The 56,872-nt window shown below is 72.1% G+C and carries 46 protein-coding genes, 2 tRNA genes and 1 pseudogene (1 of these 49 cut by a window edge); 25 read left to right on the forward strand and 24 right to left on the reverse strand.

Going from position 1 to position 56,872, the window contains the following annotated elements; genetic code table 11:
- Positions 1 to 129: 129 nt before the first annotated feature.
- Positions 130 to 1,119 (reverse strand): quinone oxidoreductase family protein, encoded by a 990-nt coding sequence (locus tag ACWC9T_RS12495; protein WP_449821013.1) that lies wholly within the window; start codon positions 1,117 to 1,119, stop codon positions 130 to 132.
- Positions 1,120 to 1,228: 109 nt separating this feature from the next.
- Here ACWC9T_RS12495 and ACWC9T_RS12500 point away from each other — a divergent pair, with 109 nt between their 5' ends.
- The 6 genes from ACWC9T_RS12500 to ACWC9T_RS12525 all read left to right on the forward strand — a co-directional run bounded on the left by ACWC9T_RS12500 (position 1,229) and on the right by ACWC9T_RS12525 (position 9,319).
- Complete coding sequence (locus ACWC9T_RS12500) at positions 1,229 to 1,576, forward strand: ArsR/SmtB family transcription factor (protein ID WP_449821014.1); 348 nt, start codon at positions 1,229 to 1,231, stop codon at positions 1,574 to 1,576.
- An 808-nt stretch (positions 1,577 to 2,384) separates the two neighbouring features.
- The gene (gene cas3g / locus ACWC9T_RS12505; protein ID WP_449821015.1) at positions 2,385 to 4,592 is read left to right on the forward strand and encodes a type I-G CRISPR-associated helicase/endonuclease Cas3g; all 2,208 of its coding nucleotides are present in this window, start codon (positions 2,385 to 2,387) and stop codon (positions 4,590 to 4,592) included.
- Positions 4,593 to 4,887: 295 nt separating this feature from the next.
- Positions 4,888 to 5,130, forward strand: coding sequence for a hypothetical protein (locus tag ACWC9T_RS12510; RefSeq protein ID WP_449821016.1), 243 nt, complete (start codon positions 4,888 to 4,890; stop codon positions 5,128 to 5,130).
- A gap of 467 nt (positions 5,131 to 5,597) precedes the next feature.
- Entirely contained in the window at positions 5,598 to 6,410 is an 813-nt protein-coding gene (locus tag ACWC9T_RS12515) for a phytanoyl-CoA dioxygenase family protein (RefSeq protein WP_449821017.1), read from the forward strand.
- Between the two features lie 101 nt (positions 6,411 to 6,511).
- Complete coding sequence (locus ACWC9T_RS12520) at positions 6,512 to 7,234, forward strand: IS6 family transposase (protein WP_449821018.1); 723 nt, start codon at positions 6,512 to 6,514, stop codon at positions 7,232 to 7,234.
- Positions 7,235 to 7,453: 219 nt separating this feature from the next.
- Positions 7,454 to 9,319: a hypothetical protein gene (locus ACWC9T_RS12525; RefSeq protein ID WP_449821019.1), complete on the forward strand. Its 1,866-nt coding sequence runs from the start codon at positions 7,454 to 7,456 to the stop codon at positions 9,317 to 9,319.
- 255 nt (positions 9,320 to 9,574) lie between these two features.
- Here ACWC9T_RS12525 and ACWC9T_RS12530 read toward each other — a convergent pair whose 3' ends face one another.
- On the reverse strand, positions 9,575 to 10,099 hold the full coding sequence (locus ACWC9T_RS12530) for a hypothetical protein (protein ID WP_449821020.1): 525 nt from the start codon (positions 10,097 to 10,099) through the stop codon (positions 9,575 to 9,577).
- Positions 10,100 to 10,237: 138 nt separating this feature from the next.
- On the reverse strand, positions 10,238 to 11,005 hold the full coding sequence (locus ACWC9T_RS12535; RefSeq protein WP_449821021.1) for a CDP-alcohol phosphatidyltransferase family protein: 768 nt from the start codon (positions 11,003 to 11,005) through the stop codon (positions 10,238 to 10,240).
- Between the two features lie 306 nt (positions 11,006 to 11,311).
- Between ACWC9T_RS12535 and ACWC9T_RS12540 the strand changes: the two genes are divergently transcribed.
- Positions 11,312 to 11,878 carry an NUDIX hydrolase gene (locus ACWC9T_RS12540; protein WP_449821022.1) on the forward strand — a complete coding sequence of 189 codons (567 nt, stop codon included), beginning with the start codon at positions 11,312 to 11,314 and terminating at the stop codon, positions 11,876 to 11,878.
- A 44-nt stretch (positions 11,879 to 11,922) separates the two neighbouring features.
- Complete coding sequence (locus ACWC9T_RS12545; protein ID WP_449821023.1) at positions 11,923 to 12,612, forward strand: HAD family hydrolase; 690 nt, start codon at positions 11,923 to 11,925, stop codon at positions 12,610 to 12,612.
- Positions 12,613 to 12,653: 41 nt separating this feature from the next.
- Here the strand turns inward: ACWC9T_RS12545 and ACWC9T_RS12550 are convergent, their stop codons facing one another.
- From ACWC9T_RS12550 to ACWC9T_RS12570, 5 genes are all read right to left on the reverse strand, one after another.
- Positions 12,654 to 13,346 carry a YidC/Oxa1 family membrane protein insertase gene (locus ACWC9T_RS12550; protein ID WP_449821024.1) on the reverse strand — a complete coding sequence of 231 codons (693 nt, stop codon included), beginning with the start codon at positions 13,344 to 13,346 and terminating at the stop codon, positions 12,654 to 12,656.
- Between the two features lie 93 nt (positions 13,347 to 13,439).
- Positions 13,440 to 13,733, reverse strand: a complete 294-nt coding sequence (locus ACWC9T_RS12555; protein WP_449821025.1) for a DUF6412 domain-containing protein — start codon at positions 13,731 to 13,733, stop codon at positions 13,440 to 13,442.
- A 90-nt stretch (positions 13,734 to 13,823) separates the two neighbouring features.
- The gene (locus ACWC9T_RS12560) at positions 13,824 to 14,345 is read right to left on the reverse strand and encodes a hypothetical protein (RefSeq protein WP_449821026.1); all 522 of its coding nucleotides are present in this window, start codon (positions 14,343 to 14,345) and stop codon (positions 13,824 to 13,826) included.
- Positions 14,342 to 15,730, reverse strand: coding sequence for a hypothetical protein (locus ACWC9T_RS12565; protein ID WP_449821027.1), 1,389 nt, complete (start codon positions 15,728 to 15,730; stop codon positions 14,342 to 14,344). Before ACWC9T_RS12565 ends, ACWC9T_RS12560 begins: the two co-directional genes overlap by 4 nt.
- Positions 15,731 to 15,817: 87 nt before the next feature.
- Positions 15,818 to 16,237, reverse strand: a complete 420-nt coding sequence (locus ACWC9T_RS12570) for a WXG100 family type VII secretion target (RefSeq protein ID WP_449821028.1) — start codon at positions 16,235 to 16,237, stop codon at positions 15,818 to 15,820.
- A 128-nt stretch (positions 16,238 to 16,365) separates the two neighbouring features.
- Between ACWC9T_RS12570 and ACWC9T_RS12575 the strand changes: the two genes are divergently transcribed.
- Together ACWC9T_RS12575 and ACWC9T_RS12580 are read left to right on the forward strand one after the other, a co-directional pair.
- Positions 16,366 to 16,650, forward strand: a complete 285-nt coding sequence (locus tag ACWC9T_RS12575; protein ID WP_063349249.1) for a type II toxin-antitoxin system Phd/YefM family antitoxin — start codon at positions 16,366 to 16,368, stop codon at positions 16,648 to 16,650.
- Positions 16,643 to 17,065 (forward strand): PIN domain-containing protein, encoded by a 423-nt coding sequence (locus ACWC9T_RS12580; RefSeq protein WP_449821029.1) that lies wholly within the window; start codon positions 16,643 to 16,645, stop codon positions 17,063 to 17,065. Before ACWC9T_RS12575 ends, ACWC9T_RS12580 begins: the two co-directional genes overlap by 8 nt.
- 128 nt (positions 17,066 to 17,193) lie before the next feature.
- On the opposite strand, the gene ACWC9T_RS12585 is transcribed toward ACWC9T_RS12580, so the two are convergent.
- Entirely contained in the window at positions 17,194 to 18,285 is a 1,092-nt protein-coding gene (locus ACWC9T_RS12585) for a Gfo/Idh/MocA family oxidoreductase (protein ID WP_449821030.1), read from the reverse strand.
- 162 nt (positions 18,286 to 18,447) lie between these two features.
- Here ACWC9T_RS12585 and ACWC9T_RS12590 point away from each other — a divergent pair, with 162 nt between their 5' ends.
- The 4 genes from ACWC9T_RS12590 to ACWC9T_RS12605 all read left to right on the forward strand — a co-directional run bounded on the left by ACWC9T_RS12590 (position 18,448) and on the right by ACWC9T_RS12605 (position 22,607).
- Positions 18,448 to 19,227 carry an HAD-IIA family hydrolase gene (locus ACWC9T_RS12590; RefSeq protein WP_449821031.1) on the forward strand — a complete coding sequence of 260 codons (780 nt, stop codon included), beginning with the start codon at positions 18,448 to 18,450 and terminating at the stop codon, positions 19,225 to 19,227.
- A gap of 198 nt (positions 19,228 to 19,425) precedes the next feature.
- Complete coding sequence (locus tag ACWC9T_RS12595) at positions 19,426 to 20,574, forward strand: low temperature requirement protein A (RefSeq protein WP_449821032.1); 1,149 nt, start codon at positions 19,426 to 19,428, stop codon at positions 20,572 to 20,574.
- A 78-nt stretch (positions 20,575 to 20,652) separates the two neighbouring features.
- Positions 20,653 to 21,381: a uracil-DNA glycosylase gene (locus ACWC9T_RS12600; RefSeq protein ID WP_449821033.1), complete on the forward strand. Its 729-nt coding sequence runs from the start codon at positions 20,653 to 20,655 to the stop codon at positions 21,379 to 21,381.
- Positions 21,382 to 21,563: 182 nt separating this feature from the next.
- Positions 21,564 to 22,607 carry a glycoside hydrolase family 6 protein gene (locus ACWC9T_RS12605; RefSeq protein WP_449821034.1) on the forward strand — a complete coding sequence of 348 codons (1,044 nt, stop codon included), beginning with the start codon at positions 21,564 to 21,566 and terminating at the stop codon, positions 22,605 to 22,607.
- An 88-nt stretch (positions 22,608 to 22,695) separates the two neighbouring features.
- Here ACWC9T_RS12605 and ACWC9T_RS12610 read toward each other — a convergent pair whose 3' ends face one another.
- Positions 22,696 to 24,627, reverse strand: a complete 1,932-nt coding sequence (locus ACWC9T_RS12610) for a galactose oxidase-like domain-containing protein (protein ID WP_449821035.1) — start codon at positions 24,625 to 24,627, stop codon at positions 22,696 to 22,698.
- Between the two features lie 36 nt (positions 24,628 to 24,663).
- Complete coding sequence (locus ACWC9T_RS12615) at positions 24,664 to 26,847, reverse strand: glycosyltransferase family 2 protein (protein ID WP_449821036.1); 2,184 nt, start codon at positions 26,845 to 26,847, stop codon at positions 24,664 to 24,666.
- Between the two features lie 781 nt (positions 26,848 to 27,628).
- On the opposite strand from ACWC9T_RS12615, the pseudogene ACWC9T_RS12620 reads away from it, so the two are divergent.
- Together ACWC9T_RS12620 and ACWC9T_RS12625 are read left to right on the forward strand one after the other, a co-directional pair.
- Positions 27,629 to 28,260 (forward strand): annotated as a pseudogene (locus ACWC9T_RS12620) (branched-chain amino acid ABC transporter permease); the annotation flags it as partial.
- Between the two features lie 11 nt (positions 28,261 to 28,271).
- Positions 28,272 to 29,162 (forward strand): alpha/beta fold hydrolase, encoded by an 891-nt coding sequence (locus tag ACWC9T_RS12625; protein ID WP_449821093.1) that lies wholly within the window; start codon positions 28,272 to 28,274, stop codon positions 29,160 to 29,162.
- A 96-nt stretch (positions 29,163 to 29,258) separates the two neighbouring features.
- Here ACWC9T_RS12625 and ACWC9T_RS12630 read toward each other — a convergent pair whose 3' ends face one another.
- Positions 29,259 to 30,536: a hypothetical protein gene (locus ACWC9T_RS12630; protein ID WP_449821037.1), complete on the reverse strand. Its 1,278-nt coding sequence runs from the start codon at positions 30,534 to 30,536 to the stop codon at positions 29,259 to 29,261.
- Between the two features lie 377 nt (positions 30,537 to 30,913).
- On the reverse strand, positions 30,914 to 31,501 hold the full coding sequence (locus ACWC9T_RS12635) for a DedA family protein (RefSeq protein WP_449821094.1): 588 nt from the start codon (positions 31,499 to 31,501) through the stop codon (positions 30,914 to 30,916).
- Positions 31,502 to 32,201: 700 nt separating this feature from the next.
- On the opposite strand from ACWC9T_RS12635, the gene ACWC9T_RS12640 reads away from it, so the two are divergent.
- A complete protein-coding gene (locus ACWC9T_RS12640; protein WP_449821038.1) occupies positions 32,202 to 33,293 on the forward strand; it encodes an LLM class flavin-dependent oxidoreductase in 1,092 nt (363 codons plus the stop codon).
- 42 nt (positions 33,294 to 33,335) lie between these two features.
- On the opposite strand, the gene ACWC9T_RS12645 is transcribed toward ACWC9T_RS12640, so the two are convergent.
- Both ACWC9T_RS12645 and ACWC9T_RS12650 read right to left on the reverse strand, forming a co-directional pair.
- On the reverse strand, positions 33,336 to 35,249 hold the full coding sequence (locus ACWC9T_RS12645; protein ID WP_449821039.1) for a putative bifunctional diguanylate cyclase/phosphodiesterase: 1,914 nt from the start codon (positions 35,247 to 35,249) through the stop codon (positions 33,336 to 33,338).
- 610 nt (positions 35,250 to 35,859) lie between these two features.
- Positions 35,860 to 36,285, reverse strand: a complete 426-nt coding sequence (locus ACWC9T_RS12650) for an OsmC family protein (protein WP_449821040.1) — start codon at positions 36,283 to 36,285, stop codon at positions 35,860 to 35,862.
- 277 nt (positions 36,286 to 36,562) lie between these two features.
- Between ACWC9T_RS12650 and ACWC9T_RS12655 the strand changes: the two genes are divergently transcribed.
- A complete protein-coding gene (locus ACWC9T_RS12655) occupies positions 36,563 to 36,898 on the forward strand; it encodes a chorismate mutase (RefSeq protein ID WP_449821041.1) in 336 nt (111 codons plus the stop codon).
- A gap of 225 nt (positions 36,899 to 37,123) precedes the next feature.
- On the forward strand, positions 37,124 to 37,972 hold the full coding sequence (lepB, locus tag ACWC9T_RS12660; protein ID WP_449821042.1) for a signal peptidase I: 849 nt from the start codon (positions 37,124 to 37,126) through the stop codon (positions 37,970 to 37,972).
- Here lepB and ACWC9T_RS12665 read toward each other — a convergent pair.
- The 3 genes from ACWC9T_RS12665 to ACWC9T_RS12675 form a co-directional block, all read right to left on the reverse strand.
- On the reverse strand, positions 37,935 to 39,098 hold the full coding sequence (locus tag ACWC9T_RS12665; protein WP_449821043.1) for an EamA family transporter: 1,164 nt from the start codon (positions 39,096 to 39,098) through the stop codon (positions 37,935 to 37,937). The two genes, lepB and ACWC9T_RS12665, sit on opposite strands and share 38 nt — an antisense overlap.
- Positions 39,099 to 39,204: 106 nt before the next feature.
- Positions 39,205 to 41,640, reverse strand: a complete 2,436-nt coding sequence (locus tag ACWC9T_RS12670; RefSeq protein WP_449821044.1) for a transglycosylase domain-containing protein — start codon at positions 41,638 to 41,640, stop codon at positions 39,205 to 39,207.
- A gap of 221 nt (positions 41,641 to 41,861) precedes the next feature.
- Positions 41,862 to 41,935, reverse strand: a tRNA-Lys gene (locus ACWC9T_RS12675).
- A gap of 136 nt (positions 41,936 to 42,071) precedes the next feature.
- Between ACWC9T_RS12675 and ACWC9T_RS12680 the strand changes: the two genes are divergently transcribed.
- The gene (locus tag ACWC9T_RS12680) at positions 42,072 to 42,959 is read left to right on the forward strand and encodes an alpha/beta fold hydrolase (protein WP_449821045.1); all 888 of its coding nucleotides are present in this window, start codon (positions 42,072 to 42,074) and stop codon (positions 42,957 to 42,959) included.
- Positions 42,960 to 43,138: 179 nt separating this feature from the next.
- Here ACWC9T_RS12680 and ACWC9T_RS12685 read toward each other — a convergent pair.
- The 4 genes from ACWC9T_RS12685 to ACWC9T_RS12700 all read right to left on the reverse strand — a co-directional run bounded on the left by ACWC9T_RS12685 (position 43,139) and on the right by ACWC9T_RS12700 (position 47,455).
- Positions 43,139 to 43,212 (reverse strand) — tRNA-Lys (locus ACWC9T_RS12685).
- A 73-nt stretch (positions 43,213 to 43,285) separates the two neighbouring features.
- Entirely contained in the window at positions 43,286 to 45,376 is a 2,091-nt protein-coding gene (locus ACWC9T_RS12690; RefSeq protein WP_449821046.1) for an ABC transporter ATP-binding protein, read from the reverse strand.
- Positions 45,373 to 46,458 carry an ABC transporter permease gene (locus tag ACWC9T_RS12695; RefSeq protein WP_449821047.1) on the reverse strand — a complete coding sequence of 362 codons (1,086 nt, stop codon included), beginning with the start codon at positions 46,456 to 46,458 and terminating at the stop codon, positions 45,373 to 45,375. Before ACWC9T_RS12695 ends, ACWC9T_RS12690 begins: the two co-directional genes overlap by 4 nt.
- Before the next feature lie 16 nt (positions 46,459 to 46,474).
- A complete protein-coding gene (locus tag ACWC9T_RS12700; protein ID WP_449821048.1) occupies positions 46,475 to 47,455 on the reverse strand; it encodes an ABC transporter permease in 981 nt (326 codons plus the stop codon).
- A gap of 347 nt (positions 47,456 to 47,802) precedes the next feature.
- Here ACWC9T_RS12700 and ACWC9T_RS12705 point away from each other — a divergent pair, with 347 nt between their 5' ends.
- Positions 47,803 to 49,509 carry an ABC transporter family substrate-binding protein gene (locus tag ACWC9T_RS12705; protein ID WP_449821049.1) on the forward strand — a complete coding sequence of 569 codons (1,707 nt, stop codon included), beginning with the start codon at positions 47,803 to 47,805 and terminating at the stop codon, positions 49,507 to 49,509.
- 816 nt (positions 49,510 to 50,325) lie between these two features.
- On the opposite strand, the gene ACWC9T_RS12710 is transcribed toward ACWC9T_RS12705, so the two are convergent.
- A complete protein-coding gene (locus ACWC9T_RS12710; protein ID WP_449821050.1) occupies positions 50,326 to 51,312 on the reverse strand; it encodes a LysR family transcriptional regulator in 987 nt (328 codons plus the stop codon).
- Between the two features lie 271 nt (positions 51,313 to 51,583).
- Between ACWC9T_RS12710 and snpA (ACWC9T_RS12715) the strand changes: the two genes are divergently transcribed.
- The 4 genes from snpA (ACWC9T_RS12715) to ACWC9T_RS12730 all read left to right on the forward strand — a co-directional run bounded on the left by snpA (ACWC9T_RS12715) (position 51,584) and on the right by ACWC9T_RS12730 (position 56,151).
- Positions 51,584 to 52,225, forward strand: a complete 642-nt coding sequence (gene snpA / locus ACWC9T_RS12715; RefSeq protein ID WP_449821051.1) for a snapalysin — start codon at positions 51,584 to 51,586, stop codon at positions 52,223 to 52,225.
- A 312-nt stretch (positions 52,226 to 52,537) separates the two neighbouring features.
- The gene (gene snpA, locus ACWC9T_RS12720) at positions 52,538 to 53,164 is read left to right on the forward strand and encodes a snapalysin (RefSeq protein WP_449821052.1); all 627 of its coding nucleotides are present in this window, start codon (positions 52,538 to 52,540) and stop codon (positions 53,162 to 53,164) included.
- 107 nt (positions 53,165 to 53,271) lie between these two features.
- Complete coding sequence (locus ACWC9T_RS12725; RefSeq protein WP_449821053.1) at positions 53,272 to 53,931, forward strand: pentapeptide repeat-containing protein; 660 nt, start codon at positions 53,272 to 53,274, stop codon at positions 53,929 to 53,931.
- A gap of 165 nt (positions 53,932 to 54,096) precedes the next feature.
- Positions 54,097 to 56,151: a phosphocholine-specific phospholipase C gene (locus tag ACWC9T_RS12730; protein ID WP_449821054.1), complete on the forward strand. Its 2,055-nt coding sequence runs from the start codon at positions 54,097 to 54,099 to the stop codon at positions 56,149 to 56,151.
- Positions 56,152 to 56,160: 9 nt separating this feature from the next.
- Here ACWC9T_RS12730 and ACWC9T_RS12735 read toward each other — a convergent pair whose 3' ends face one another.
- Positions 56,161 to 56,872, reverse strand: partial view of a phosphoribosyl-dephospho-CoA transferase MdcG domain-containing protein gene (locus tag ACWC9T_RS12735; RefSeq protein WP_449821055.1) — the 3' portion only. The gene runs 68 nt beyond the window's last position; only the last 712 of its 780 coding nucleotides appear in the window; its start codon lies off the right edge, out of view; its stop codon occupies positions 56,161 to 56,163.

Here is a 56,872-nt window from a genome sequence, read left to right on the forward strand (position 1 = left end):
GCGGCGCGCAGGCCACCCATGGAGGCACCGGCGATGACGATGCGGGGGGCCATCGGGCTCAGTCCTCGTCGGCGGCCCGGGCCCGGGCAGGACGCCACCCCCGTCGACCTCCTGCGCGGACCGTCTCGCTCAACCCGCCACGCGCACCACGTACTTGCCCGTGGCCCGCCCCTCCTGCATGGCGTCGTGCGCGGCCGGGACGGCCTCCAGGCCCGGCAGTTCGGTGAGCGGGATGCTCAGCCCGCGGTTCGCCTGCAGGTCGAGGGTGGTGCGGATGGCGCGGGCGAGGCGCTCGGGGGCGGTGGCGGCGAAGGCGCGGTGGCTGAAACCGGTGACGGAGAGGTTACCGCCCATCAGGCGTCCGAGCGGGGGCAGGTCGCTGACGGTGCCGCCGCCCGCATTGCCGAACAGGACGATCCGGCCGCCGGGTGCGGTGACGTCGAGGTCGAGTTCCAGCGCGGCGGTGCCCAACGGGTCGAGCACCAGGTCGACGCCCCGGCCGCCGGTCGCGGAGCGGACGGCGTCGGCGAGCTTCTCGTCGCGGGCGAAGGCGTGGTCGTAGCCCGACTCGACGGCGGCCGCGGCCTTCTCCGGCCGGCCGACCGTGCCGATCAGCGTGCCCAGGCCGCCGAGCAGCGGGACCAGCTGGGCGATCGCGCTGCCGATTCCGCCGCCGGCCGAGTGGACCAGGACGTTGTCCGTGGCGCTCAGGCGGCCCGCGTCGGTCAGCAGCAGGACGGCGGTGGCGAGGCCCAGCGGCGCGGCCGCGGCCGCACTCAGCTCCAGCCCGTCCGGCACCGGGACGGTCAGCGCGGCCTCGGCGACGACGACCTCGGCCAGCCCGCCGCCGACCGGCGCGGCCACCACCCGGTCGCCCACGGCCAGGCCGGTGACGCCCTCGCCGAGCTCGCGGACCGTACCGGCCACCTCCTTGCCCGGCAGGTGCGGCCACCCGGCGGTGTAGCCGCCGTCGCCCCGGCGGGCCATCACGTCCACGAAGTTCAGTCCGGCCCAGGCGACGTCGATCGCCACCTGACCGGGGCCGGGGCGCGGTGCCTCGATCTGCCGGACCTCGGAGTTCTCGGCTCCACCGGCTGCGGTCATCACCAGTGCGCGCATGTTCGTGCCCCCTCGACTACGATGTTCGACGAACGGCGAAATTGCCGCGAGCCATTGCTACCACGCAGTTTCGACGATTGTCGAACATCGCAGATCAGGGAGGTTGTCCATGCCCAGCAGCAGCCGCCGCCGACCGGCGCTCTCGCACCCCGCGCCCGAGGAGATCGACCTGTACGACGTCCTGCACGCGCTCTCCGACCCCACCCGGATGACCATCGTCCGCGTTCTGCGCACCGAACCGGAACGGGCCTGCGGCACCTTCCCGGTGGACGTCGCGCCGTCCACCCTCAGCCACCACTTCAAGGTGCTGCGCGAGTCCGGTGTGATCACCCAGCGCGAGGAGGCCAACCGCCGGTTCTCCGCGCTGCGCACGGTCGACCTGGAGCGGCGCTTCCCCGGCCTGCTCGACACGGTCCTCGCCGCACTCGCCCGCAACGAGGCGGCCGACACACCCTAGCTAGGGCCTCCCGGGCGGCGGCCGCCTCGGCGTGACGGCCGAGCACGTTGAGCGCGTACGCGTGGAACGAGCCAGCCGTGTGGTACTCGAGGCTCTCGGGCTGAGGGCTGACGAACTCCCAGGCCGCGGCCGCCTCGGCCAAGGCCTCGTCACCCCGCCCCGTCCGAAGGCAGACCCGGGCGACCGAGAGCCGGGCTTCGCACACCAGGGCGGCCGGGAAGCCCGACTCGATAGCCAGCCGCAGGGCTCCGCGTGCCTCGGCCTCGGACTCGTCGTAGCGCTGGGAGCTCTCCAGCGCACGTGCCCAGTCCACCCGGGCCGACACTGTCGTGACGTCGTCGGGGCCGAACACCGACACGCAGGCTCAGCCGGTACGGTCTGCCCGCCGCCCTCGACGCCTCCCCGATCAGCGACCTGGCCGCCGTCACCGAGGTCATCGCCACCTACCGCCACCGCCTCGTCCTGCGCACCGACGACCAGGCGTGGCCTCCCTGCCCGCGTCCATCGGCGGCCAGCCGTGGGCATCGGCCGCCGCCGTCTTCGGCCGGGTGCGCGCCGACGGCGACCAGTGAGCAACCAGCCCGAACAGCCGGGCCAGGGCGATCCCGCTGCGCCCCGCCCGCCAGCCGGTGCCCTCGGCGGTGCCGCGTGTGACGAAGCCGGTGGAGGCGCGCACCGTGCCTCCACCGGCTTCGTCGCCGGGCTGTCGAATTGGTCAGGCCCGGCGCCGCGATAGACATGAGGCCGGGACAAACCGTCTGTCAGTCCCGTCTTACCTACCGGGCCCGCTTGGCCGTAGGTTGGGCCGATGACGGCCGAGTTCGAGACTTTCGCGCGCACCGCCACCGGCTTCACCCCCTACCCCTACCAGTCGGCGCTGGCCGCCGAAGGCCTGCCCACGCTGCTTGAGGCGCCCACCGGGGCCGGCAAGACCGTTGCCGCCGTGCTGCCGTGGCTGTACCGGCGGCTGGTCGCCGCGTCAGGGGTCACGCCGCGTCGGCTGGTGTTCGTGCTGCCCCGGCACAGCCTCGCCGACCAGGCCTTCCGCCGGATCGGGGAGTGGCTGGAGTGCCTGGGCCTCACGGGCGAGGTGGGGCTGCACCTACTCGCGGGCGCCGCCGCGCAGGAGGGCGGCTGGCGGCGGCGCCCCGAGCGCAGCGCGATCCTGGTCGGCACCCACGACATGGTGCTCAGCCGGGCGTTGATGCGCGGCTACGCGGACGCGCGGACGATGGCGCCGGTCTCGTACGCGCTGCTGCACACCGACGCCCAGTGGGTGTTCGACGAGGCGCACCTGCTCGGGCCGGGTCTGTCCACCGGCGTGCAACTCCAGTTTCTAAGAGGCGAGTTGGGGACGGCGGCGGCGACCCGGACGCTGTGGATGTCGTCGGTGCGGGGGCCGGGCGGTCTCGACGGGAGAACAATGCACGCGCCGGACACGACCGGGACGCTGCGGCGCATCGGCCGTCTTGACCTCCCGCACGGGCGTTACGTCGCCGCCCTCGCCGAGGCCGTCACCGCCGCGCACGTGCCGGGCACCCGGACCGTCGTGGTGCTCAACTCCCCGGGACGGGCGCGGGCCGTGCACGCCGCCCTGGCCGCCCAGGGACGCGAGGCACTGCTGCTGCACCCGCACTTCCGGGCCGCCGACCTCGACCGCGTCCTGGCCGCCGCCGAGGGCGCGCACGGACTCGTCCTCGTCACCACCCCCGCCCTGGAGGCCGGGCTCGACCTCTCCAGCCGCACACTGGTCACCGAACTCGCGCCCTGGGCCTCGCTCGTGCAGCGCGCCGGACGCTGCAACCGCCACAGCGAGCACCCGGACGGCGGCGACCTGCTGTGGTGCACGCCCCCCGAGGGCGGCGATGCGGCCACCGCGCGCTGGCTGACCGCCCACGAGAGCCGGGCCGTCACCCCCGGCGAGCTGCTGACGGCCCGCGTCGACCAGCCGCCCGCACCGCCCGGGCCGGGGTGCGAGGACGTCCTGGCCCTCTTCGACGCCCCTGCCGACAACACCGCCGACGTGGACCATTGGATCTGCGACCCGTCGGAGGCCGGCTCGCTCCCGGCGCTGGCCGCCTGGCGCCCCTGGGAGTGCGGCAGGCCTGGCGAGGACGAGCCGGATCCGACCGGCGCCGAACTCTGCCCGGTGCCGCTCGGCGAACTCCTGGGGCTGCCCACCGGGCGGGCCTGGCTGCGCGACACCCTGGACCGCCGGTGGCGCCCCGCGCAGCCGGAGGACCTGCGGCCCGGCGTCCGGCTGCTCCTGGACGCCCGCACCGGCGGCTACCTCCCGGACCGCGGCTGGACCCCGGCGAGTCGGGCCCCCGTAGCGTGCGAGACCGCCGCCCCCGGGCAGCCAGCCTACGGCTGCACCGCCTGGGTCGGCCTCGACCAGCACCTCCAGGAGACCGCGCAGGAGGCACAGTCGCTGCTCGCCGCGCTGCCCGCGCTCCCCATCGACCTGCGAGAGGCCGTCGTCGAGGCGGCCCGCTTCCACGACCTCGGCAAGTGCCACGACGCCTTCCAGGAGAAACTGAGGGCCGGCCGCACCGACCCACCCGCCGGCCTGCTCGCCAAGTCCAGGAACGGCGCCGACCCCCTGCCGCCCTACCGCTCGCCGCGCCCCTACCTGCGGCACGAGCTCGTCAGCGCCCTCCTGCTCTGGCAGGGCGGCCACCACCCGCTCGTGACCTACCTCGCCGCCGCCCACCACGGCCACGTCCGGCTGACCGTGCGCCCGCGTGGCGACGAGGCCCCGCTGTTGCTCGGCGTCGCGGACGGGGACCGCACCCCGCCCATCCAGTTGTCCACCGGCGAGCACTTCCCCGCCCGGACTCTGCACACTGCCGCCTTCCCGGCGGCCTGGACCGAACGGGCCCTGTCCCTGCGCGACACCCCCGGCGTCGGCCCGTTCCGCCTCGCCTTCCTCGAAACCCTGGTCCGCGTCTCCGACTGGCGCGCCAGCGCCCGCCACGACGGGCCCCTGGCCCCGTCGGCGGCCCCGGCCGGGTAGGAGATAGGAGAAACGGGCGCGAGGCGGAGGAAGCCGAGTGGCCCCACGGCATCCCGGTCGCCAAGTCCCGGGCGAAAACCGAAGAACCCTGCCAGTGGCGGCCGAGTCCAGGCCAGCTTCGGTGACGCCCTGACGGCCTTGGTCGCCGAGCTGGCCTGGGACGCCCCGGCCGCCGGGGGAGGCATCCTCGACCAGTAGGCCACCATCGCCCCCGAGCTCGGCGGCAGGCCCCGAGCAGAGTCCAGCCGCGCTCAAGGCCGCCCTGGCCGTCGTCGCTGCGGACCGCCTCCCGGAGATGATCGACGGGCAGACGAGGGCCATGGCCGAGGCCATCGCCACGGGCAGTATCCAGCCGATCCGCTCGTTCGTTGCGCACTGGGCCGCCGTCGTGGAGATCGAGCGGCACCCGGCCACCGCCCAGGCCTACCACCGGGCGAACTACCTCGCGAACCACGCCGGCACCGTCCAGGAGTGCCGGGAGCACGCCACCACCGTCGCCGAGCTCTACCGCGCCGCCTACGCGGCGGTGAACGCGTGACGTGGAGCTGGGAGTACCTCCCCCAGCGAGCAGCACGTCACCGCCGGCGCCCCGGCCAACTTCCTCGCCGCCGTCGAACACCGGGCCGCCGAGCTCGTCCGCGCCGCCGAAGCGCTCTACCTGGATGGCACCTCCTACCAGGGCAGCGGCGAGCCGATGCGCTACCTCGACGTGGCCGGCGGCCTGCTCGCCTACTACGTCGTCCCGCGTCTGGAGCTCGTCGTCTGCCAGGTCACGCCACCGCCAGCACCCTGATCCCCGGGTATGGCCGAAGCCGGGGGGAGGGGGACTTGCGCTGTTTCCCCGGTACCTGCAACGGCGTGGTGGCACGTCGGCCATGTGGTCCTGTGACCGCGGGGCGGTTGCTTCCGGTCTCGGAGGGGCGGGAAGGGGCTCGGTGATCGCCCGACAAAGGCGGTGCGGAGAATGTCGGGTGATCGGGGCCGGTGTCGCCGCACGATGGGGGCATGGATGACACAACGTTGGTATCCCGTTTCCTCCGCGACGGCTTCGTGAAGTTGGAAGGTGCCGTCGCGCCGCGCGTGGCCGCGGACTGCGCGCGGCTGCTGTGGCGGGAGACGGGCTGCGACCCGGACGACCCGTCGACGTGGACGCGGCCCGTGCACTGGGTGGGCGGTATGGCGCAGGGACCGTTCGCCGCTGCACCCAACTCCCCGTTCCTGCAGCGCGCGTACGACCTGCTCGTCGGCGAGGGGCGCTGGGAGCCGCGCTACTCGCTGGGCACGTTCCCGCTGCGCTTCCCGCACGAGGAGGAGCCGGACGACGCGGGCTGGCACATTGAGGGGAGCTATCTGCCGGAGGGCGAGAGCTGGTACTTCACGAATCTGCGTTCCCAGGGCCGGGCGCTGCTGATGCTGTTCCTGTTCAGCGAGGTCGGTGAGGAGGACGCCCCGACCCGGATCCGGGTCGGCTCACACCTCGACGTGCCGAAGGTGCTGGAGAAGTACGGGGAGGACGGGGCGAGCGGGCTGACCCTCGCGCCCGATCTGGTGGCGGCGTCCGACCACCGGCCACTCGCCCTCGCCACCGGGTCCCCGGGCGACGTCTTCCTGTGCCATCCGTTCCTGGTGCACGCGGCGCAACCGCACCATGGAGTGCGGCCGCGTTTCATGGCCCAGCCGCCGCTGATGCCGGCCGCGCCGTACGAACTGGAGCGGGCCGACGGCGCGTACTCACCCGTGGAGATTGCGATCCGCCGGGGCCTGGGGCAGGACGCCCCCGGTCCGGACGGGGACGGCACAGACCGCAGCGCCGGGTAGACGTGCTTCACGATCACCGCTGGCAGGCGCTGTCAGGTTGAACGGTGGGCTCTTCGGCGCCGTGGGATGATCACGGTTCTTGTCGTCGGAGGGCCGTGCTCGTGGACACCACCGCTCTGTCGTACAAGGGCTACCGCTTCCCGACCGAGGTGATCGCCCACGCGGTCTGGCTCTACCACCGCTTCCCGCTCTCGTACCGCGAGGTCGAAGAGCTCCTGATGCGGCGCGGGATCGAAGTCAGCTACGAGACAATCCGCCAGTGGTGCACGACCTTCGGCCCGGTCTACGCCGCCAGCCCGCGCCGGCGTCAGACACGGCCCGGGGACAAGTGGCACCTCGACGAGGTCTTCATCAAGATTCGGGGCGAGCGGAAGTACCTGTGGCGGGCCGTGGACCAGGACGGCAACGTCCTGGACATCCTGGTGCGGAACCGGCGGGACACAGCCGCCGCGAAACGGTTCTTCCGTAAGCTGCTCAAGGGCACCGGCTCGGTACCCCGGGTGGTGGTCACCGACAAGCTCGCCTCCTACGGCGCCGCCCTGCGGGAGGTGATGCCCTCGGTCGAGCACCGCGCCCACAAGGGGTTGAACAACCGGGCGGAGAACTCCCACCAGCCGACGCGGCAACAAGAACGCGCGATGAAAGGCTTCCGCTCCGTCGGCGGAGCGCAACGCTTCCTGCCCTCGTTCAGCCGGATCTCCCCGCACTTTCGCCCCGGACGGCACCTGATGTCCGCCCCCGAGTACCGCACCGCCATGACGGACCGCTTCACCACGTGGAACCAGATCACCGCCACCACCGGACGCCTCGCCCCGGCGGCCTGAGCCACACCGGCTCACCCGGCCGGGACGGCCCGGAACCTCCTCAGCATGCCCGGACCCGGAACCCCTCGCTCACCCCCCCTGAGCGGCTCACCTCCGCTTGAGGTCCCCGGCCGCACGACCGACGGTGGAGACGTCCCGATCCGTCGCTCGCAGCCCGAATTGACTCGGCTCGGGTAGGTCATCTGCAGGCAACGGACGACTAACACCCGAAGGGGAACCATGGCGTTCATCCAAGCCAGCCGTCGTCGTATCCGTGCTGCGGCGGCGGTCACCACGGTGGCGCTTCTGGCAGCAGGCTGCTCCTCCTCCGCGCCTAGCGGCGGTGCGTCGTCCAAGGCGAGTTCACCGTCTGCTGCTATCACGGTGCTGCGGCAGCGCCTCGTCGCCTTTGAGAAGCCGCTTGGCCCCGATGAGGCTCAGCGTGCCTTCGAGGGCCTTTCGGCGGCGATGGCAGGGATCAGCGAGGACTCCCTCAGCATCGAGCTGGTGACCTGGCAGCTGCGGCAGTTGAGCACCCCGGAGGGCCGGAAGACCTACCTGGCCAACAACTCCGTCCTCAATGGGCACATCCTGCCTGCTGGTGGCACCTCAGCGCCCTCCGCGCCGACGCTGGGCGCGGCGGCCACGCCCGGCCCGGGCCGGGGGGAGCAACCTGCGGTGTACCGTGACACGCCGAACGCTGGCGCAGGCCTGTCCTTCTATTTCGTCAATGGTGTTCTCAACGACCATGTCTCGGCGGGGGAAGGTAAAGATCTGCTGGAGAGTTCACTCACTCAGACGTTGGGCTTCCCCGTCAAGGTCAACCTGATCTTCAACGCGTCCGGTGCCGACATCGCGTGGTACACCTACAATGTCTGCCAGCATGCGCAGGCCGTCACCGCCAACCACCCCATTCCGGAGACCGCGCAGTTGGTGAAGAACGCCTGCGGGATCGCTGCTTTTGGTACGGTCGCGCTGCCGGAGAGGATCGTTGCCGACGTCGGCAAGCTGTTCTTGCAGAAGACGCTGGACCCGAACTTCGCGTCCGACCCGGTGAACGCGACGCTGCTGGCCCCCGTACAGAAGGATCTCCAGAGCGGGAAGCGCGTCGTGCTGATCTCCCACAGCGAGGGTGGTCTCTATCTGCGTAACGCGCTGTCAAGGATCGGTGCGGGGGCGCCGGTCGGGGCGGTCTTCATCGCCCCGCCCTTCGGCACCGGCCAGGAGCTGAACGCCAACCCGACGCGCTATGTCATGTTCAACTGGGACTGGCTCCTGATGGACACTGGTGTGCCCGGTGGGCAGATCTCCCACGTCGACCCCACGGTCGAGGCCGCGGCGCCGCAGGTCGTCTACGACGGCAGTATCAAGTCGCGATTCGACATCCACTACCTGGCCAACTACCTGTACTGCGGCTCGGCTTCCGCCAAGCAGATCGGCGACCGTACGCGGGAGGTGGTGGACTACGTCAACTCGGTCCCCGCCTCCCGGGGTGCCGCACGCCCGCAGCTGCCCGGGGCACCCGGTGAGGCTCCGCCTCACGGTGACGTCCTGCTACCGCAGCAGGCGGAGGTCTGCCCGGTGCCCCAGCCGTCGAGCGAGAGCCCCAGCGCGGCCCCGTCGACCGCGGCCCCGTCGAGCCCGACTGAGACCCCGACTACACCGACCGCGGCCCCGTCGAGCCCGACTGAGACCCCGACTACACCGACCGCGGCCCCGTCGAGCCCGACGGAGACCCCGACCACGGAGACCCCGACCGAAACGCCCTCCAGCCCGTCCCCCGCCGCGGCTTACTACGTCTTCATCCTCACCAACGTCGCCGACCCAGGGAACATCCTCGTTGGCACCTTCGACGACGTCTCTGGCAAACGCACCTGCGACTTCATCGACGGCGGCCAGTGCGCCGACGCGGGCGGCGCGGACGTTCCCGTGCAGTTCACCACGAAGCTGGGCCCGTACCCGACTCTCCAAGACGCCCAGGCCGCGTACTGCGCGAACGCCGCCAACCCGCACGTCGGCCCGGGTGGGGCTGGCACCAAGGTTGACATCTTCGGCGGCAGTTACTGGGCTGACAACATCAGCTTCAGCTGCCCGACCACGCCGTGACAGACGGCCTACGCGCGCTGCGGTGAAGCGGCCCCCAATCCGCAGGAAGAGCTCGTTGAGTTCCCGGTCCCACACATCCGTCGGCAGATTCATCGCTCACAACGGTGCCTTCTCGGCGCCGTTGTCACTACATGCGGCGCGGCCACCCGTTGGCGGGACGTCCACGTCAAAGCCGTCCCGCCCACCCGGAAGTCCCGCTACACTCCCCGCCACTAGGCCGTTGACCAGGGCAAACGCAGAACTCTCACTGGAGTACTAGGACTCAGCGGCGACCGCGCGGTGCCGGCGGTGGTACGAAACGGTGACCGCCGCCAACAGCGGGCCCCAGGCGACCGCCGGCAGGTAGAGGAAGCCGACCGCCAGGTGCCCGAGCGGGGTCATGTTCGGGTGCGGCACCGCCCACCACGCGGCGAACGGCGTCCAGAGCGCGACCAGCCCGGCCGCGCCGAGCGAGGCCACGATGACGACGGCGCGCGGGTTGACCGGGCGCCCGCCGAGGAACGGGATCCACCGCGGCGGCACCGTGCCCCAGGGCCGGACCAGGCCGAGGGTGAGCAGGGCCAGCGCCTCGGTGAGCAGGCTCAGGGTGACCGGCCAGACCGCGTCCCAGCCGGTGAAGCCCACCGCGTCGTAGCCCGCGTCGGTGTAGCCGCCGTGCCAGCCCAGGACCAGCCCGAGCCGCCACAGCCCGGCCGGCAGAGCGGTGAACGCGGCGACCCGCGCGGCGCGGACGGCCCAGCGGGGCGGGGCGGGGGCGGCGGCGGTGGGCTGAGGCGTCATGTGTCCACCCTGCCGCGCGGGCCGTACCTGCCGCGTCCGTCCGCCGGCGGGCTTCGGCCGGACCCCTCCCCCCGGTGGGGGAGATCCGGCTCAGCCCGTCAGTGGAGCCGCCGGGCCGTCGGGGCCGTCGAGCCGGGGTCAGCGCAGCCGCGAGGAGGACAGGATCGACGCGAGGTGCGCCACCACCATGCCCCAGGTGATCGCCGTGATCCCGGCGAGTGCCGCCCGCGTCGCGTCCAGGTGGCCGAGCCCGGCGTCCACGGCGGCCGCCGCCAGCAGCACCAGGGAGGCCTCGATGCCGTTGGTCACCCGGTGGATCTTGAAGATCGAGGCGAACCGGCGGGCCGTCGCGATGCCCTGGGAGCGCGGCTGGGTCGACTCCTCGTCCGCCGGCGGCTGCCCGCTGCGGGCGCGGGCCACGTCCACCAGGTCCGTCGAGGCCTTCAGCAGCACCACGCCCAGCGCGGCCGCCAGACCCGCCGACACCCACAGCTCCGAGCCACCGCGCGCCGCCCGCACGCCCGCGCCGATCATCAGCGCGGCGTCGGCGAGGTAGGCGCCGAGCCGGTCCACGTACACCCCGGCCATGCTGAACTGGCGCTTCCAGCGCGCCACTTCGCCGTCCACGCAGTCGAACAGCAGGAACAGCTGGAACAGCACCGCCGCCAGCACCGCGCCGGCCAGACCCGGGATCAGCAGGGCCGCACCGCCGCCGACCCCGCACACCACCATCACCCAGGTCAGGGTGTTCGGCGAGACCGAGGTCCGCACCAGCTGCCGGGTGGTGCGCAGCGAGATCGCCCGCATGTACATCCGGCCCGCCCAGTGCTCGCCGTTGCGGCTCTGCAGCTTGGCCTGCGGCTGGCACACCTCGCGCAACTCGGCGAGCGCCGGAGCAGCCACCATGACGACATCCCTCCACCTGTCCCGTAACGATCACCACAGGCTACGGCCTCCGGAGCACTGCTTTGACCACCCCCTTCGACGGTGAAGAGGAGAGCGGAGAGGGCGGTGCGGAGGAGGTGGAAGGGCAGTGGAGGGGGCGGTGACGAGCCGGTGAGCGGCGGAAAAACGGTGGGCCGACCGAAGCCCCCCGGGCTAGGCTGCGCGGATTCACCGGAACCGGAGCCCCCGGGCCCGATCGCCCGCTCCCGCAAGCCGGTTGACGCGGTCCGACGCGGCCCCGGGGGCGGAACGAGGAGCGCAGAAACCATGGTGACCACGGGCACCGCCCCGGACAGCCCCGACCTGGCCAGACTCCTGGACGACCACCGGCCGCAGGGCCCGGCGGAGACCGCTGACCTCGCCCGGGTCCGCGCCCGGGTCGGCGCCCCCGACGCGTGGGACCGCAGCACCCCGCTGCACTTCACCGCCTCCGCGCTGATCGTCCACCCGCCGACCCGCCGCGTCCTGCTGCGCTGGCACGTCCGCCAGCAGGCCTGGTTGCAGGTCGGCGGCCACAGCGACCCGGGGGAGACCCTGCCGCTGGACATCGCACTGCGCGAGGGCCTGGAGGAGACCGGTCTGACCGACCTCACCCTCTGGCCGGACGCCGCGCTCGTCCACCTCGCCGTGGTGCCCGTCCCGGCCTCGGCCGTCGAGCCCGCCCACGAGCACGCCGACCTGCGCTTCCTGCTCGCCACCGACACCCCGGACGACGCCCGCCCGGAGAGTCCGGCCTCCCCGCTGGTGTGGCTGAGCATCGAGGAGGCCAAGCGGCGGACCACCGAGGAGAACTTCCGCGAGACCCTCGACCGGGCCGCCCGCCTGCTCGCCTGAACCCCGTTCTCGTGAACCCCTTCCCGCCTGTCCGAAGGAATCCGATGCACACCGACCAGACCCTCATCTTCGACGCCGACGACACGCTCTGGGAGAACAACGTCCTCTTCGAGCGGGTCATCGACGGCTTCCTTGACTGGGTCTGCGCCCCGGCCGAGCGGGAGGCCACCCGGGCCCTGCTCGACCGGATCGAGGCCGCCAACGCCGCCGCCCTCGGCTACGGCGCCGCCGTCTTCCGGCAGAGCCTGGCCGACTGCCTGGGGCAGCTGGCCGGGGAACGCACCCCCACCGCCGCCGAGCTGGCCCGGATCGACGAGCTGCTCACCCCGCTCACCGACCGCGGCGCGATCGAGCTGATCCCGGGCGTCGCCGACACCCTGACCGCCCTCGCCGGGCGGCACCACCTGCTGCTGCTCACCAAGGGCGACCAGGACGAGCAGCAGGCCAAGGTGGCGGCGTCCACCATCGACCACCACTTCCGCGGCATCCACATCGTGGCCGAGAAGTCGGTGGACACCTACCGGCAGCTCGGCGCCGAACTCGGCCTCGACCCCGAGCGGACCTGGATGATCGGCAACTCGCCCAGGTCCGACATCGCCCCCGCCCGCCGGGCCGGGCTGCGCACCGTGTTCATCCCGCACGAGCACACCTGGGTGCTGGAGCACGAGGAGCTCGGCCCGGACGAGGCGACGCTGCAGCTCACGGCCTTCCCGGAGCTGCTGCGCCACTTCTGATCCGCGCCACTTCTGAGTCGGACCGCTGAGCTAGACCTGAGCTAGACCGCGAGCGCGGCCGCCGGGATTGGCGCCCCGCCCCGGTACAGCCAGGCCCGCTCGGAGGCCGACCACACGCTCGTGGTCAGCAGGTAGAGCGCGGCGGCCACCGGCACCAGCATCGCGAACAGCACCGAGACGAAGGACAGGTACGGCAGCAACGACGCCCCCGGCTGCGGGGTGGTCTGCGCGGCCGCCGCCCGCCGGGCCCGGCGGTAGTTGACGTACCCGACCGCCGCCAGCCCGGCGTACAGCAGCCCGAACACCGCGAACTGCCCGGCGCCGTGCGCGTTCCCGACGTGCAGACCCAGCGGCACCCCGAACAGGGTGTGGTCCAGCAGGTCGTTCGGCGTGGTGAAGAGCCGGTACATCACCGAGAAGAACGGGATCTGGATCAGCATCGGCAGGCAGCCCGCGAACGGCGAGACCTGCTCCTTCCGGTACAGCTCCGCGAGCGCCTCGCGCGCCTTCTCCGGGTTGTTCTTGTGCTTCTCGTTCAGCTCGGCGACCTTCGGCGCGAGCTTCGAACGGGCCTTCTCCCCGCGCGCCGCCGCCCGCGCCAGCGGGTGCAGGCAGAGCCGTACGGCGAGGACGAACAGGACGATCGCCAGCGCGGTCGGCAGGACGTGGGCGATGGCGGAGACCACGGCGTGGGCGACGGTGACGGCCGGGTCGAGAACAGACAGAGCGGACATGGTGAAGCGAGCCCTCCGGGGTCTCAGGACATGAGTGATCGGCGGAGGACGGCCGCGAGAACGTACGGGGAGCCGTACGGGGGAACTGCGGATCTACGCGGCCGCCAGGGCCGCCCCCGGCGCCCTGGGGCGTCGCCTGCCCCGGGCGTCCGGATCACGCTGCGGAAGGAACGCGGTACGGAACGCCCGACGTCGCAGCACCCCGCTGCGCACCGCCGCCGGGGCTCGTGCCCCCAGCAGTCGCGTCCCGGCGAAGGCCCCCGCGACCGCCCCGGCCACCAGGACCATGGCCGCCACGGCGGCGACCGACGCCAGCGCGCCGCCGTCGGTCACCAGCTGGCCGGTCAACACCCGGAGCAGGCCCAGCAGCATCGCGACGACACCCACGGCGCGCCCCCTCTCGATGTGTTCCCGGCTCCTGACGTTCAGCAGGACGATCCTACGACCCGCCGGGTTCCCGCAGCGCTCGGGATTTCCTCACGGAGCATCCACCGCGTGCACCCACACCCGCGTCCCCCTGTCCGCCTCCACCGCGAGCCACACCGACTCCCCGAGGCGCTTGTTGTGACCGGGCAGCGGCTCGGCGATGACGGAACCGTGGCGCAACGGCCCCGCCGCCTTCGGGTCCGGCGCCCCGGCCTGACGGAACCCCTCCAGCACGTTGGTCCCGAAGTCCGTGTCGGCGTCCGGCTTCACCGCGATTCCCAGTCCGTTCAGGAACCCTTGCTCCTCGCCCGGTGGCAGCCGGAACGAGAGGAACGCCAGGTCGTCCTGGAACCCCTTCCGGTACGCCCAGTGCAGCTCGCTCGCCGACGCCGGCGGCCGCACTCGTGTGAACTCCGTGACCTGTTCGGAGCTGACCGTCATCCACGATCCCGGCCGCCCGCTGTTCGCCGCCGGATGGTTCACCTGCTCCCGCAGCCAGTACAGGCCTCCCACCGCACCGGCGATCAGCACCAGTGGCAGCACGACTCCCAGCAGTACGTGTCGCCGTTTCATCGGGTCTCCCTCCCCGGATCCGTTCGCCCGCCCTCACGGTCGGCGTTCCGCTCGCCGGAACCGGCCGGATGCATGGGGGCGCCACCGCTTCCGCCCCAGGTCATCGGGGTGCTTCGCCCGCTGATGTCGTATTCCTGGGCCAGGCCGGTTTGGTGCAGCTTCGCCATGTCGGCGTCCGTGATGTTCGTGCCCGCGATGTTGGTCGACTTGCCCTTGTCCCAGTTGTACCGGTCCCAGACGTTGACCTGGTACTGCGTGGAGACCACGGGCTTCCCGTCGGGGCCGGGATTCACCGTGACGACACCGGAGACGATGCAGGCTTGGCTGCCGATGGCGTGGAACCAGTTCGGCTGCCGATCCGGGTCGAACGTGAAGTCGTTCTCGTGTCTGCGCTGTGTTTCGACGGGGATGGCGACCGGTGCACCACCGGCCTTGTTGTAGGCGTCGAGGGCGGTCTGCCGCCAATCGTTCTCACTGTCGGACAACAGCTTCCCCACATGTGCCCGGAACATGGGGTCATCGCGTAGCATGCGGTCCACGTCCACCGTGAGCGGCTCTCCGGTGTTGTCGAGGTAGTGCTGCATGTGGCGCGCCGCATCCACGTTCTGGAGGAGTGTGCCGCCCGCGACGAGTGCGTACGTCTCCGCCTGGATCCCTCGCTCTTCGACGCCGGGCTCACGGACGTGGTACGGCCCAGCGCCGTCGTTCGGTGCTCTCCACTTGTAGGTCGGGTCGAGCACTCCCGCGTCGACCAGTGATTTCGGGTTCGTCGCGAGGAGCTGCGCCCGGACGGCGGGGTCGACATTCGCCCACCAATCCGGCACGTCCTTGCGGTCTTTGGGCATGCCCACCGCGCGCATGACGTCGTCCTCGGCGTTCCGCACCGTGTCGGGATGCTTCGCAGGATCAACCTCCTCCGGGTTGAGCGCGAGCAGGGCAGTGGCCACGGCGTTGTCGGCCTCGGTGGCTGCCGTCACGGCCGCGGTCATGACCTGGACGTGCTGCTGGAGTTCGTTCCACTTCCGCTTCTGGTGCGCGATCGCCTCCGGGTCGTTGCGTTCCTCGGGCGGTAGGTCGGGCAGTGTGACCGCGCCGTCCTCGGCGACGGTGGCGCCCAAGCCCTCGGCATCGCCGATCGCCCGGAGCAGCTTCTGCTTGGCTTCGGCGAAAGCCTTGTTGGCACGGTGCAGGGCCGCGGAGATGGCCAGGGCCTCGAAGTGGAAGGCCGCCATCTCGTCGGCCAGGAATCCGATTTCCCGCGCCGCTTCATCGGCGGCCGCGCCGGTCCAGGGCCGGTTGCCGGACGGTGGGGCGTAGGGACTGCTGCTGCCACCCGTCAGCGGGTGCAGGACACCGGATCGGAGCTGGCCGGCGAGGTGCTCCATGTGGCCGGAGACGCCGGTCCAGGTGTCGCCCGCGTGGTCGAGGGACTCGAAGGACGTGGAGCGGAGCTGGGCGAAGGTCACCATCGGTCACGGCCCCTTGAAGGTGGTGGCGGCGGAGGTGTCGGTGGCGTGGTAGTCGCGGGCGGTGGCGTCCAGGCGGTCGGCGGTCAGGCCGAGACGGTTGTCCAGGCTGGTCCAGCGGGCCTTCCACCAGGTGAGGGCCTGCGAGAGCGCGGGCCCGCTGGCCCATCCGCCGGCCAGCGCCTGGATGGCCGTCGCCGTGTCGGGCTCTGCGCGGGCGACGGAAGACTTCAGCTCGCCGCGCAGGCGCCGTGCTTCACCGGCGGCCTGCTGGAGCACCGGCGGGTGCACCAGGACGGGGGCGCCCGCGCTCGCGGCGCCCGTCCAAGGGCCGGTGGGACGGGGCAGGGCGCCCGGCCCTGCCGTGGGTGGACCGTCCTGGCCGTAGAGCCAAGGGTTCTGGTCCTTCTCGGTGCTTTCGGCCATGACACAAGCCCCCCTCTTCGTGAACGATCAGTGTTCGAATCTAGCGGACTGGCCGGGGCAGGAGGCGTGTTCGCGGGGATGCGCGCGAGGTGTAGCCAGCGGTGCTACACGGGGCTACCGTGGAATCCATGAAGACGATTACCCAGCGGGAGTTCCGGAACAACTCCGCCGCGGTGATGGACGCGGTGGAGGCGGGGGAGACCTTCCACATCACCAGGAACGGGGTCGAGGTCGCGGAGCTGCGGCCGGTGTCCGGGCGACGGCGGCTCACGGCGGAGGAGCTGGTGGCGCGGCACGTGAAGCTGCCGCGGGTGGACTACCAGCAGATGCGCAAGGAGGCCGAGGAGTACTTCGGGCCCGAGGAACTGGTGGGGGACGAGGGCGACGACCCGTTCGAGCGGCGGCGTGGCTGAGCGCCGGAGGGCATCCCGGCGACGGCCGGCCGGGGTGCTGGACACCTGCGTCTACATCGACCTGGCCCTGCTGAGCCCCGCCGACCTGCCGGCCGTGCCGGAACTGACCGCGATCACCTTCGCCGAGCTGCAGCAGGGCGTCTCGATGGCGCGGGACCCGATCAGTCGGGCGGCCCGGCTGGAGGTGCTGGGCGCGGCGATGGCCGACTTCGACCCGCTGCCCTTCGACGCGGCCGCCGCCGCCCGCTACGGGACCCTGGTCACCCTCACCATCGCCGCCGGACGGCAGCCTCGGCCGCGCCGGATAGACCTGATGATCGCCGCCGTCGCCTCCGCCCATGGTCTGCCGTTGTACACCCGCAACGTGGCGGACTTCCGGGGGCTGGGCTCGGCGGTGGAGATCATCGGGGTGTGAGCGCGGCCGGCCCGTCGCACTCGACCTACTCCACCCGGGCCGCCGCGTGCCGCAGGGCCTCCGGCCGGCTCCGGGAGCGCAGCAGGCGGCGGCGCCAGGGCGAGGTCAAGCGTTCGGGGGACCAGCCGTCAGCCCAGCCGGACCGCCGTCCCCGTAGCCGCGGAGGCCCGGGCGGCCTCCAGGACGGTGAGGGTGGCCACCGCGTCGCGCGGGTCGACCGGGGGCGGGGTGCCGGGGGTGGCCAGGGCGGCGGCGATGCCGGCGTAGAAGGCGGGGTAGTCACCCGGGTCGGTCGGCAGGGAGACCGGGGACTCGTCGGTGCCCAGGGTGCCGTACTGCTCGGGCCGGTCGGCGCCCCACGGGTGGGTGCCGCCCGGGCGCAGGCCCGCCCGCAGTTCGGCCTCCTGGGGGTCCATGCCGTTCTTGACGTACCCGGCGGTGTCGCCGAGCACCCGCAGCCGGGGGCCGATCAGCGGGGTGACGGCGCTGGTCCACAGGTGCGAGCGGGTGCCGGAGACGTGGGTGAGGGCGAGGAAGGCGTCGTCGTCCACCACCGCGCCGTCGCGGCGCACGTCGATCTCCGCGTACACCGTCTCGACCGGCCCGAACAGCGTCAGTGCCTGGTCGACCAGGTGGCTGCCCAGGTCGTACAGGGTGCCGCCGACCTCGGCCGGGTCGGCCAGCTCGCGCCAGCCGGGCTTGGGCTTGGGGCGGAAGCGCTCGAAGCGGGACTCGAAGCGGTGCACCCGGCCGAGCGCGCCGCCGCGCACCAGCCGGCTCGCGGTCAGGAAGTCGCCGTCCCAACGCCGGTTCTGGAAGACCGAGAGCAGGGTGCCCCGGGCCTCGGCGAGCCGGCACAGCTCCAGCGCCTGGGCGGCGGTGGCGGCCAGCGGCTTGTCCACCACGGTGGCCAGGCCCGCCTGCAGCGCGGCGCGGGCCAGCGGGGCGTGGGTGCGGTTGGGGGAGGCGATGACGACCAGGTCCAGCGCATCCGGGTCGGCCAGCAGCTGCTCGGGGGTATCGACGGCACGGGCGTCGGGGTGCTCGCGTCGCAGCTGCTCGCGGCGTTCGGGATTGGCCGTGACCACGGCGTCCAGGCGCAGCCCCCGCGTGGTGGCGATGAGCGGGGCGTGGAAGGCGGAGCCGGCCAGACCGTAGCCGATCAGGCCGACCCGCAGCGTTCGATCGGGCGGTCGGTGGGCGGTCGTCTGCGGGTTCATGGGGCCCACTCAATCACGAGCCGCCCGGTTGCTCCCGGTTTCCGCCGGACGATCGTCGCATCCCGTCCAGCGGGACGTCCTGTCCCCGGCCACCTGCGCGGATTAGGCTGTGCCGCGTCAGGGCCCCACGCAAGACGCTGCAACACTTCGGGAGACACGCACGTGGCAGACCGCAAGCCCATCGAGTCCTGGCTGACCGACATGGACGGTGTCCTCATCCACGAGGGCACGCCGATCCCCGGGGCGGAGGAGTTCCTGCGCAGGCTGCGGGAGTCCGGCAAGCCCTTCCTGGTGCTCACCAACAACTCGATCTACACCCCGCGCGACCTCAGCGCCCGCCTGGCCGGCATGGGCCTGGAGGTGCCCGAGGAGTGCATCTGGACCTCCGCCCTGGCCACCGCGAAGTTCCTCAAGAGCCAGCGCCCGAACGGCACCGCGTACGTGATCGGCGAGGCCGGGCTCACCACCGCGCTCTACCAGGCCGGTTACGTCCTGACCGACAACAACCCCGACTACGTGGTCCTCGGCGAGACCCGGACCTACTCCTTCGAGGCGCTCACCAGGGCGATCCGCCTGATCAACCAGGGCGCCCGGTTCATCTGCACCAACCCGGACGAGACCGGCCCCTCCCCCGAGGGCGTGCTGCCGGCCACCGGCTCGGTCGCGGCCCTGATCACCAAGGCGACCGGCGTCGATCCGTACTTCGTCGGCAAGCCCAACCCGCTGATGATGCGCGAGGCGCTGAACACCGCCGGTGCCCACTCGGAGACCGCCGTGATGATCGGCGACCGGATGGACACCGACATCGTCGCGGGCATGGAGGCCGGCATGGAGACCATCCTGGTGCTCACCGGCCTGACCGCCGCCGCCGACGTGGAGCGCTTCCCGTACCGGCCGACCCGGGTGGTCAAGTCGATCGCGGACCTGGTCGAGCTGGTCTAGCCTCTGCGGTGCTGTCGCGAGCCCCGTCCCGGCCGAGCGCCGGGGCGGGGCCGCTCCGTTTCGCGGGGTTCGTTTCCGTGGGTTGTTTTCGCGCGTTGTTTCGTGGGTTCGTTGTTCGTGGTGCCCGGTCGGGTTCGTGGTGCCCGGTCGGGTTCGTAGGGCCGGTCGGGTCCGTGGGGTTGGGGAGGCAGGGCGCGGATGAGTGCGACGGGGGAAGCGGAGGGGCTGGGCGAGAAGCGGGTCACCTGGGCGGAGCTCTACTTCGACCTGGTCTTCGTCTTCGCGATCACCCAGGTCTCCGGGCTGCTGCACCACCAGCACGACCTCACCGGCCTGGTCCGGGCACTGGTGGTGTTCGTGCCGGTGTACTGGTGCTGGGTCGGCACCACCGTGCAGGCCAACATCCGGGACGTGGACAACCCCCGCGACCGCCTCGGCATCCTGCTGGTCGGCCTGGCCGGGCTGTTCATGGCGCTCGCCATCCCGGCCGCGTACGGCCGGCGCGGCCTGCTGCTTGGCGCCGCGTACTGGCTGGCCCGGGTGGTGCTGCTGCTCCTGCTGGTCCGCATCCCGGGCGTCTGGCGCGGACCGTACGGCGCGGGCGTGCTGGTCAGCGGGCCGCTGCTGCTCGCGGGCGGGCTGCTGTCGGACGGGCCGCGGCTGGCGCTGTGGGCGGCCGCCGCGCTCTGCGACCTGGCCGCGCCGCTGGTGTTCCGGCGACGGCTCGCGACGGTGGCGTACCACCCGTCGCACATGCCGGAGCGGTTCGCGCTGTTCCTGCTGGTGGCGCTCGGCGAGTCGATCGTCGGGATCGGCGTCTCGGCGGCCGGCGCCCGGCTGGACGCGGCCGAACTCACCGCCGTGGCTGCCGCGTTCACCATCTCGGCGGGCCTGTGGTGGCAGTACTTCGTGTTCGCGGCGGACGCGATGCGGCACGCCGTGGAGGTCGCCGACTCCCGGCGGGACGTGGTCCGGCGGATCTTCCAGTACGGGCACCTGGCGCTGGCCGCCGGGGTGATCGGGGTGGCGGTCGGCTTCGAGGAGACGGTCGCGGACCCGTGGCAGACGCTCGGCGCCGGGTCGGTGGCGCTGCTGTACGGCGGGTGCGGGCTGTACCTGCTGACCTTCGGCTACACCCGCTGGATGATGTTCCGTCAGGTCTCGACCACCCGGATCGCCGCCGCGGTGGTGGTGTTGGGACTGCTGCCCGCGATGGTGCGGCTGCCGGCGCTGGCGGTGCTGGTGACCCTGGCGGGGCTGCTGGTCCTGCTCAACGCGGTGGAGCACGTCCGGGTGGTGCGGGCGGCCGCCGTCGCCAGGGCGGCCGAGGCGGCTCCTGTGGAGTGAGCTGTCGGTGGGGCTGTGTAGCGTTCGGGGTGTAAGAGGGCAGGCGGCGCAGCAGCCGCGGTGTGGGAGGTAGATGTCGTGACGGACACGGTCGAGGCGGGCGTGGTCGAGGCCGGCGCGGGCGGCGGGCTGGAGCTGCCCGAGTCCTGGCGCGAGGTGCTCGGCGCCGAGACGGAGAAGCCGTACTTCGCGGAGCTGGCGGCCTTCGTGGCGGCCCAGCGCGCGGAGCACGAGGTGTTCCCGCCGAGCGGCCAGGAGTTCGCCGCTCTGGAGGCCACGCCGTACGACAAGGTCCGGGTGCTCGTCCTCGGCCAGGACCCGTACCACGACAACGGCCAGGCCCACGGCATGAGCTTCTCGGTGCTGCCGGGCACCAAGACGCCGCCCTCGCTGCGCAACATCTTCAAGGAGCTGGACGCCGACCTGGGCATCCCGGCCCCGGACAACGGCTACCTGATGCACTGGGCCGAGCAGGGCGTGCTGCTGCTCAACGCGGTGCTCACGGTCCGCGCCCACGAGGCCAACTCGCACAAGGCGAAGGGCTGGGAGAAGTTCACCGACGCGGTGATCAAGGCGGTGAGCGCGCGCGAGGAGCCGGTGGTCTTCGTGCTGTGGGGCAACTACGCCAAGAAGAAGCTGTCGCTGATCGACACCGAGAAGCACGTGGTGGTGCAGGGAGCGCACCCATCGCCGCTGTCCGCCAAGCTGTTCTTCGGCAGCCGTCCGTTCTCGCAGATCAACACGGCGCTGGACGGCTTCGGCGGTGAGCCGATCGACTGGCAGGTGCCGGACCTGAAGCAGGGCTGATCGCAGGGTCGGCGGCAGGGCTGAGGCTCGGTGGCCGTGGGCGGACGGGATCGGATTGCCTTTCGCCCACGGCCACTTGCCGTTCACGGCTGTTGACCGCCCGTCGGGGCCGGGTGTGCTTAGCTGGTGCCGACCGGTCGCCGGACCGGTCCGGGGGCGGAGCCGGCTCGAAGGGGCGGTACGTGCGCGGGGTGGGACGGGCAGGAACGATTCGGTGGGCCGCGCTGGTCGCGGGTCTGACGGTGCTCGCGGTCTCCGGCTGCAGCGGCTCGGACGCCGGCGCGGCGAAGACCGCCCCCAGCGCCGGGGTCTCCAGCGCGACGGTTGAACCCGGCGGCCTGGACCAGCTCCCCGGCCAGGCCTTCTACGTCTCCGACCAGACCAACGCCGCCCGGCAGGTCGCCACGCTGCGCAGCCAGGGCCGCACGGCGGAGGCCGACGCCCTGCTGCGGATCGCCGGCCAGCCCTCCTCCCAGTGGCTCGGCGAGCAGGGCGCCGAGCAGACCGCCGAACAGGTGAGCCGCCGGGCCGCCGTGGCGGGCCGGACGGCCGTCTTCGTCGCCTACGACATCCCGCACCGCGACTGCGGCCAGTACTCGGCCGGCGGCGCCCCCGACGCGGCCACCTACCGCAGCTGGATCACCGGCGTCGCGCAGGCCCTCGGCGACCGCAAGGCCTGGGTCGTCCTGGAGCCGGACGCCGTCGCGCACACCCTGGACAACTGCGGGATCAAGGGCGACCTGGCCGCCGAGCGGTACGGCCTGCTGGCCTTCGCCGTCCAGGAGTTGAAGAAGCGCCCGAACGTCCGGGTCTACCTGGACGCGGGCAACCCGGGCTGGTCGCAGGACCCGGACGAGATGGCCACCGCCCTGCGCAAGTCCGGCATCGCGGCGGCGGACGGCTTCGCGGTGAACGTCGCCAACTTCTACCCCACCGACCGGAACGTCGCGTACGGCGACCGGCTCTCCGCCGCCCTGGGCGGGAAGCACTTCGTCATCGACACCAGCCGCAGCGGCAACGGCTCGCTGGGCGCCGACTCCTGGTGCAACCCGCCCGGCCGGGCGCTCGGCGAGCCGCCGACCGTGGAGACCGGGCGGCCGAATGTCGACGCCTACCTGTGGATCAAGAACCCGGGGGAGTCCGACGGCGAGTGCGGCCGCGGCGAGCCCCGGGCGGGCGAGTTCTGGCTGCCGTACGCGCTGGGTCTGGCCCAGGCGACGCGCTGACCCGCTCGGTGGCTGACCCGCTTTCCGGCCGCCGGGTGACCTGCTGCGCCGCGACCCGCCTGGCGGTGACCTGTCCGGCGGTTACCCGTTACGCCGTGACCTGGACCCAGCGGGCGACCGACGGCGTGCCGGCGGCGTCCGTCAGGAACAGCATGTACCAGCCGGGCGGCAGCAGGTTGGGGTTGGCCGGGAGGGTGAGCGAGACCCCGTCGGCGGTGCGCCCGGCGATGTCCAGGGCCACCGAGCGCTGCTCGACGTCGGTCACGTGGGTCACCGAACTCGGCCGGATCAGCTTGGCGGTGGTCACCCCCTCCGGCCGGGAGGTGCCGACCTTGAGGGTGCCGCCGAGCTTCGCCGCCTCCGGCGCGGCCGTCACCTCCGGACGGTCACCGTGGTACAGGTACGGCGGGGTGTAGATCTCGATCCGCTGCTCGAAACCGCCCGGCTGGGTCTCGGCCTTGTCCGCGAACAGCGGGTTGGAGCCCAGCACGGCGACCCGGCCGTCCGGCAGCAGCAGCGCCTCGGAGTGGTAGTTGCGGCCGACGGTCGGTTCTGCGGCGGTCGTGAAGCTGTTGGAATCCGGGTGGTACACCTGCGCCTTGAGCAGGTCGCTGTCGCCCCTGCCGCGGTAGCCGCTGGAGCCGCCGGTGGTGAACACGGTGTCGTCCGGCAGGACCACGCTGTTGAGGTAGCGGGTGCCGCCGGCCGGCAGGTCCGGGCCCGGGGTGAAGGACGGCTTGGCGGCGGAGAGGTCGGCGATGTCGGTGCGGGCCGTGGACAGCGGTGACTCGCCCACCCCGCCGCCGCCCAGCACCATGACCTTCTGCGCCTGCGCGGGCGGCAGCAGCACCGAGGAGGAGGTCTCGGTCAGGCCCGGGTCGCGCAGGCCGGGGACGGGCTGGAAGCTGTTGTTCGACAGGTCCCAGACGCCGGGCTCGCGACCCTTCTCGGCGGGCCCGTAACCGGCGTTGGAGCCGGAGTAGAAGAGCTTGCCGGAGGCCGTCAGGAAGATCGACGGGTAGGTCGGAAAGTACCGGTCGGGGGCCTTGGCCCAGGTCTTGTTCTTGGGGTCGTAGACCTCGTTGTCGTTGCCGTTGAGGATCTGCCCGGTGTCGTCCAGCCCGGAGACGGTGACCACCCGGCCGTCGCCCAGCCCGGTCAGCGTCGGGTACCAGCGGGCGTGCGCCATGTCGGTGACCTGCTCGTAGAGCTCGGTGTCCGGGTTGAACTCGAAGGCGGAGCGGATGCCCTGGTACTCCTGCTTGTCCAGGGTCATCTTCTCGCTCTGCCCGTACAGATCGTGCGCGTCGGTGCCGGTCAGGCCCTTGACCCGGTACTGGGCCGGGGAGTTGGTCACGAAGTCCGGGCCATCGCCGACCGCCTCGACGAACACGTGCTGCTCGCCGGCGGTGACCGTGGTCTGCTTGCCGGAGCCGGTCTTGGTCGCGGCGGGGACGGTCACCGGGACGGTGGTGGCGTACTCGCGGCCGTTCGGGGCGACGAAGACGGTGCCCTTGGGGAAGGCGCGGTCGCGCTCCGGGCTCTCGTTGCGCACCCGCATCACTCCGGCCGCCCTCCTCACCGTGCCGTCCAGCTTCTCGTACCGCTGGGTGCCGCCGGCCACCAGCACCCGGCCGTCCGGGAGGGAGGTGTGGCCGCCGCAGAACATGTCGGCGGGGGTGGGTATCAGCTTGTAGGTGTTCTTGGCCGGGTCCCAGAGCAGGCTCTTGAAGCTGCCGGCGTTGAACTGCTTCTCGTCGTTGCCGGAACCGGCCACGATCAGCACCTTGCCGGTGCGCAGCAGGGTGGCGTGGACGGCGTTGACCCGGAACTCGGCGGGCAGCGAGAGGGTCTGCCAGTGGCCGTACTGCGCCTTGTACTCGGGCCGGTTGATCACGTAGTTGTGGTACTGGTCGCTGGCGAAGCCGAGGACGGCCGGGGCGTTCATCCCCGCGACGGTCAGCGCGACGGTGCTGCCGAGCGCGAAGCGCTTGGTGCGGCCGGTCTTGTGGATCTTCACGGTGGTTGGTCCCCTCGGAAGGCGGTGGGGGCTGAATCAGTGGATGGAGGTGCCGCTCTCGGCGTGGTCGGGTGCACGGCCGGGTACGCGGTCGTCCGGCTGGACGAGGCGGAGCGAGACCGTCGGGGTGTCGGGCGCGGCCAGGCGGAGCGTGAGGGTCGGGCTGTCGAGCGCCTCGGCCTGAATCGGTGCTGCTGCCGGTGCCGCCGCCGGTGCTGTTCGGGGGCCTCGGGCGTGGCGCGGGTTGCGCTTCTCCAGGACGACCTTGGGGGTCGCGGCCGGGCCGCCGGTCACGGTGAGGGTCGCGGTGGGCCGGGCCCGGCGGCGGCGGACGGCGTCGCCAACCAGGATCAGGACCGGCAGCAGGGTCAGCGCCAGGGCGATGCAGGCCCAGGTCCGCATCGCGACGTGGTCGTAGCCGGTGCAGTAGGAGGCGGTGACGGCAGCGCCGAACACCAGCGTCCAGAACAGGTGGAACCGGAAGGTGCCGAGCCGGTCGGCGCTGGCCTCACGGCCCTTGGGTGTCACCACGAAGCGGCTGCGGCGGCGTACCAGCGCCTGCAGCAGCGAGGCCGCGTAGATCGGGCCGCAGAGCGCCGACATCACCATGCCCGCGACCCCGGAGGAGCCGGCCGGCTCGTGCGGGCTCACGTTGTGCTTGCGGTTCCAGGTGTAGAGCAGGAGTTGGAGCGCGGCGGCGTCGCTGTAGAGCATCATCCAGATCTCCGAGGAGACGTGGACGCCGGAGGCGCCGAAGCCCAGGTAGAGCACGCTGGAGACCCCGCCGAGCAGCCAGGTGAGTGCCGCCATCGGGTAGAAGCCCACCATCAGCGAGTAGTTGAGCAGTCGGCCGGGCGACAGCCGCCACACGACCCGCCAGTACTGGGTGAGCAGGGTCTCGTAGGTGCCGCGGCTCCAGCGCAGTTGCTGGGAGAAGAAGTCGGTCCAGGAGGACGGGCCTTCGCCCACCGCGAGCACGTCCGGGGTGTACACGGACTTCCAGCGTTCCCCCGTCTCCGGGTTTCGGCTCCGGTGGAACTCCAGGCCGGTCGCCATATCCTCGGTGATGGAGTCGTACAACCCGCCGATCGACTGGAGCGCGCGGATCCTGACGGCGTTGTTGGTGCCGACGAACATCGGCGCGCCGTAACGGTTTCCGGCTCGTTGGATGAGGGCGTGGAAGAGGTACTGCTGGCTCTCGCTGAACTTGGTGACGGCGGAACCCGAGCTCCGGTAGTTCCCGTACACCTGGGGGCCGACCACGAATGCCACGTCGGGATCGCGGAAGTAGCCGAGCATCCGCTCGCAGAAGTCGGGCAGCGGAACGTGGTCGGTGTCGACGGACACCCAGAAGTCGTAGTCGTCGCCGTGCGCCTGGAGCCAGGCGTTGTAGTTGCCGTGCTTGGTTTTGGCGCGGAACCGGCCCTTCGGCTGGTTCCAGTGCGGCCGACCGACGCGGCTGAAGTGGTGCACGCCCAGTTCGGCGCAGAGGGCGCGCATTGCAGAATCGTTTCCCTCGTCCAACAGCCAGACGTCGTACGGGCCTTCGTGCCGCACCGAACGGGCCGCGACCAGCGTGGCGCGGACCATCTCCGGCGGCTCCTTGCCCGGCACGCAGGTGGTGAGGAAGGCGACCCGGGTGCCCGACTCCGGCGTCACGGGTATCGGATCACGGGCGACCAGGGTCGCGTGGGTGTTGGACAGGACGTTGACCAGCCGGAACACCTCGACCACAGCGATGATCCCGATCATCACCTTGTCCCCGAGCAGCACCAGGACGTTGGTCTCGTCCGGACGCTGCGGCCAGTGTTCCGGCAGCAGCAGCCAGACCAGCAGGATCGCCTCCACCAGCGGGGCAGCCGTCAGCAGCAGCGCGGCCCGGATCCGGTGCGGCTCGTGGCGCAGCAGGCTGCGGTACTGGACACGGTAGGGAGCGGCGGTTCCCGCGGGCTCCGGGTCGTTGCCCGGGTTCGGGCGGTAGACGCCGCCGCCGAGCTCCCGGTCCTCGTCCGGATCGACCGCCGGGCCGGCGAGGCGGCTGAAGTGGCCGTAGTCGTAGGGGGCTTCGGGTACCGGCGCGGCGCGCAGGGCCGCCTCGTCGAGCTGCTCGATGTCATGGTTGCGCCCGTTCCGGCCGTGGTTGTCGCCACCGTCCCCGTCTCGACCGTGCCCGTGGCGGGCCGTTCCGTCGCCCTTTCGTCGCGAGAACGGCATGGTCATAGTTGCTCCCCCGGAGTATTGCGCCTCGCTTTGCTCGGCGGTGCCTGCGCCTCGCCCCGAAGCCGCCCGGGCAGAACTCGGCCCGGTGAACTGCGGTCAATCCGACAGTTTCCGGGCCGTCCAACGCATGGAGTCCAGCTCATGGACTGTGTGCGACCGGTTCAGTTGTGAGTCTGCGCCTGGTCTGCGCGGCGGCTTCGAATGCGGGATCCCGGTGCACTACCCAGCTTCCCCTCCGGGTACACGGGATCCTTGGCTCGCTCAACTCTCCCGGAGCGTACGGGTGATCGCAACCGCTGTGCGAAATGATCACCGCGCAAGCGTGAAGATGCTACGGTTCCCGGCCACTGTGGCTGGCGTTGGTGCTAATGCAGCGGATTCGACACTGCGGCGGCCAGGCGATGCCACCGCTGGTACGCGAACGGCCGGATCGCTTCCGGGAGTGGTCCTCTGGGGGCGATCCGGCCGGTTGTGCCGGACGGGTGTGGGCGTCAGGCCGACGGAAGCGACGACCGCGATGACATCGGAGGCATCGGAGGCATCGGCAGCGGCGGCCCGGGCGCGGGCCGCCGCAGCCATGGCGGCCACCGCCATGGGTGGATGCGGACCCGTGTCGGCAGGCCACACCCAGATGTCCGGAGGGCGGCGCCGGACCAGCGGTATGGCGACCGGAGCCACATCCCGACGGGCTGATGCGTCGCCCGGGCACATGTCGCCGTTCCCGCCGCACACCTACGGTTCCGGCATCCACCCGCCGCACCCTCAGGAGTCGGTCACATGCTCCGCTCCGGCCGATCTGCTGCTCTCCGGTCTGCTCGGGATCGAGAACACCGCCAACCTCTACTGGATCGCCGTCGGCTACCTGGTGCTGACCGTCGCCGCGATCCACTGGGCCGTCAACTCGCCAGCCGGGCAAGTCTGGGAGGGCATCAAGGAGAACGAGCGCCGGGTGAGGTGCTCGGACTGCGGCCCTACCGCTACAAGTTGGTCGCCTTCGTACTGGCCGGCGCGCTCGCCGGGCTGGGCGGAGTGGTCTACCTGCTGCTGACCGGTGGTGCAACCCCGCAGGCCGTCACCTCGGACGCAACGCTCGCACTGCTGGTCATGGTGGTCCTCGGCGGCTCCGGGACCGGCTGGGGCCCGCTGCTCGGCGGGGTCCTCTACACCTGGGCCGGCCACCGGCTCGGCGACCTCGCCAACTCCACGGCCGTCGCCGACCTGCCCGCGGCCCTGCGCGTGCCGCTCTCCCAACCCCTCTTCCTGCTGGGCGCCTTGTTCGTCGCCGTGGTCTACCTGCTCCCCGGCGGCCTGGCCGGACTGCCTGCCCGCATCCGCGCCGCCCGATCCGCCCGCTCGGTCCGCACCCCGGTCGGCGTGCGGACCGCCAGTCCCACCGGAGGTACCCCCACGTGAGCCAATCGCCCATGGAACCCGAGGAGTTGACCGTCCCCGTGCCCGGCGGGGACCTGTCCGTCCTGCGCTGGCCCGCCGCGCGGCCGGAAGCGCCCACGGTCGTGGCGGTGCACGGCATCACCGCCAACGGCCTCGCCTGGTACGAGGTCGCCCGCCGGCTCGCCGGGCGGGTCGCCCTGCTCGCGCCCGACCTGCGGGGCCGCAGCGCCAGCCGCGCGGTCGCCGGACCGTACGGGCTGGCCCGGCACGCCGACGACGTGGCCGCGCTGATCGCAGCCCTCGGCGTGGGGCCCGCCGTGGTCGCCGGCCACTCGATGGGGGCCTGGGTCACTGCCCTGGCCGCCGTCCGGCACCCCGGACTCGTCCGCCGGGTGCTGCTGGTGGACGGCGCCGTGAGCTTCCCGCTCCCGGAGGGCGTCCGCGAGGAGGACGCCCTGGCCGTAGTGCTCGGGCCCGCGCTGGCCCGGCTGTCGATGACCTTCCCGGACCGCGACGCCTACCGGGCGTTCTGGCGCCGCCATCCGGCCTACGGCGACGACTGGTCCGAGGGGATCGACGCCTACACCCAGCGCGACCTCATCGGCGCCGAGCCCGAACTGCGCTCCTCCTGCGTGCTGGAGGCCGTACAGACCGACGGCACCCAGGTCCTGCTGGACCGGGAGGCGGCCGGCGCCGTGCACCGGTTGCCCTGCCCGGCCGAACTGCTCTGGGCGGAGCGCGGCCTGCTCGATGAGCCGCAGGGCCTGTACGACCACCAGCGGATCAAGCTCTCCGGGCTGGACCGGGAGCGGGTCCCGGCCTCGCTGGTCCCGGACACCAACCACTACTCGATCCTCTGGGGCGAGGTGGGGGCCGACCGCATCGCCCGCGGCCTGCTCGCGGACGTCCCCGCCGCCGGGTAGCAGACCCGGTCCGTACGACGACGGCCGGCGGGGTGCGAACAATCCGCTGGCCGTACCGGACTCAGCCCGGAGCCGGCTGTTCCGCGCTCCGGCGCGTTAGCCCGCCGCACCCAGGAAGCTGTCCCAGCCGCCGGAGGGAGCCTGGCCGACGTTGAGGGTGCGCAGCTTGCGCAGGGTGGACTGGTCCTGCACCTCCAGCCACTCGACCAGCTGCTTGAAGGAGACCAGCCGGACCTCGGGCTTGCCCGCGATGGCCTTGAGCGCCTCCTCGACGGCGTCCATGTAGATGCCGCCGTTCCACTGCTCGAAGTGGTTGCCGATGAAGAACGGCGCGCGGTTGCTGTTGTAGGCCCGCTCGAAGCCGGCCAGGTAGGAGTTGGTGGCCTGGGTGCGCCAGTCGCCGTACTTGGACGGGTCGCCCTTGGTGCTGCCGCCGGACTGGTTGGCCAGGATGTTGTAGTCCATCGACAGGACCTGGAAGGTGTGCCCGGGGAACGGGATGGACTGCAGCGGGAAGTCCCAGACCTTGCCGTCCTGCACCTTCTGCGGCCATATCTGCAGACCGCCCGCGGAGCTGGCGTCGTACTTCCAGCCCAGCTTGGCGATGGTCGGCAGCAGCGCCTTCTGCCCCTCCAGACAGGGGGTGCGGCCGCCGATGAGCTCCTTCTTGTAGTCGAAGGGGAGCGGGTCGACGTCGGTGAAGCCGGTGTTGGTCCGCCACTGGGTGACGAAGCCGATCGCCTGGTCGATCTCGCTCTGCCAGTCCTCCGGGGTCCACATGTTGACCCCGTTCTTGTCCGGGCGGCTGGAGCAGAAGTGCCCGTTGAAGTGGGTGCCTATCTCGTGCCCGGCCAGCCAGGCCTGGCTGACGAGCTTGAGGGTGCTCTTCACCGCGCCGTCCGACAGGTACGGTATGTCGGAGGCGCCGACCGAGTGCTTCGGCGGGTGGTACAGCTCGGACTTTCCCTTGGGCAGGGCGTAGATCCCGGACAAGAAGAAGGTCATCGTGGCCTTGTACTGCTCCGCCAGCTTCAGGAAGCGGGGGAACTGGCCGTCGTCGGTGCCGCCCGCGCCGTCCCAGGAGAACACCACGAACTGCGGCGGGCGCTCGCCCGGCTTAAGCTTCTCGGGCTTGGGCTGATTCGGCTGCGGGCCGGTGTCCGCGTTGGAGCCGTCACCGATCGGGGTGCCCTTGGGGACCACCGCCTGGGTAGGGTCTGTGGTGCTGCTCTTGCCGTTGCCCGTGCCGCCGCCAGAGGAGGAGACGGAGTCCTGCCCCGAACCGGATCCGCCGCTGGAACAGGCTGCGACCGCGCCGAGGGCTGCGGTCGCGGCGGTAGCACTGAGCACCGTCCTGCGCGAGATGCTGGTCATGGTCTCCCCTGGGTGCCGATTCCGGTGGTGAGGGCGGTACGGGGCCGCACCGGTCAAATCGGGCAATTGATGAATATTCCGCCGTTAGCATGTCATGTCGCCTCAGCGGCCACCAAGGGCGCTGGGCTCCCGACGACAGTCAACACGCCGGGCACGCCCGGTTGGGCTGCAGGGATCGGTCGTCTGTTGCGGTCCTGTGACGGTTCGCACGGCGCGACGTCAGGGAAGTACGGTACCGCCGCCGTGTCCGGCCTGTTCGGAGTTCGTCGGCGCTCGGCGCGGTTCATCGCCCGTTAGGGAAAATTGTGCTCCTGGCGGGACCCTGCGGCTGGAAAGTACCGGCCGCAGCCCGAAGGCGCCGGTCGGGGCGGGGTCGGTCAGAGCGCGGCCAGCCGCCGGTTGCGGCGCACTATTCGCGCGATCGCGGTGCTGATGGCAGTGGCCGCCGCGCAGGAGACCGCCAGACTCAGCCAGGCCGTGTTGAACCAGTGGCTGTTCAGCCAGCCCAGCGTCACGATGTACGCGGCCCAGACCAGCGCCGCCAGCGCCGACCAGTGCAGGAAGCGGTGCGGATGGGCGGTGGAGTGGCCGATGGCCAGGTCCAGGACGGTTCGCCCGGCCGGAACGAACCGGGCGATCACCACCATCGCGGCGGCCGCGCCGTGCGGGCGCGCGATCAGGGACTTCTGGACCCGGGCCACGCTGGCCGCCAGCTTCGGGCGCCGGGCGAGCCGGCGCTGCAGCACCGGGGCGCCGCGCCGGGCGAGGTGGAGCAGCAGGACGTCGCCCAGGAAGGAGGCCACCGCCACGCCCAGGCCGAGCAGCACCGGGGCGCCACTGATCTGCTCCGTCTTGAGTACCGCCAGGATGACCAGCGTCCCGCTCGGAATGAAGGGGAGCAGGGCGTCGCCGAGTACGGCGAACAGCGCCAGGGCGCAGATCCACGAGGATCCGATCGCCGCCACGAAGTTCAAGGCCCATACTCCCTCCACGCCGCCCGGGGGAGCAGGTGGCCGCTGGGTCAACGCTAGCGCCTCGACTTTTCATGCCATGAAGCACCCCGGTATGCGGAGGATCACTGCAGGCGATCACGCCCCATAGGGTTCGATCGCGCACAGCGGCCGTCCACAACGGCCGCGCGCTGCGGCGGGCCCTCGGCGGCGACGAGCGGCGGCGATGAGGGTGGGTGGTCCGGGGAGGAGGGGCCGAGGGGAGAGGGCCGGGGGTAAAACGGCCGGAAATGGCACGAGCCCCCGGGGCGGGGTGCCGCGCCGAGGGCTCGCAGGGATCGTGCGGCGCTGGTCCAGCCCGGCGATCTTGCTGGCAGAAGGCGGACCCCGCTCGGTGATCCGCTCCTGATCACCAGCCTGCCGAACGCCGGCCGCCGATCGCGAGCCCCGGGGCTGGCGACTTCCGCTCCTGGCGTGAAGTCGCCAGCTGTGGCCGCCCGCTGGCACTCCGTCAGCCGAACGGTCGGTCGGCCGCTCCGGGTGGAACGGTCGAACCGCACCCGGATCAGGCCTGCCCGCCGGGAACAGCGAGCCCGCGACCGTGGTTGACCCCGGTCGGCAGTAGCGACCGGCGGGCGTCCGCGACCCGTGCGGCCGCCCAGGACGGCCGGCTCGGAGAACAGCCGGATCAAGGACAGCCAGGAGGGCGGACGGCATGACCACCGAGGACCAGCAGGAGCACGGGACCGAGCCGCCGATCGGCGGGGCGATCCGAGGCACCGCCCGCGGCGCGGCACCCGCTCCGCTCTCGATCCTCGACCTGGCCACCGTCGGCGTCGGCTACACGCCCGCCGAGGCCCTGGCCGCCACCACCGAGCTGGCCCGCCGGGCCGAGCAGTGGGGGTACCACCGCTTCTGGGTGGCCGAGCACCACGGCATGCCCGGGGTAGCCAGCTCGAACCCGGCCGTCCTGCTCGCCCACCTCGGCGCCAACACCACCACGCTGCGGCTCGGCTCGGGCGGGGTCATGCTCCCCAATCACGCCCCGCTCACCATCGCCGAGCAGTTCGGCCTGCTGGAGGCCCTGCACCCCGGCCGGATCGACCTCGGGCTCGGCCGCGCCCCCGGTACCGACCCGGCCACCGCCCGGGCGCTGCGCCGCGGCCTCACCGAGGGCGCGGACGACTTCCCGCAGCAGCTCGCCGAGCTGACCCACTTCCTCGACGGCGACTTCCCCTCCGGCCACCCGTACGCGCGGCTGACCGCCGTTCCCAAGGGCGCGGACCGCCCGCCGATCTGGCTGCTCGGCTCCTCCGGCTTCAGCGCCCAGCTGGCCGGCCGGCTCGGCCTCCCGTTCGCCTTCGCCCACCACTTCAGCAGCGCCAACACCATCCCGGCCCTGGACCTGTACCAGACGTCCTTCCGCCCCTCCGGCGTGCTCAGCGAGCCGTACGCACTGATCGGTGTGAGCGCCGTCGCCGCCGACGACGAGCCCACCGCCCGCCGCCTCGCCCGCTCCGCGGCCCTCGGCATGCTCCGGCTCCGGCGTGGCACCCCCGGCCCGATCCCGACCCCGGAGGAAGCCGAGGAGTACCCGTACAGCCCGGTCGAGGCGGACTTCATCGACAGCTGGCTCGACAACGTGGTGCTCGGCGACCCGGGCCAGGTGGCGGACGGCCTGGAGGCACTGCGCAAGCGGACCGGGGTGAACGAGCTGATGGTCACCTCGCACATCCACGGCCACGAGGCCCGGTTCCGCTCCTACGGCCTGATCGCCGAGGCGTACGGCCTGACGGCAACCGCCTGACGGCAACCGACAGCCGGAGACCGCCCCGTCCCCGCCCGCGCCCTACCGGCCGTGCGGGGTCGGGCGGTCCTTCCGGAGTATCGTCGCGACCAGCTCGGCTTCGCCCGGCCGGGCGAAGTACCAGCCCTGGGCGGTGTCGCAGCCGGTCAGCCGGAGCCGCTCGGCCTGGGCGGCGCTCTCGATGCCCTCGGCGGTGACGGTCAGGCCGAGGGTGTGGGCCAGCTGGACCATCGCGCCGACGATCTGCTCGTCGGCGTCGCTGCGGCGCGATCGGAGAGCCGGCACGGGCGGGCAGTCCGTCGGGGCCGGGTCGCGGAAGCCCTCGATGAAGGTGCCGTCGAGCTTCAGGACGTGCACGGGCAGCCGGGAGAGGTAGGCCAGGTTGGAGTAGCCGGTGCCGAAGTCGTCGATGGCGATCCGCACCCCCATGTCGGCCAGCGCCTGCAGGGCCTGCAGTGGGCGCCCGCCGGGGCCGAGCAGGGCGCTCTCGGTGATCTCCAGCTGCAGCAGCCGGGCCGGCAGGCCGGTGCGTTCGAGGACCCGGGCGACGTCGGCCACCACGTCGGAGTCCCAGATCTGGCGGGCCGCCAGATTGACGCTCACGAAGGTCTCGGTGTCGGGGAACTCGGTGAGCCACTGCTTGGCCTGGCGGCAGGACTCCTCCAGCACCCAGGTGCCGAGCGGCACGATCGCGCCGGACTCCTCGGCGAGCGGGATGAAGCGGTCCGGGGAGATCGTCCCGTAGCGGGGGTGGCGCCAGCGGACCAGGGCCTCGGCGCCGTGCACCGCGCCGTCGGCCAGGCCGACCAGCGGCTGGTACTCGACGGTGAACTCGCCGCGCTCCAGGGCCGGCCGCAGCGCGGTGGCGAGCAGCTGGCGGGTGAGCTGGTGGGCGCCGCGGTCGGGGTCGTAGAGGGTCCAGCGGGCACGGCCGTCGGCCTTGGACCAGTAGAGGGTGGCGTCGGCGTCCTTGACCAGGTCGGTCGGGGTGGTCTCGTGCACCGGCCGTTCGACGACGCCCACGCTGGCGGTGATCACCAGCCGGTGCCCGGCGACGTCGAAGGGACGTTCCAGTACCTCCAGAATCCGCCCGGCCAGCGCGGTCAGCTGCTCGCTGCCGATGCTGTCGGTGACCAGGACGGCGAACTCGTCGCCGCCCATCCGGGCCACCAGGTGGGCGTCGCGCCCGGAGAGCCCGCGCCGCAGCCGGGCCGCGACGGCGATCAGCAGCTGGTCGCCGATGTGGTGGCCGAGGGTCTCGTTGATCGCCGCGAAGCCGTCGAGGTCGAGGTAGCAGACGCCCACCCGGCGCCCGTCCGCCGGTGCCGCCACGGGACGGTCGGGGCCCGCGGCACTCCCGGGCTCTTCGGTGCCCGTGAGGCAGGCGGCGTCGAGCCGTTCGAAGAAGAAGGTCCGGTTGGGCAGCCGGGTCAGCGGGTCGTGCAGCGCCTGGTACTCCAGCCGGTCGCCGAGTCGGCGCTGCTCGGTGATGTCCTCCACCAGCGCGAGGGTGTAGAGCGGCTGCCCGGCGCCGTCCCGGATCAGGGAGACGGTCACCTTGCTCCAGACCGTGTGTCCCTCACGGTGCTTGAGCTGTTTCTCCACGCGGAACCGTTCCCGCTCACCGTGGACGAGCTCGGTGAAGAGCCGGTGCGGCATGCCCTCCGGATCGATGATCTCGTGCAGGTGGGTGCGGATCAGTTCGCCGACGCTCCGTCCGATCAGCGCTGCGAAGGCCGGGTTGACCTCGATGATCCGGTCCTCGGGGTCGATCAGGGCCATGCCGATGACGGCGTCGCAGAAGGCCGCCCGGAACCGGGACTCGCTGGCTCGCAGCGCCGCCAGCAGCCGGTCTCCGCCACCGCTCTCCCGGCCCGGGGTGTCGGCGGCGCCGAGGTGGGTGCGGCTGGTCAACGGTGCGGAGCACGTGGGGCAGAACAGGGTCTCTTGGTCCACCAGGGTCCCGTAAGCCGTACCGGAAGCAGTCGAAGCAGTCGAAGCAGCCGAAGCTGCGGAACCGGCAGTCACGGCCGAAGCGGCAGGGGTCGCAGGCGCAGCCGGTGCGACGGAGGAGACCGAAGGAACGGGGACGACCTGATCCAGGACCGGCGCGGTCAGGTGGCGGTGGTGTGACGATTCCTCGTGTCGCACGCCTGGTTGGTGTGCGTCGGCCCCCTCGTTCTGGCCCGGCACGGCATGCTCCCGTCCGCTGCTGACGCTTGACGATGATCCGCCTGGCCGGTCGGGACTCCGGCGGCCGGCTCCGCGCTCTGTCGCGGTCCTCGGAGTCGGTCCGCTGCGGGGCGACCGCCGTGGGGCGCTGTCGCGCGGGGATTCGCGTGAAGAACAGGGCGCTTCGGCCGATCATAGGCCGCGACGACAACGCGCGGTGACCGCCGCCAGGGTGATTCGCCCCCTTTGTGATTATGCATGGTGGAACGTACAGACGCCCTTGGTACACATCACATGAGGTGCGCCGGGAGCGCGTGCGCCGAAGCCGCGCCCCCGGGCGCTGGTTGCGCGCCGAGGGCGGGGCGGTTGCGCCCCGGACGAGCCGGAGACGGGGTCAGGCCAGCCTGGCCGTGAGGGTGATGGTGGTACCGGTCAGGGCCTGACTGACCGGGCAGTTGGCCTTGGCGTCCTCGGCCGCCTTCACGAAGCCGGCCTCGTCCAGGCCGGGCACGTCGCCGGTGACGGTCAGGTGGATGCCGGTGATGCCGGTGCCCGGCTGGAAGGTGACGTCGGCCTGGGTGTCGAGCTTGGTGGGCGGGTTCCCGGCCTTGGTCAGGCCGTTCGAGAGGGCCATCGAGAAGCACGCGGAGTGGGCGGCCGCGATGAGTTCCTCGGGGCTGGTCTTGCCGTTGGGCTCCTCGGCGCGGGCCGGCCAGGAGACGGGGTACTCGCCGATCCCGGAGGAGGCGAAGGTCACCTGCCCCTTGCCGTTGAGGAGATTGCCCTCCCAGGCGGTGCGGGCGGTGCGGGTGGTTGCCACGATCGGTTCCTCCAGTACTGAGGGACTGCTGAGTCGTCACTTCCGGTCATGCACGCACCAGCCTACGGGCAGCCCCGTCCCGGAGCCGGGAGCCGGACGACCCGTCGGCCGACGGCGTGGCTCACCGGTCGGCCGGACGTTCCGTCGGGCTGTCCGGATGCCGGACGGTTCCGCTGAACGGTGCGGATCCCGAGCTAGTGCCCTGTTAGATTTGCCGGGGCCCGAGCCCGGCCGGCGTACGGTCGGGCGCCCACCCCAGACACCGGGAGCCGACCCGATGACGGACCAGCCCACGACCCCCGACGCCGGCCTGCCCGAGGGGATCGACGAAGCGGTGCGGGCAGAGCTGACCAGCCTGCGCGAGAGCATCGACAACATCGACGCCGCGGTGGTCCACATGCTGGCCGAGCGCTTCAAGGCGACCCAGCGGGTCGGCCGCCTCAAGGCCGAGCACAAGCTGCCGCCGGCCGACCCGGCCCGGGAGCGGGACCAGATCAAGCGACTGCGGGAGCTGGCCGCCGGGGCCAAGCTCGACCCGGTCTTCGCGGAGAAGTTCCTGAACTTCATCATCGCCGAGGTCATCCGCCACCACGAGGCCATCGCCCGCGCCTGAAGGCGACCCTGAACACCGCCCCGCGCGCTGCCGCAGGCATCACCCTGAGCACGGACGGCCCCGAGCACGGCCCCGGGGGGGGCAGCGCAGGGTACGGCCCTGAGCAGGCGCTCCCCGTCCGGTGGTGTCCGGTGATGTCGGAGGCGGCTAAACGCCGGATTTCGTGCGGCTCCCCGGTTGGCGTAGCGTGCAGGTTTCCCCAGCCGGAGAGGTGGAGCAGCGACGATGGCGGTGAACCTGCCCGAAACGCCCAGCGGCGCCCCCAGCGATCCCGCCGTGCAGGACGTCGAGGACACCCAGCACACCAGCGGCGCACCCGGTACACCCGGCGCACCCGGCGCATCCGGCTGCGCCACGGCCCCCGGCGGCCGTGCCGAGGCCCGCCGCCGGGCAGGTCGTTCGCGCGGTGGCAGGGCCCGCCGCTCGGCGCGTCGCCCCCGGCCGTGGTGGATCGAGCTGCCGGCGATGATCGGCGTCGGGCTGGTGGTCGCGCTGCTGATCAAGACCTGCCTGTTCCAGGTCTTCACCATCCCGTCCGGTTCGATGGAGAACACCCTGCGGGTCGGCGACCGGGTCGGCGTGAACAAGCTCGCGCCGCTGACCGGCTGGAAGCCGGAGCAGGGGCAGCCGGTGGTGTTCAAGGATCCGGGGAACTGGCTGCCGCCGCAGCCCGTCGACTCCAACCCGTTCACCAACACCGTGAGCTCGGTGCTCAGTTTCGTCGGGCTGGTGCCGCCGAAGGACGACAACTACCTGGTCAAGCGGGTCATAGCGACCGGCGGCCAGACCGTGCAGTGCACGGGCACCACGCTGACCGTCGACGGGAAGAAGGTCGACGAGCCGTACCTGCACCCCGGCGACGACTCCTGCGCGGGCCTGGACTTCGGTCCGGTGAAGGTGCCCGCGGGCTACATCTGGGTCGAGGGCGACCACCGCAGCGACTCCGCGGACTCCCGTTATCACCGGCAGGGCCCGGGTGGCGGCGCCGTGCCGGTGGACAACGTGGTGGGCCCGGTGTCGGGCGTCGTGTGGCCGCTCAATCACCTCGACTGGTTCGGCTGGACCGGCCACTGACCCCGCGCTCGGCGGCGGCCACCCGCTCCCGTGCCCCCGGCGCCGATCCGAAGGCCCGGGAGGCAGCGGAAGCAGTGGAGCCGGAGGGCGCGGTACCCAGGACAGCGGCACCGCCGCCGGCGACCACCTCCGTCGCCACGCCCACCGGCGTCGACCTCGCCCCCGACGCCGACCCCGCCCCCGACTCCGTCTCCCCCTCCGCTGGATTGCTGATCTGTGCGGCGAAGGCGCCCGCCAGGACCAGCAGACCGCCCGCGACCTGCGGTAGCCCCAGGTGCTCGCCGAGCAGGACCCAGGCCAGCACGGCGGCGACCACCGCCTCCAGGTTGGCCACCACGCCCGCGATCGGCGGCGAGAGGTACCCGACCGAGACCACGCCGGTCAGGTAGGCGAGCACGGTCGCGATCAGCACCATCCAGGCGGCCGGGATCAGCGCTGGCAGGGTGTGCCCGTTCATCACCACGGACCCGCCGAGTGGGCTCCAGTCGGCCTGCCAGGGCCGGGTGAGGGCGGTGAGCAGAACGGCGCCGATGAGCAGTCCGTACGCGCTGACGGCCAGCGGGGCGACCGGGCGCTCGCCCCGGCGGCCGGCGTCGGCGAGCACGAAGTAGCCGACCTGGCAGCAGGCCGCGCCGAGGGCGAACAGCACGCCCAGGGCGTCGAAGCCCAGGCCGTTCCAGACCTCGACCACGCAGGCCAGCCCGGCCACCGCGATGCCGGCACCGACGGCCGAACCCCGGGTGATCGGCTTGCGCTGCACGAACTTGACGTAGCCGATCAGCAGCGGCGGCCCGAGGTACTCGATGAGCAGTGCGACGCCGACCGGGATGCGGGAGATCGCCGCGAAGTAGCAGGCCTGGACGCCGGTCACGGCGAGCAGGCCGAAACCGAGCAGCAGGCCGGGGCGGCGCAGGACGGCGTCCCGGTGCCGGTAGGCGACCGGCAGGAGGGCCACGGCGGCGCCGGTGACCCGGAGCCACACCACGTGGAGCGGTGAGAGCCCGGCCTCGATCAGCGGCTTGGCCGCGGTGCCGGAGCCGCCGAAGGCGAATGCGGAGACCAGCGCGAGGCTGAGGCCGAGGGTTCTGCCCGAAGGGTGGGTGGGCGAGGCCGTTGAGCTGTGCACCGACGCATTGTGACAGTCATACCGATGCTTCGGTAAGGCGTCATTTCGTCATTCGGTCCTGGGCCTCGCTGTGAGCAACCGCTCGCTCACAGCGAGGACGGGATCGTCAACCCCCGGCGCCGGTCCTGGCCCCCGAGAGCGAGCCCGTTCCGTCGGTCGGCTGGGTGGTCGGCTGGGTGGTCGGCGCCGTGGTCGGACCGGTGGTCGGCGTCGGCCCGGTGGTCGGCCGAACGGTCGGCCGGGTGGTGGGCTGCGTCGTCGGCTGCGAGGTCGGGGGAGCGGCCGGCCCGGTGGTCGCTCCGCCGGTACCCGAGTCCGAGCCCGAGCCCGAGCCGGAACCGGAGCCGTTGCCACCCGACGAGTTCCCGCCGGAGTTTCCGCTCGGCGGGGTGCCGGTACCGGCGCTCGGCATGGCGGCGCCGGTCGACGGGGCGGTGGTCGGCGTGCTCGGCACGGTGGGCAGATCGGTCGCGCCCGCGGAGTCGTTGCCGTCCGCCGGGGTCGCGAAGTCACTCACCGGCTGGCCCTTGAGCGCCGCCTTCATGTAGCTGGTCCAGATCTGCGCCGGGTACTGGCCGCCCGCCGCGCCGTCGATCCCGCCGACACCGCTCAGGCTGACCTGGGCGCCGGTGCCCGGGTCCTGGCCGAACAGCGCCACCGAGGTGACCAGCTCGGGGGTGTAGCCGACGAACCAGACGGACTTCTGGTCGTCGGTGGTGCCGGTCTTGCCCGCCGTCGGCCGACCCAGCGCCTTCGCGCGCCAGCCGGTGCCGCCCGGGTCGCTCACCACGCCCTGGAGCATCGAGGTGACCTTGTCGGCGGTGTCCGCGCTGATCGCCTGGGTGGTCTTGTGCGCGGGCAGAGGCACGCCCTCGCCGCCGCGGTCCACCGACTGCACCAGCCACGGGGTGATCTGCTTGCCGCCGTTGTCCAGCGTGGCGTACACGCCGGCCATGTCGAGCACGCTCGGGGTGGCCGCGCCCAGCGGGATGGACGGCACCGGGTCCAGGCCCGGGGTGTTGCCGGGCAGGCCCAGTGCGACGCCGGTGTCCTTGACCTTCTGCAAGCCGGTGTCCTGTGCGAGCTGGGCGAAGGCCGAGTTGACCGACCAGTCGGTGGCCTGCTGCAGGCTGATCTGGCCGTAGCTCTTGTCGCCCTCGTTCGGCGGCGCGTACGGGGTGCCCGTGCCGCCGCGGACCTTGCGGCCGCTGGTGCCGTCGTAGATCGTGTGCGGGGTGACGGTCCGGCCGTCCTGGGTCTTGGCGTTGTTCTCGAAGGCGGCGGTCAGGGCGATCGCCTTGAAGGTCGAGCCGGCCTGGTAGTCGCGCCGGGTCGCGTTGTCCACGTAGTGCTTCACGTAGTCGACGCCGCCGTACAGGGCGACGACCGCGCCGGTCTTCGGGTCCACCGAGACGGCGCCCGCCTGGGCGGCCGCGTCCTTCTTCCGCTTGTCCGGGTTCAGGGTGTCGTGCAGCTGCGCCTGGACGGCGTCCTGCATCGCCTGCTGGCGGTTCGGGTCGATGCTCAGCTTGATCGTGTAGCCGCCCTTGGCCAGCTCGGTCTCGCTGATGACCCCGTTCGAGGTGAGGTACTGGGTGGCGGCGTCCACCAGGTAGCCGGACTGGCCGGACAGGCCCGGGTTGGGCTGCGGGTCCTTGACGTCGGGGAAGGTGGTCTTGGCCCGCTCGTCGGCGGAGAGCCAGCCCTCCTTGACCATGCCGTCCATGACGTAGTTCCAGCGGTTGACGGCGTTCTGCTTGCCCGCCGCGGTCGCGGTGGCCACGTCGTAGGCGCTTGGGGCGTTCAGCAGGGTGGCCAGGTAGGCGCCCTGGGCCGGGTTGAGCGCGGAGGCGTCGATGCCGAAGTACGCCTGGGCGGCGGCCTGGATGCCGTACGCGCCGCGGCCGTAGTAGGAGGTGTTCAGGTAGCCGGAGAGGACGTCGTCCTTGCTCTCGGTGGCGTCCACCTTGATCGCTATGAAGAGTTCCTTCATCTTGCGGGTGATGGACTGCTTCTGGCTGAGGTACGTGTTCTTCACGTACTGCTGGGTGATGGTGGAGCCGCCCTGGGTGCCCTCGCCGCTGGCGGTGTTGAGGGCGGCCCGGACCAGGCCCTGCACGTTGACCGCGCCCTCGTTGTAGAAGTTGCGGTCCTCGGCGGCCAGTGCGGCGTGCTGGGCGGCGGGGGAGACCTTGTCCAGGCCGACGTTCTGCCGGTTGGTCTGGCCGGTGCGGGTGATCACCGAGCCGTCCGAGTAGAGCCAGGTGTTGCTCTGTGCGGTCGCGGCGGCGTGCGCGTCGGGGACCTTCACCAGCGCGACCCCCAGCGCGAACAGGCCGACGCCGAGCAGCAGGGCCGAGGCGAGACCGAGCAGGGTCATCCGCCAGGTGGGTATCAGTCGGCGCCAGCCGGTGCGCTTGGGCCGACGCGGCTTCTTACCGCCTGCCGTGCCGCCGGGCGTACCGGCGGAGCGCTTGAACCGCTTGACCGGCCGGAGGTTGATCGACGGCGTGCGTCGGCCGCCCAGGGTGTTCTCAGACAAAGCGCGGCCTTCCTGCGGGCGGACCGGGCCAGCCTGCACAGACGGGGACATCGGCGGTTGGGGACCTTTGTCCCGATTCCGGTTTACTGCCCAGGACGAGCCGCGCGGGCCGAATGGCTCCGCCGGAACGGCGATCGAGACCGACATCACACGCAAAACGGACGCCGAGGGCCAAAAAATCGGGGAGCCCCTCGCTGCTGCGAGAGGCTCCCCAATGTCTGTGCGCCGCCAGGGACTCGAACCCCGGACCCGCTGATTAAGAGTCAGCTGCTCTAACCAACTGAGCTAGCGGCGCCTGCTGACCTGGAAAACAATACACGGTTCCGAGGGGTGCCTCGAACCATCCCGGTTCCACCCCGCCCCCCCCGGGCCGCCGCGGTGTCCGTTTCCACCCGGTTGGGGTGGAGTTCGCTGCAGGTTAGGGTGGAACGGTGCCCAGCCCCCAGCCAGGACACCTCCGGCCAGGACACCGCTTCCTGCGCGTCGGCGGCGTCCCGCTGCACGTCCGCACCGAGGGCAGCGGCCCGGCCTGCCTGCTCACCGGCGGCCTCGGCAGCAGTTGGTTCGACTGGGACCTCGTCGTCCCGTTCCTCACCCCTTACCGCACCGTGGTCCGCTTCGACCGGCCCGGATACGGGCTGAGCGCCGCGGAGCCCGCCACCGGGCGGCCCGCCCCGACGACGGCCGGCGAGGCCGAGCGGATCCTGGCGGTACTGGACGGCCTCGGGCTGGTCGGCCCCTGCACACTGGTCGGCCACTCGCTCGCGGGCTTCCACGTGGAGGCCTTGGCCCGGCTGCACCCCGAGCGGGCCGCCGGGCTGGTGCTGGTCGACGGCAGCGTCAGGCGGGCGGCCCGGCCGTACCCGGCCCCCGTCGCGCGCGACCTGGCGGCCCGGGCGGTGGCCGGCGCCGCACGAGCTGTCGCGGTGCCGTACCTGTTCGGCCCGACCGCCCGCCGGGTGGCTGCCCGGCTGTCCACCGTCCGCCGCGAGGACCTCGCCCCGGCGCCGCTGGCCCGGTACTGCTACCGCACCGGCCGGGCCCTGCGCGCGCTGCTCCGGGAGGGCGGGCGCTACCTCGACATGGCCGCCGAGCTCGACGAGCTGCGGCGCACCCGGCCGCTGCCCGAGGGCCTGCCGATCACCGTGCTGGCCGCCGACGACGGCTGCCGCAACCGCCGCACCGAGAACTGGCTGGCCGAGCAGCGCGAGCTCGCGGTCCTGCTCGGGGCCGACTACCGCACCACCGCCCCGGCCGGGCACCTGGTGATGTTCGACCGCCCGGACGCGGTGGCCTCCGCCGTCCTCGAAACGGGCTGAGGCCCGGGAACGAGCCGGGACGGCAGCCGTCAGCTGCTCGTCGTCGCCCTTCGCGTCGACGCAGAGCGGCAGCAGTTCCTCGACCGGCAGGCGGGTGCCGGAGGAAGGCGCGGGGGCCCGCCCATCCTGGAAACGCCTCAGGCCGCCCACCGGAGTGGACGGCCTGAGACCTTGCCATGTGCGCCGCCAGGGACTCGAACCCCGGACCCGCTGATTAAGAGTCAGCTGCTCTAACCAACTGAGCTAGCGGCGCTTGCTGACGTGGAAGACAGTACACGCTGCCGACCCGATCCGACGAATCGTATCGGCCCGAACACTCGCCGTGATCAGTGCGGGGGATCCTCCGGGAAGTGGCAGGCCGCCTGGTGGTCCGCGCCCGCCCGGTCGCCGTCCAGCGTCGGCCGTTCCCGCTCGCACCGGGCCCGGGCCGTCTCCGGGAGCCGGGCGTAGAGCGGGCAGCGGGTGCGGAAGGGGCAGCCGGTGCGGCGCTCGGTGGGGGAGGGCGGGTCCCCGGCGAGCAGGATGCGGTTGCGGGCGCGCTCGGCGGCGGGGTCGGGCAGCGGGACGGCCGAGAGCAGCGCCCGGGTGTACGGGTGGCGGGGGCGGTCGAAGACGGCGGAGACCCCGCCCTGCTCGACCGTCCGCCCGAGGTACATCACGCTGACCCGGTCGGCGAGGTGCCGGATCACCGAGAGGTCGTGCGAGACGAACAGGTAGGAGAGCCCCAGCTCGGCCTTGAGCGACTGCAGCAGGTTGAGCACCCCGGCCTGGATGGAGACGTCCAGGGCGGAGACCGGTTCGTCCAGCACCAGCAGCTTCGGCCGGACGGCGAGCGCCCGGGCGATCGAGACGCGCTGGCGCTGCCCGCCGGAGAACTCGTGCGGGTAGCGGACCGCGTGGTCCGGGTCGAGGCCGACCTGGCGCAGCAGTTCGGGCACCCGGCGGGCGATCTCCTCGCGCGGGGTGTGCTGGGCGCGCAGCGGCTCGGCGACGATGTCGCCGATCGGCATCCGGGGGTCGAGGCTGGCCATCGGGTCCTGGAAGACGATCTGCAGCTCGGCCCGGAGCCGGTGGGCCTCGGCCCGGGTGAGCCGGGCGGTGTCGCGGCCGAGCAGTTCGATCCGGCCGGCCTCGGGGGCGCCGAGCTTCAGCAGTTCGAACAGGGTGGTGGACTTGCCGGAGCCGGACTCCCCGACCAGGCCGAGGGTCTCGCCCTCCCGCAGGTCCAGGTCGACGCCGTCCACCGCGTAGACCTCGCCGACCTTGCGCTTGAACACCGTGCCCTTGAGGAGCGGAAACGTCTTGCCGAGCCCGCTCACCGACAGCACCGGCTCCCGCGCGGAGCGGTCCCCGCCCACGGCCGTGGACGGCAGCGCGGGCACCGGGTAGACCTCGTCGGGCGCGGGCCGCCGCTCGGCCAGCTCCGCCGACCGCACACAGGCGGCCGCATGCCCGCCGTCCCCGTCCAGGCCCCCGTCCGGACTCCGTTCCAGCAGAGGCTCCGCCGTCGAGCAGCGCTCCTCGGCCAGCGGGCAGCGCGCGGCGAACGGGCAGCCGGGCGGCAGTTCGGCCATCGGCGCCGGGGTGCCCGGGATCGGCACCAGCGCGCCGCCGCGCCCGTCCAGCCTGGGCAGCGCGCCGATCAGACCGAGCGTGTACGGGTGCCGAGGCGCGACGAACAGCGCGTCCACCCCGGCGGTTTCGACGACCCGGCCCGCGTACATCACCGCGATCCGGTCGGCCGTCCCGGCGATCACCCCGAGGTCGTGACTGACCAGGACCAGCGCCGCGCCCGTCTCCCGCTGCGCGGTGCGCAGCACGTCCAGCACCTGGGCCTGGATGGTGACGTCCAGCGCGGTGGTGGGCTCGTCGGCGAGCAGGATGTCGGGCTGGTTGGCGACCGACATGGCGATCATCGCGCGCTGGCGCATGCCGCCGGAGAACTCGTGCGGGAAGCTGTCCAGGGCCCGGTCGGGCGCCGGAATGCCGACCAGGTCGAGGAGTTCGGCGGCCCGGCGGCGGGCGGCGGCCTTGTCGACCTTCTGGTGGACGCGGACCGCCTCGGCGATCTGGTCGCCGATCCGGTAGACCGGGGTGAAGGCGGACAGCGGGTCCTGGAACACCATGGCGACCCGTCGGCCGCGGATCGCGGCGAGCTCCTTCCCGGGCAGCCCGACCAGCTCCCGGCCGTCGAGGCGCACCGAGCCGCTGACCCGGGCCGTACCCGGCAGCAGTCCCAGCACGGACAGCGCGGTGACGGACTTTCCGGAGCCGGACTCGCCGACGATGCCGAGCGTCTCGCCGCGCCGCAGGGTGAGGTCCACCCCGCGTACGGCGGGCACCGGGCCGTGCGGCCCGGCGAATTCCACCCGCAGGTCCCGGACGGCGAGCAGTGGGGTCTCGACAACAGTGGTCACGAGCTCTTCCTCTGCGAACGTTCGGGCTGGCCGGGCTGACCGGAGCGGCCGAAACGGCTTGATCGACCGGATCGACCGGATCGACCGGATCGACCGGATCGACCGGATCGACCGGATCGACCTGAACGGCGGGAACGGCGGCCCGCCGCCCCGGAGGTGGGGTCGAGGGCGTCGCGCAGCCCGTCCCCGACCAGGTTGACGGCGAGCACGAACAGCACCAGCAGCCCGGCCGCGAAGTAGAACATCCAGGGGAACACCGGTGCCTCGGTGGTCCCGGCGGCGAGCAGGGTGCCGAGCGAGACGTCCGGCGGCCGGACGCCGAAGCCGAAGTAGGAGAGCGCGGTCTCGCTCATCACCGCGCCGCCGACCGCGATGGTGGCGTCGATGATGAGGAAGGAGGCGACGTTCGGCAGGATGTGCCGGCTGATGATCCGTAGTGGCCGGACGCCCATGAACCGTGCGGCGCGGACGAATTCGCGCTCGCGCAGGGAGAGGGTCATCGAGCGGACCACCCGGGCGGTGATCATCCAGTTGAACAGGGCGAGCAGCAGCACGAAGGCGATCCAGCCGCTGCTGCGCAGCCGGGGCGAGACGATGGTGATGATCAGGAAGCTGGGGAAGACCAGCAGCAGGTCCACCAGGAACATCAGCGCCCGGTCGGTCCAGCCGCCGAAGTAGCCCGCGCAGGCGCCCACCAGCGAGGCCAGCACGGTGGAGAAGAGCGCCACCAGCAGGCCGATGATCAGCGACTTCTGCAGACCGCGCACGGTCTGCGCGAACACGTCCTGGCCGACCCCGTTGGTGCCGAACCAGTGCTCGCCGGACGGGGGTTGGTGCAGCGCGGTGAAGTCCGGGGCGGCGTAGTCCCAGGGCGTCAGGTACGGCCCGCCGAAGGCGAGCGCGAACAGCAGCAGGATCAGGACGGCTCCGACCACGGCGCCGCGGGCGGCGAGCACCCGGGTGAGGACGATCCGGCCGCGTCCGGTGGCCCGGGGCCGCCCGGCGGGTGGAGCGGAGGGGCCGGAGTCGGCGGGCTCGGGGGACTCCGCGGAGTCGGCGGAATCAGCAGCGACCACGGTCATTTCACGTCACCTCCGGTCATGACCGCACGCGCGGGTCGAGGGCGGCGTGCAGGGTGTCGGCCAGGAAGCCGGAGGCGAGCACGACGACGGCGGTGAACAGGTTGATCGCCACTACCGAGTTGACGTCCTGTTCGTTGATCGACTGGATCAGCCATTCGCCCATGCCGTGCCAGCCGAAGATCGTCTCGGTGAAGATCGCGCCGGTGAAGATGCCCAGGAAGCTGTAGGCGAACATCGTCGACATCGGGATCACGGCGGTGCGCAGCCCGTGCTTGAGCAGGGCCCGGCGTCGGGTGAGTCCCTTGGCCTCGGCGGTGCGCAGGTAGTCGGAGCCGAGCACGTCGAGCATGGTGCCGCGCTGGTAGCGGCTGTAGGTGGCGAGGCCGCCGAGGGCGAGCGAGACGGTGGGCAGCAGCAGGTGCAGCGCCCAGTCGGCGAGGTGGGCGCCGAGGCCGCCGGCCAGCCCGGGGGTCTCGTAGCCGGTGAACGGGATGACCTCGTGGCCGGCCGCCTCCTTGGCAGCGATCGCGCCGTTCTTGAGGAACAGCGCGACCAGGAAGACCGGGGTGGAGAGCAGCGCGAAGGAGAGCACGGTGAGCAGCCGGTCGGAGATCCGGTACTGGCGCACGGCGCTCCACGCCCCGGTGGCGACGCCGAGTACCGCGCCGAGGAGGCTGCCGAGCAGCAGTAGCCGCAGCGACACCCAGACCCGGCGGCCGAAGTCGTCGGTGACCGGGGTGTCGTGGATGGTCCGGCCGAGGTCGCCGTGGAGCAGGCCGCCGGCCCAGTGCCCGAATCGCTCGACCACCGGGGTGTGGTCGTTCAGGTTGAGCGCGGTGAGCTGGCGCTCGACCGATTCGGCGGACGGGCGGGGGACTTTGGCGTCGAAGTAGGTGCGCGGCTGCAGGGCGCTCGCGGAGATCGCGTACGCCAGGAAGACGGCGGCGATCAGCAGCGCCGCGTAGTAGCTCAGCCGCTTCGCCAGGTAGCGGAGCATCAACGGCCGCCCGGGGTGGGGGTGGGGCCGACGCGTCTGGTGGGCATCGGGTGGTGGCCTTCGGTCGGGGCCCGGTCAGGGCGTCAGTCGGCTGGGACGACAGGGCAGTTGGTGAAGTCGCAGGTCAGAGTGAAACACCCGGGGACGGCGGGGGTGTTGCGACTGCGTTGCCCCCGGTGACTTTTGGATCAGGTGTGCGCTCCTCCCCTGGTGGCGGATCCGGTCCGCTGTTACGTTCCTCTGGCTCGGTGCCGGATTGAGTGCCCACGCTCAAGCCCAGTCATGCCTACTGCGCCCCAACTCCCGCTTCGCAGAACTCGTCAGCAGACCTCAGCAAGGGGACCCTCATGGACGTTTCCAGTGCGACCCGCCGCTTCGGCCGGGTGGCCGTCCTCGCCGCCGCCGTGGTGCTCGCGGTCACCGCGTGCACCTCGGGCGGGAGCGGCTCGGCCGACAACGTGGCCAAGAGCGAGCCGCCGAGACAGGACTCCCAGGACATCAACGCCAAGCCCGCGGACCAGGTCAAGGACGGCGGCGAGGTGCGCTTCCAGCTGGACCAGTGGATCACCCAGTGGAACCCGCTCCAGGTGGACGGCGGCAGCTACACCGACACGGTGAGCCTGGTCCGCGCCGTGGAGCCGTCGATCTTCACCACCGACGCCTCCGGCACCTTCCAGCCGAACCCGGACTACCTGGTGGAGGCCAAGGTCACCTCGACCTCGCCGCAGGTGATCACGTACAAGCTGAACCCCAAGGCCAAGTGGTCGGACGGCAAGCCGCTCAGCTACCTGGACTTCAAGGCCGACTGGCAGGCGAGCAACGGCAGGGACCCGGCGTACAACATCTACGACCCGTCCGGCTACGAGCTGATCTCCGCGGTCGAACAGGGCGCCGACCCGACCGAGGTGAAGGTCACCTTCTCGCAGCCGTACGCGGACTGGCAGAACCTGTTCCGCCCGCTGGTCCCAGCGGCGGGCATCGCCACCCCGGACGACTTCAACAAGGGCTGGGTGGAGAAGATCCCGATCACCGCCGGTCCGTTCAAGATCGGCGTGGCGGACAAGACCGCCCAGACCCTCAGCCTGGTCCCGGACCCGGCCTGGTGGGGGGCCAAGGCCAAGCTGGACAAGATCACCTTCCGGGTGATGGACAAGTCGGCGAGCATCCAGGCCTACCTCAACAACGAGATCGACCTCGCCTCGGCCGGCACCGCCACCGCGTACGGGCAGCTCAAGAGCGCCAAGGACACCGTGATCCGGGCCGCCAGCCCGTGGGACGAGGTGCACATCTCCTTCGGCGGCACGGGTGCGCTGGCGGACCGGACGGTCCGCCAGGCGCTCGGCAAGGCGCTCGACCGCTCGGCACTGATCAAGATCGCCAACAACGGGGTGCCGGTGGAGTTCAAGCCGCTCGGCAACCACATCATCATGCCCAACCAGGCCGGCTACCAGGACAACTCCGGCGAGTGGGCCAAGTTCGACCTCGCCGCCGCCAAGAAGCTGCTGGACGACGCCGGCTGGAAGGAGACCGGCAGCGGTCAGCCGCGCACCAGGGACGGGAAGCCGCTGGAGCTGCACTGGGTGCTCAGCGACGGCACTCCGCAGGCTCAGCTCGACCTCGCCACCGCGGCGGCGGCGATGTGGCAGGCGGCCGGGGTGAAGGTCGACCTGGACAAGGTGCCCGGCAACGACTTCTTCGCCAAGTACATCACCCCGGGCAAGTTCGACATCGCCAGCTGGCGCAACACCGACTCCTTCCCGAACTCCAAGAGTCTGGCCAACTTCCGTCTGCCGGTGGGCGACAACACCTTCAGCAATCCGTCGCGCCTGGGCACCCAGGAGATCGACGACCTGCTGAAGAAGGCGTCCGGGACGGTCGACCCGGTCGAGGCCGCGAAGCTCTACAACCTGGCGGACGCGAAGATCTGGGAGCTCGGACACACCGTCGAGCTCTACCAGCGGCCCGCCGTGGTGGCGGTCCGCAAGGGACTCGCCAACTACGGCGCCTTCGGCCTCGCCCAGGAGGACTACAGCAAGATCGGCTGGGAGAAGTAGCCCGGGCCGCCGAGACGGCGAGGGCGACCGCACGGCAGGCGCTGGCGAGCAGCGCGGTGATCACGAGGCCGGTGGTGCGGACACGGGTGGGTCGGCTGCGCCGCCCCCGCTGTCCTGCCACCCGCCTTGACCTTCCGCGTTGCCCGCAGGCCGCCCGTGTCGTGGGGCCCCGCAGGGCCCGCGATCGCTTCCAACCGGGGACGAATCTAGCGGGGCGTCGCGGCCGGTCGAGGCGCAGCGCGCGGGCGCGCCCGGAAACCCGCCGCGCTGTCACCCGGTTCGCGCACCGGGGCGTCAACTACGGCTGACAGCAAGGAGAAAAGGGGTATACGGGGCATCGTGCCCGGGTTCGAACGGGGTTGCCGGACCGGCGCGCGCACCCCGCGTGCGCGTCGCGCCGGTGCGTGCGCCGGGCCCGGGCCGCTGCCGGATTGCGCGGGACGGCGGGCCCCTCCGGTCCGCTCCAGACCCCGTCCCGACTCCCGGAGCAGTGCCGATGGCCAGTGATCCCGCCGCCGCGGCACCCCGTCCGCACCACGTCGACCCGCCGCCGGTGCGCCGGATGGTTCCGCGCGACCGCGACGAGCGGCACCGGGTCGCCACCACGAGGAGCTGAGCCAGCTGGTGCCGGTGGCGGTCGGTGGGCTGCTGATCTGCTCCGCCGCCCGGTGGATCTACTTCGCCCGGCCCGTCCACGAGCACCTGCGCTCCAACTGGCGGGCCTTCGCCTGGGTGTTGTGAGCTGCGCTGGTCTGCGCGCTGGTGGTCACGGTGGGCGTGCTGATCCACGGCCGGGAGAGCCGGGCCTGAACCCGCTCAGGAGACGCCCTGGATCCGCCTCAGCAGCACCGGTTCGTGTCGCGCCAACCAGGCCAGGTAGGCCGGGTTGACCTTGGCCAGATCCATGTAGGCGGCGCGCAGTTCGCCGTACAGCGCGTCCAGGGCGGGCGGGCTGAGCGTGCGCGGGCGCCAGGTGAAGAGCAGCCGGACGGCCAGCGGGTCCCCGTGCACCGGGCGGACCACGGTGCCGGGTCCGGGCAGTGAGGTCGGCTGGCAGGGGCGGACGGCCTCGCCGGAGGCGACCAGTTCGGCGGCGGTGGCGTTGTCCCGTACCTGAACCACCCGGGGGTTGAGCCCGGCCTCGCTGAACACCCGGCGCATCGCCGCGTACTCGTGGTCGGCGGTCGGGTCCACCATCCAGGTGTCCTCGGCGAGGTCGGCCAGGTGGACGACCGGACGGGCGGCGGCCGGGTGGCCGGCGGCGAGCGCGACGAACTGCGGCTCCCGGGCCATCAGCACCCGGTGCTCGGCGTCCGGCGGCACCCGCAGCGGGAAGCCCTCGCTCTCGTAGACGAAAGCCACGTCCAGCTGGTCGGCGGCGACCATCCGCAGCAGCGCGCTGGCGGAGATGTCGACGTGGATGGTGGTGTCGGTGTCCGGCAGCCGCTCGTGCACCCGGCGAAGCCAGGCCGCGACCGCCCGGCTGCCGACGCTGCCGATGCGCAGCCGCCGCTGCCGGCCGGGCCCGGCGGCGTCCCGGGCCTCCTGGCGGGCGGCGGCCACCAGCGCGGCCATCTCGCTGATCACCGGCCGGGCCCGGGACAGCACCGAGTGGCCGAGCGCGGTGGGCCGACTGCCGGTTTGTTCGCGGGTGAACAGGGCTCCGCCGATGGCCCGTTCGATGCGGTGCAGCTGGGTGGTGAGGGAGGGCTGGGTCATGCCGAGTTGGAGCGCGGCCTTGCGGAGGCTGCCGGTGTCGGCGATCGCGCACAGCACCCGGAGGTGTCTCACGTCGAGCTCCACGACGGGAGCATAGTCGTCGCCGCACCGCCTCGCCAAGGACATGACATGGAATCAAAGGCTCGCCGGGGGACCGCACGACGGGGCCCCCGCCGGTATGCGGCTGGGCTATCGCCGGTTGACATCATCCGCGACCGGCCCGGGCGGGTCGAAGCTCGGGGGCAGCACACCGCCCCGGTCCCCGCCGGGGCGGCCCCCACCGTGCGCCGTACGAGCCGTGCCCGGCCCCCACCGGCCCGGGCGAGCCGGCGCACCCGCGAATTCGGAGCCCCCCATGAAGCGATCCGTGCTGTCCGCCGCCCTGGGCCTGGCCGTTGCCGCCGGCCTCGCGATCGTGCCCGCCACCGCCGTCGCCGCACCGGACGCTCCGGCCGCCGTGCAGGGCTACACCGCCTCGACGTACGCCGGTTCGGCCGCCGAGGCGGCCGACAACCAGGCGTTCTTCCAAGCCGTGATGGCCTCCGCCAAGGCCAAGCGGGCCGCCAACCCGTGGCTGCAGACCGTCACCGTCACCTACGACACCGCCGGCGCCCCCTCCTTCACCGGCGAGATAGCCAACGCCGCGCAGATCTGGAACGGCTCGGTGCACAACGTCCAGCTCCAGGAGTCCAGTGGCACCGGCGACTTCTCGTACTACGAGGGCAACGACAGCCGTGGCTCGTACGCCAGCACCGACGGGCACGGGCACGGGTACATCTTCCTCGACTACCAGCAGAACCAGCAGTACGACTCGACCCGCGTCACCGCGCACGAGACCGGGCACGTGCTCGGTCTGCCGGACCACTACTCCGGCCCGTGCAGCGAGCTGATGTCGGGTGGCGGCCCCGGCCCGTCCTGCACCAACCCGTACCCCGACAGCAACGAGCGCGCGCAGGTCGACTCGATCTGGGCGAACGGCGCGGCGCCCGCGAACTAGCCGTACTGCCGAGCGGATCGGGGTGCGGCGGGCCGCCCGGCCGGAAACGGGCGGCCCGCCGCAGTGGGTACTTCCCCGCCTCGGAGCCTAGCCGCAGGTGGAACGGAATGCCAGGGGCATGGGTGAGTCAAGGCCAGGAAAAGTCGACTCAAATCCACGGAGCGCCGGGGTATTGGGTCGGGCTATCGCGGGTTGACATCATCCGCCCGCCCGCCGGGCTGCCCGAAGCTCTGGGGGCATCACCCGTTCACCAGGTGTCCCCCAGGGCCGGCCCCCAACCGGCTGCGGCACCACAGGAATCGGAGCCCCCACATGCAGCGATCCGTACTGTCCGCCACCCTTGGCCTGGCCCTCGCGGCCGGCCTCGCCGTGCTGCCCACCACCGCGGCCGCCGCCGCACCGGCCGCTCCGGCCGCCGTGCAGGGCTACACCGCCTCGACGTACGCCGGTTCGGCCGCCGAGGCCGCGGACAACCAGGCGTTCTTCCAGGCCGTGATGGCCTCAGCCAAGGCCAAGCAGGCTGCCAACCCGGGCCTGGCCACTGTCGTGGTCACCTACGACGCCAGCTCGGCCCCGTCCTTCCGCACCCAGATCGCCAACGCCGCGCAGATCTGGAACAGTTCGGTCAAGAACGTCCAGCTGAGGTCGGGTTCGGCCGCCGACTTCCGCTACTACGAGGGCAACGACAGCCGTGGCTCGTACGCCAGCACCGACGGGCACGGGCGCGGCTACATCTTCCTCGACTACCAGCAGAACCGGCAGTACAACCCGGTCCGGGTGACGGCCCACGAGACCGGGCACGTGCTCGGCCTGCCGGACCACTACTCCGGCCCGTGCAGTGAGCTGATGTCGGGCGGTGGCCCCGGCCCGTCCTGTACCAACCCGTACCCGAACAGCACCGAGCGCAGTCGGGTCAACTCGCTCTGGGCGCGCGGCTGACAGCCCTGAGCGCCCCCGGACCGGCCGCACGCCGCTGCGGCCGGTCCCGGGTGTTGTCGGTGGCGCGTGCGAGCATGCGGGCGAGATCCGTCCCGAAAGGTGCCGCCATGCCCCGTTCCGCCCCCGACCGGCTCGCCGACCTCCCGTACGCCGAGCTGCTGCGCCCGCACACCGGGCCGCTGCGCAGCGACGACCGCTACGACACCGCGCATTTCGACGGCGGCGAGCACACCGACGAGTCGGCCGCCGGGGCGGCCTTCCTGGAGTGCGCCTTCACCGGGGTCGCGCTCAGCGGGGTCAAGCTGCGCCAGGCCCGGTTCAACGAGGTCTGGGTGCAGGCCGGCCGCTGGGTAGCCTGCGACCTGAGCGACACCGAGTGGCAGGACAGCGCCTTCGTCGGCGGCGTGCTGGCCGGGGTGGCCGGGTACGGCTCGGCGCTGCGACGGGTGGTGTTCCGCGGCTGCAAGCTGGAGGCGGTCAACCTGCGGTCGGCCGTGCTGCGGGACGTCGTGTTCGAGGACTGCCTGCTGCGCGACGTGGACTTCGGGGAGGCGAAGCTGACCGGGGTCTCCTTCCCCGGCTCGACGCTGGAGGAGGTCCGGCTGCGCGGGGCGGTGCTGAGCGAGACCGACCTGCGCGGCGCCGTCCGGCTCGGGCTGGCGGACGGCCACCAGGGCCTGCGCGGAGCGGTCATCAGCTCCACCCAACTGCTGGAGCTGGCACCGCAGTTCGCCCACGCGCTGGGGATCCAGGTGAAGGATGTCTGAACAACTCGTTCACCGGCCCGTCGCTCGGCGATGGGCCGGTGAACAGTCCGCCAAAGCTTGACCGAGGGCCCTTTCTCGCGGCCCTCACCTGCGCAAAGATGCTCGCCGTTCGGGGGGCTGGGGCATGACCTGTATACACACCTCGGGAATGGACGGGCCGGTCAGATGGCTGAGCTGAATCGCAGGAAGTTCATGGCACTCTCCGCGGGCGCCGCGGCGGGAGCGGCGGTGGTCGGCGGATCCGCCGTCGCCGGCAGCGCTCCGGCGGTGGCCGCGACACTGAGCACCACCGGGACCATCACCGACGTCCAGCACGTCGTGGTCCTGATGCAGGAGAACCGGAGCTTCGACCACTACTTCGGCACTCTCAAGGGCGTCCGCGGCTTCGCCGACAAGGCCGCCATCCAGATCTCCGGCGGCTACAGCGTCTTCAACCAGCCGAACGGCCTGTTCGCCCGTCAGTACCCGTGGGCCTTCAACCCCTCGGGCAACAGCGGCTCCCCGGAGACCCTGGCGCAGTGCAACGGTGACCTCTCGCACGCCTGGTCCGACCAGCACAAGGCCTGGAACGGCGGAAAGATGGACTCCTGGGTGTCCGCCAAGGGCACCGTCCGCACCCTCGGCTACCTGCAGCGCGCCGACATCCCGTTCCACTACGCGCTGGCCGACAACTGGACCATCTGCGACGCCTACCACTGCTCGGTACTGAGCGCGACCGGCCCCAACCGCACCTACCACTGGTCGGGTTGGATCGACCCCAACGGCACCGCCGGCGGTCCCGCCTACGACGGCGGATCCGAGTCCAACCTGCGGTGGCAGACCTACGCCGAGGCGCTGCAGAACGCCGGCGTCAGCTGGAAGGTCTACCAGAACGCCAACGACAACTTCGGCGACAACGCCCTCGCCTACTTCAGCCAGTTCACCGGCGCCCCGGCCGGTAGCCCGCTCGCCGTCAAGGGCATGGGCTCCGTCCCCGCCGTCACCGGCAGGACCCCGGACGACATCGCCGCCGCGATCAGGGCCGACGTGCTGAACGGCACCCTGCCGCAGGTCTCCTGGATCGTCGCCGACCAGCAGTCCTCCGAGCACCCCTACGCCACCCCCGAGGACGGCGCGCACTTCGTCCACATGGTGATGGACGCCCTGAACGCGGACCCCAACGTGTTCAACTCCACCGTTCTGCTGATCAACTACGACGAGAACGACGGTTTCTTCGACCACGTCCCGCCGCCGGCGGCGCCCTCCGGCACCGCGGACGAGTTCTACAACTCCACCAACATCGGCCTCGGCTTCCGCGTCCCGCTGATCGCCGTCTCCCCGTGGAGCCGCGGCGGCTGGGTCAACTCCGAGACCTTCGACCACACCTCGGTGCTGCGCTTCCTGGAGGTGTGGACCGCCGCCATCGGCAAGCCCGCCACCAGCCCCAACATCAGCGCCTGGCGCCGGCAGGTCTGCGGCGACCTCACCTCGGTCTTCGACTTCGCCAATCCGGTGTACGGCATGCCCTCGCTGCCCGACACCTCGCGGACCATCGGTTTGTCCACCTGCGGCCCGCTGCCCAACCCCTCGCCCAGCAACAACGCGCTGCCCGCGCAGGAGCCCGGCACCCGTCCGGCCCGTGCCCTGCCCTACCAGCCCAACGCCAACCTGGACCACTGGGACACCAACGCCAACGGCGTCATGCACGTCTGGCTGAAGATGTCCAACGACGGAGCCGCCCGGGCCGCGCACTTCGCCGCCTACGCCAACGCCTACCGCAGCGGAGGTCCCTGGCAGTACACCGTCGATTCCGGCAGCCCGGTCACCGACTTCTTCAACTGCGGCACCAACGGCTTCGGCAACGGCAAGTACGACCTGACCGTGGTCGGTCCGAACCGGTTCCTGCGCCGCTTCACCGGCGACCTCACCCAGCCGGGCAAGAACGCGGCCGTCACCGCCTCGTACGCGGTCGAGCCGGGCACCGGCAAGCTGGCGATCTACTTCAAGCTGGCCAACTCCGGCAGCACGCCGATGACCTTCACCATCGCCTCAAACAACTACCGGACGGACGGCCCCTGGACGCATCAGGTGCCGGCCGGCGGCAGCGTCAGCGACTTCTTCAATGCGGTCGCCTACAGCAACGGCTGGTACGACTTCACCGTCACGGTGGACGCCGACAGCAGCTGGTCGCAGCGCTTCACCGGCCACCTGGAGACGGGCGCACCCAGCGTCAGCGGCTGATCCGACGGCTCAGACGTACGGGCCCCGGGGAAACCACGGATCGCGGACCTCCCGGGGCCCGTACGGCGTCAGCAGCGTGAGGGTGAACGGCGCGGCCGCGTACTCGGCCAGCTGCACCGCGCCGTAGCGGGTCTCCAGCTCGGCCTGCACCGGCACCGGTAGCTTGCTCAGCGCCCGCCGCAGCTGCAGCGCGTCCCGCCGGCTCACCGGGTGCGGGGCGCGCAGCACCAGCCGCAGCGGGCTCAGCGGCCCGGCCACCGGCACCCCGGTGCCCAACTCGTAGGCGACCGCGCCGATCGGCCCCCAGGGCAGCCGGTGGTCCGCCACCAGCCGGACCACCTCCGGCAGCAGGGCCAGCGCCGGGATCCCGGCGACCCGCTCGGGGGCCAGCCGCTCGCGCCGCTCGGCCAGCTGCTCGGGCCGCAGCGTCCGGGCCACCGCGGCCCAGGGTGCCAGCGCGTCCAGCCGCTGCCCGGGGCGCGGGCCGCGTACGGTCACCGGGATCCAGTGCTCGGGCGCCGCCTCCGGGTCCCGGGTGCAGCGCTGCGGTCGCGGCACGTCCACCGGGCCGCCGACCACCGACGGCGCCCGGCCGACCGTCACCCACGGGTGCGTCCGCAGCACCGCCCGCGCCCACTCCGGCAGCTCGCCGCCGGCCAGCGGCCGCAGCGAACTGGGGCACTGCATCAGCAGCAGGTCGTGGGCGCCGGGCAGCCGCCCG

This window comes from Kitasatospora sp. NPDC001159 (assembly GCF_053598235.1).

Coding starts and splice junctions, on each gene's coding strand:
- ACWC9T_RS12535 (WP_449821021.1), bottom strand. CDS start 11,005: ATGGTGGCTGCTCCGGCGCTCGCCGAGTTGCGCGAGGTGTGCCAGCCG.
- ACWC9T_RS12615 (WP_449821036.1), bottom strand. CDS start 26,847: ATGACCATGCCGTTCTCGCGACGAAAGGGCGACGGAACGGCCCGCCAC.
- cas3g (WP_449821015.1), top strand. CDS start 2,385: ATGACGGCCGAGTTCGAGACTTTCGCGCGCACCGCCACCGGCTTCACC.
- ACWC9T_RS12545 (WP_449821023.1), top strand. CDS start 11,923: ATGCACACCGACCAGACCCTCATCTTCGACGCCGACGACACGCTCTGG.
- ACWC9T_RS12705 (WP_449821049.1), top strand. CDS start 47,803: ATGGACGTTTCCAGTGCGACCCGCCGCTTCGGCCGGGTGGCCGTCCTC.
- lepB (WP_449821042.1), top strand. CDS start 37,124: ATGGCGGTGAACCTGCCCGAAACGCCCAGCGGCGCCCCCAGCGATCCC.
- ACWC9T_RS12575 (WP_063349249.1), top strand. CDS start 16,366: ATGAAGACGATTACCCAGCGGGAGTTCCGGAACAACTCCGCCGCGGTG.
- ACWC9T_RS12630 (WP_449821037.1), bottom strand. CDS start 30,536: ATGACCAGCATCTCGCGCAGGACGGTGCTCAGTGCTACCGCCGCGACC.
- ACWC9T_RS12525 (WP_449821019.1), top strand. CDS start 7,454: ATGGCGTTCATCCAAGCCAGCCGTCGTCGTATCCGTGCTGCGGCGGCG.
- ACWC9T_RS12695 (WP_449821047.1), bottom strand. CDS start 46,458: ATGACCGTGGTCGCTGCTGATTCCGCCGACTCCGCGGAGTCCCCCGAG.
- ACWC9T_RS12700 (WP_449821048.1), bottom strand. CDS start 47,455: ATGCTCCGCTACCTGGCGAAGCGGCTGAGCTACTACGCGGCGCTGCTG.
- ACWC9T_RS12730 (WP_449821054.1), top strand. CDS start 54,097: ATGGCTGAGCTGAATCGCAGGAAGTTCATGGCACTCTCCGCGGGCGCC.
- ACWC9T_RS12550 (WP_449821024.1), bottom strand. CDS start 13,346: ATGTCCGCTCTGTCTGTTCTCGACCCGGCCGTCACCGTCGCCCACGCC.
- ACWC9T_RS12510 (WP_449821016.1), top strand. CDS start 4,888: ATGATCGACGGGCAGACGAGGGCCATGGCCGAGGCCATCGCCACGGGC.
- ACWC9T_RS12515 (WP_449821017.1), top strand. CDS start 5,598: ATGGATGACACAACGTTGGTATCCCGTTTCCTCCGCGACGGCTTCGTG.
- ACWC9T_RS12585 (WP_449821030.1), bottom strand. CDS start 18,285: ATGAACCCGCAGACGACCGCCCACCGACCGCCCGATCGAACGCTGCGG.
- ACWC9T_RS12595 (WP_449821032.1), top strand. CDS start 19,426: ATGAGTGCGACGGGGGAAGCGGAGGGGCTGGGCGAGAAGCGGGTCACC.
- ACWC9T_RS12565 (WP_449821027.1), bottom strand. CDS start 15,730: ATGGAGCACCTCGCCGGCCAGCTCCGATCCGGTGTCCTGCACCCGCTG.
- ACWC9T_RS12500 (WP_449821014.1), top strand. CDS start 1,229: ATGCCCAGCAGCAGCCGCCGCCGACCGGCGCTCTCGCACCCCGCGCCC.
- ACWC9T_RS12540 (WP_449821022.1), top strand. CDS start 11,312: ATGGTGACCACGGGCACCGCCCCGGACAGCCCCGACCTGGCCAGACTC.
- snpA (WP_449821051.1), top strand. CDS start 51,584: ATGAAGCGATCCGTGCTGTCCGCCGCCCTGGGCCTGGCCGTTGCCGCC.
- ACWC9T_RS12655 (WP_449821041.1), top strand. CDS start 36,563: ATGACGGACCAGCCCACGACCCCCGACGCCGGCCTGCCCGAGGGGATC.
- ACWC9T_RS12725 (WP_449821053.1), top strand. CDS start 53,272: ATGCCCCGTTCCGCCCCCGACCGGCTCGCCGACCTCCCGTACGCCGAG.
- ACWC9T_RS12530 (WP_449821020.1), bottom strand. CDS start 10,099: ATGACGCCTCAGCCCACCGCCGCCGCCCCCGCCCCGCCCCGCTGGGCC.
- ACWC9T_RS12570 (WP_449821028.1), bottom strand. CDS start 16,237: ATGGCCGAAAGCACCGAGAAGGACCAGAACCCTTGGCTCTACGGCCAG.
- snpA (WP_449821052.1), top strand. CDS start 52,538: ATGCAGCGATCCGTACTGTCCGCCACCCTTGGCCTGGCCCTCGCGGCC.
- ACWC9T_RS12495 (WP_449821013.1), bottom strand. CDS start 1,119: ATGCGCGCACTGGTGATGACCGCAGCCGGTGGAGCCGAGAACTCCGAG.
- ACWC9T_RS12640 (WP_449821038.1), top strand. CDS start 32,202: ATGACCACCGAGGACCAGCAGGAGCACGGGACCGAGCCGCCGATCGGC.
- ACWC9T_RS12560 (WP_449821026.1), bottom strand. CDS start 14,345: ATGAAACGGCGACACGTACTGCTGGGAGTCGTGCTGCCACTGGTGCTG.
- ACWC9T_RS12625 (WP_449821093.1), top strand. CDS start 28,272: ATGGAACCCGAGGAGTTGACCGTCCCCGTGCCCGGCGGGGACCTGTCC.